53 protein-coding genes and 3 pseudogenes (1 of these 56 only partly in view) are annotated in these 56,391 nt (G+C 63.0%); 40 read left to right on the plus strand and 16 right to left on the minus strand.

Annotated elements, in window-relative coordinates:
• The first annotated feature begins 314 nt into the window (after positions 1-314).
• The 7 genes from P7F60_RS26945 to P7F60_RS26975 all read left to right on the plus strand — a co-directional run bounded on the left by P7F60_RS26945 (position 315) and on the right by P7F60_RS26975 (position 5,870).
• Positions 315-689 carry a transposase gene (locus tag P7F60_RS26945; RefSeq protein ID WP_277920734.1) on the plus strand — a complete coding sequence of 125 codons (375 nt, stop codon included), beginning with the start codon at positions 315-317 and terminating at the stop codon, positions 687-689.
• A complete protein-coding gene (gene tnpB, locus P7F60_RS26950) occupies positions 686-1,033 on the plus strand; it encodes an IS66 family insertion sequence element accessory protein TnpB (RefSeq protein ID WP_277920735.1) in 348 nt (115 codons plus the stop codon). Before P7F60_RS26945 ends, tnpB begins: the two co-directional genes overlap by 4 nt.
• A gap of 63 nt (positions 1,034-1,096) precedes the next feature.
• Positions 1,097-2,722 (plus strand): IS66 family transposase, encoded by a 1,626-nt coding sequence (locus tag P7F60_RS26955; RefSeq protein ID WP_277920736.1) that lies wholly within the window; start codon positions 1,097-1,099, stop codon positions 2,720-2,722.
• The gene (locus P7F60_RS26960; RefSeq protein ID WP_277920737.1) at positions 2,722-3,018 is read left to right on the plus strand and encodes a hypothetical protein; all 297 of its coding nucleotides are present in this window, start codon (positions 2,722-2,724) and stop codon (positions 3,016-3,018) included. The genes P7F60_RS26955 and P7F60_RS26960 overlap by 1 nt, the downstream gene beginning before the upstream one ends.
• A 19-nt stretch (positions 3,019-3,037) precedes the next feature.
• Positions 3,038-3,481 carry a hypothetical protein gene (locus P7F60_RS26965; RefSeq protein WP_277920738.1) on the plus strand — a complete coding sequence of 148 codons (444 nt, stop codon included), beginning with the start codon at positions 3,038-3,040 and terminating at the stop codon, positions 3,479-3,481.
• Between the two features lie 3 nt (positions 3,482-3,484).
• Positions 3,485-4,864: a transposase gene (locus tag P7F60_RS26970; RefSeq protein WP_277920739.1), complete on the plus strand. Its 1,380-nt coding sequence runs from the start codon at positions 3,485-3,487 to the stop codon at positions 4,862-4,864.
• A 142-nt stretch (positions 4,865-5,006) separates the two neighbouring features.
• Entirely contained in the window at positions 5,007-5,870 is an 864-nt protein-coding gene (locus tag P7F60_RS26975; protein WP_160788126.1) for a recombinase family protein, read from the plus strand.
• Between the two features lie 62 nt (positions 5,871-5,932).
• Here the strand turns inward: P7F60_RS26975 and P7F60_RS26980 are convergent.
• Positions 5,933-7,004, minus strand: a pseudogene (locus tag P7F60_RS26980) (ATP-dependent helicase); the annotation flags it as partial.
• Positions 7,005-7,210: 206 nt separating this feature from the next.
• On the opposite strand from P7F60_RS26980, the gene P7F60_RS26985 reads away from it, so the two are divergent.
• The 3 genes from P7F60_RS26985 to P7F60_RS26995 are packed head-to-tail and all read left to right on the plus strand — an operon-like array spanning position 7,211 to position 12,661.
• Positions 7,211-7,969 carry an ImuA family protein gene (locus P7F60_RS26985; protein ID WP_277920741.1) on the plus strand — a complete coding sequence of 253 codons (759 nt, stop codon included), beginning with the start codon at positions 7,211-7,213 and terminating at the stop codon, positions 7,967-7,969.
• Positions 7,887-9,401, plus strand: a complete 1,515-nt coding sequence (locus P7F60_RS26990; RefSeq protein ID WP_277920742.1) for a DNA polymerase Y family protein — start codon at positions 7,887-7,889, stop codon at positions 9,399-9,401. The genes P7F60_RS26985 and P7F60_RS26990 overlap by 83 nt, the downstream gene beginning before the upstream one ends.
• Positions 9,398-12,661, plus strand: coding sequence for an error-prone DNA polymerase (locus P7F60_RS26995; RefSeq protein WP_277920743.1), 3,264 nt, complete (start codon positions 9,398-9,400; stop codon positions 12,659-12,661). Before P7F60_RS26990 ends, P7F60_RS26995 begins: the two co-directional genes overlap by 4 nt.
• Positions 12,662-12,718: 57 nt before the next feature.
• On the opposite strand, the gene P7F60_RS27000 is transcribed toward P7F60_RS26995, so the two are convergent.
• The 3 genes from P7F60_RS27000 to P7F60_RS27010 all read right to left on the minus strand — a co-directional run bounded on the left by P7F60_RS27000 (position 12,719) and on the right by P7F60_RS27010 (position 14,111).
• The gene (locus tag P7F60_RS27000; protein ID WP_277920744.1) at positions 12,719-13,099 is read right to left on the minus strand and encodes a DUF5615 family PIN-like protein; all 381 of its coding nucleotides are present in this window, start codon (positions 13,097-13,099) and stop codon (positions 12,719-12,721) included.
• Entirely contained in the window at positions 13,096-13,725 is a 630-nt protein-coding gene (locus P7F60_RS27005; RefSeq protein ID WP_277920745.1) for a DUF433 domain-containing protein, read from the minus strand. Before P7F60_RS27005 ends, P7F60_RS27000 begins: the two co-directional genes overlap by 4 nt.
• An 89-nt stretch (positions 13,726-13,814) precedes the next feature.
• On the minus strand, positions 13,815-14,111 hold the full coding sequence (locus P7F60_RS27010) for a hypothetical protein (protein WP_277920746.1): 297 nt from the start codon (positions 14,109-14,111) through the stop codon (positions 13,815-13,817).
• A gap of 436 nt (positions 14,112-14,547) precedes the next feature.
• On the opposite strand from P7F60_RS27010, the gene P7F60_RS27015 reads away from it, so the two are divergent.
• From P7F60_RS27015 to P7F60_RS27060, 10 genes and pseudogenes are all read left to right on the plus strand, one after another.
• A complete protein-coding gene (locus P7F60_RS27015) occupies positions 14,548-15,699 on the plus strand; it encodes a phosphoadenosine phosphosulfate reductase family protein (RefSeq protein ID WP_277920747.1) in 1,152 nt (383 codons plus the stop codon).
• 44 nt (positions 15,700-15,743) lie between these two features.
• The gene (locus P7F60_RS27020) at positions 15,744-16,274 is read left to right on the plus strand and encodes a hypothetical protein (protein ID WP_277920748.1); all 531 of its coding nucleotides are present in this window, start codon (positions 15,744-15,746) and stop codon (positions 16,272-16,274) included.
• Between the two features lie 100 nt (positions 16,275-16,374).
• The gene (locus P7F60_RS27025) at positions 16,375-18,519 is read left to right on the plus strand and encodes a ParB/RepB/Spo0J family partition protein (RefSeq protein WP_277920749.1); all 2,145 of its coding nucleotides are present in this window, start codon (positions 16,375-16,377) and stop codon (positions 18,517-18,519) included.
• Positions 18,520-18,598: 79 nt separating this feature from the next.
• The gene (locus P7F60_RS27030; protein WP_277920750.1) at positions 18,599-19,072 is read left to right on the plus strand and encodes a hypothetical protein; all 474 of its coding nucleotides are present in this window, start codon (positions 18,599-18,601) and stop codon (positions 19,070-19,072) included.
• Positions 19,072-19,484, plus strand: a pseudogene (locus P7F60_RS27035) (antirestriction protein). The gene P7F60_RS27030 and the pseudogene P7F60_RS27035 overlap by 1 nt, the downstream one beginning before the upstream one ends.
• 127 nt (positions 19,485-19,611) lie before the next feature.
• Positions 19,612-20,034: a hypothetical protein gene (locus P7F60_RS27040; protein WP_277920751.1), complete on the plus strand. Its 423-nt coding sequence runs from the start codon at positions 19,612-19,614 to the stop codon at positions 20,032-20,034.
• On the plus strand, positions 20,031-20,303 hold the full coding sequence (locus tag P7F60_RS27045; protein WP_277920752.1) for a hypothetical protein: 273 nt from the start codon (positions 20,031-20,033) through the stop codon (positions 20,301-20,303). The genes P7F60_RS27040 and P7F60_RS27045 overlap by 4 nt, the downstream gene beginning before the upstream one ends.
• A gap of 67 nt (positions 20,304-20,370) precedes the next feature.
• Positions 20,371-21,548, plus strand: a pseudogene (locus P7F60_RS27050) (DUF932 domain-containing protein).
• Between the two features lie 88 nt (positions 21,549-21,636).
• A complete protein-coding gene (locus tag P7F60_RS27055) occupies positions 21,637-23,304 on the plus strand; it encodes a hypothetical protein (RefSeq protein ID WP_277920753.1) in 1,668 nt (555 codons plus the stop codon).
• Between the two features lie 83 nt (positions 23,305-23,387).
• Positions 23,388-24,365 carry a hypothetical protein gene (locus tag P7F60_RS27060; protein ID WP_277920754.1) on the plus strand — a complete coding sequence of 326 codons (978 nt, stop codon included), beginning with the start codon at positions 23,388-23,390 and terminating at the stop codon, positions 24,363-24,365.
• 29 nt (positions 24,366-24,394) lie between these two features.
• Here P7F60_RS27060 and P7F60_RS27065 read toward each other — a convergent pair whose 3' ends face one another.
• Both P7F60_RS27065 and P7F60_RS27070 read right to left on the minus strand, forming a co-directional pair.
• On the minus strand, positions 24,395-24,604 hold the full coding sequence (locus tag P7F60_RS27065; RefSeq protein ID WP_277920755.1) for a hypothetical protein: 210 nt from the start codon (positions 24,602-24,604) through the stop codon (positions 24,395-24,397).
• A gap of 92 nt (positions 24,605-24,696) precedes the next feature.
• Entirely contained in the window at positions 24,697-25,887 is a 1,191-nt protein-coding gene (locus tag P7F60_RS27070; RefSeq protein WP_277920756.1) for a DUF1173 domain-containing protein, read from the minus strand.
• Between the two features lie 311 nt (positions 25,888-26,198).
• Here P7F60_RS27070 and P7F60_RS27075 point away from each other — a divergent pair, with 311 nt between their 5' ends.
• The 12 genes from P7F60_RS27075 (at position 26,199) to P7F60_RS27130 (ending at position 39,076) form a co-directional block, all read left to right on the plus strand.
• A complete protein-coding gene (locus P7F60_RS27075; RefSeq protein ID WP_277920757.1) occupies positions 26,199-26,843 on the plus strand; it encodes an antitoxin of toxin-antitoxin stability system in 645 nt (214 codons plus the stop codon).
• 205 nt (positions 26,844-27,048) lie between these two features.
• The gene (locus P7F60_RS27080) at positions 27,049-27,243 is read left to right on the plus strand and encodes a hypothetical protein (RefSeq protein WP_277920758.1); all 195 of its coding nucleotides are present in this window, start codon (positions 27,049-27,051) and stop codon (positions 27,241-27,243) included.
• Between the two features lie 218 nt (positions 27,244-27,461).
• Entirely contained in the window at positions 27,462-28,424 is a 963-nt protein-coding gene (locus tag P7F60_RS27085; RefSeq protein WP_277920759.1) for a hypothetical protein, read from the plus strand.
• A 60-nt stretch (positions 28,425-28,484) separates the two neighbouring features.
• Positions 28,485-28,685, plus strand: coding sequence for a hypothetical protein (locus P7F60_RS27090; RefSeq protein WP_277920760.1), 201 nt, complete (start codon positions 28,485-28,487; stop codon positions 28,683-28,685).
• Positions 28,686-28,807: 122 nt separating this feature from the next.
• Positions 28,808-29,590, plus strand: coding sequence for an N-6 DNA methylase (locus P7F60_RS27095; RefSeq protein ID WP_277920761.1), 783 nt, complete (start codon positions 28,808-28,810; stop codon positions 29,588-29,590).
• The gene (locus P7F60_RS27100; protein WP_277920762.1) at positions 29,583-29,795 is read left to right on the plus strand and encodes a hypothetical protein; all 213 of its coding nucleotides are present in this window, start codon (positions 29,583-29,585) and stop codon (positions 29,793-29,795) included. The genes P7F60_RS27095 and P7F60_RS27100 overlap by 8 nt, the downstream gene beginning before the upstream one ends.
• On the plus strand, positions 29,779-30,336 hold the full coding sequence (locus tag P7F60_RS27105) for a hypothetical protein (protein ID WP_277920763.1): 558 nt from the start codon (positions 29,779-29,781) through the stop codon (positions 30,334-30,336). The genes P7F60_RS27100 and P7F60_RS27105 overlap by 17 nt, the downstream gene beginning before the upstream one ends.
• Positions 30,337-30,443: 107 nt before the next feature.
• Complete coding sequence (locus tag P7F60_RS27110; RefSeq protein ID WP_277920764.1) at positions 30,444-31,292, plus strand: hypothetical protein; 849 nt, start codon at positions 30,444-30,446, stop codon at positions 31,290-31,292.
• A gap of 566 nt (positions 31,293-31,858) precedes the next feature.
• Positions 31,859-32,170, plus strand: a complete 312-nt coding sequence (locus P7F60_RS27115) for a hypothetical protein (RefSeq protein ID WP_277920765.1) — start codon at positions 31,859-31,861, stop codon at positions 32,168-32,170.
• A 117-nt stretch (positions 32,171-32,287) separates the two neighbouring features.
• Positions 32,288-36,760 carry a strawberry notch-like NTP hydrolase domain-containing protein gene (locus P7F60_RS27120; RefSeq protein WP_277920766.1) on the plus strand — a complete coding sequence of 1,491 codons (4,473 nt, stop codon included), beginning with the start codon at positions 32,288-32,290 and terminating at the stop codon, positions 36,758-36,760.
• Between the two features lie 12 nt (positions 36,761-36,772).
• Positions 36,773-37,807 (plus strand): toprim domain-containing protein, encoded by a 1,035-nt coding sequence (locus P7F60_RS27125; RefSeq protein ID WP_277920767.1) that lies wholly within the window; start codon positions 36,773-36,775, stop codon positions 37,805-37,807.
• A gap of 327 nt (positions 37,808-38,134) precedes the next feature.
• Entirely contained in the window at positions 38,135-39,076 is a 942-nt protein-coding gene (locus tag P7F60_RS27130) for a DUF2493 domain-containing protein (RefSeq protein WP_277920768.1), read from the plus strand.
• A gap of 59 nt (positions 39,077-39,135) precedes the next feature.
• Here P7F60_RS27130 and P7F60_RS27135 read toward each other — a convergent pair whose 3' ends face one another.
• Both P7F60_RS27135 and P7F60_RS27140 read right to left on the minus strand, forming a co-directional pair.
• Positions 39,136-39,507, minus strand: a complete 372-nt coding sequence (locus tag P7F60_RS27135) for a type II toxin-antitoxin system RelE/ParE family toxin (protein ID WP_277920769.1) — start codon at positions 39,505-39,507, stop codon at positions 39,136-39,138.
• Positions 39,507-39,764 carry a CopG family transcriptional regulator gene (locus P7F60_RS27140; protein WP_134653376.1) on the minus strand — a complete coding sequence of 86 codons (258 nt, stop codon included), beginning with the start codon at positions 39,762-39,764 and terminating at the stop codon, positions 39,507-39,509. The genes P7F60_RS27135 and P7F60_RS27140 overlap by 1 nt, the downstream gene beginning before the upstream one ends.
• Before the next feature lie 307 nt (positions 39,765-40,071).
• On the opposite strand from P7F60_RS27140, the gene P7F60_RS27145 reads away from it, so the two are divergent.
• The 3 genes from P7F60_RS27145 (at position 40,072) to P7F60_RS27155 (ending at position 42,105) form a co-directional block, all read left to right on the plus strand.
• Complete coding sequence (locus P7F60_RS27145) at positions 40,072-40,608, plus strand: hypothetical protein (protein ID WP_277920770.1); 537 nt, start codon at positions 40,072-40,074, stop codon at positions 40,606-40,608.
• Positions 40,609-41,317: 709 nt separating this feature from the next.
• A complete protein-coding gene (locus tag P7F60_RS27150) occupies positions 41,318-41,641 on the plus strand; it encodes a DUF736 family protein (protein ID WP_134653370.1) in 324 nt (107 codons plus the stop codon).
• A 263-nt stretch (positions 41,642-41,904) separates the two neighbouring features.
• Complete coding sequence (locus tag P7F60_RS27155) at positions 41,905-42,105, plus strand: hypothetical protein (RefSeq protein WP_277920786.1); 201 nt, start codon at positions 41,905-41,907, stop codon at positions 42,103-42,105.
• Positions 42,106-42,211: 106 nt separating this feature from the next.
• Here the strand turns inward: P7F60_RS27155 and P7F60_RS27160 are convergent, their stop codons facing one another.
• Positions 42,212-42,478 (minus strand): WGR domain-containing protein, encoded by a 267-nt coding sequence (locus tag P7F60_RS27160; RefSeq protein ID WP_347276902.1) that lies wholly within the window; start codon positions 42,476-42,478, stop codon positions 42,212-42,214.
• Between the two features lie 504 nt (positions 42,479-42,982).
• On the opposite strand from P7F60_RS27160, the gene P7F60_RS27165 reads away from it, so the two are divergent.
• Both P7F60_RS27165 and P7F60_RS27170 read left to right on the plus strand, forming a co-directional pair.
• Entirely contained in the window at positions 42,983-43,423 is a 441-nt protein-coding gene (locus P7F60_RS27165) for a hypothetical protein (protein WP_277920772.1), read from the plus strand.
• A gap of 63 nt (positions 43,424-43,486) precedes the next feature.
• Positions 43,487-43,996, plus strand: a complete 510-nt coding sequence (locus P7F60_RS27170; RefSeq protein WP_277920773.1) for a hypothetical protein — start codon at positions 43,487-43,489, stop codon at positions 43,994-43,996.
• An 83-nt stretch (positions 43,997-44,079) separates the two neighbouring features.
• On the opposite strand, the gene P7F60_RS27175 is transcribed toward P7F60_RS27170, so the two are convergent.
• The 4 genes from P7F60_RS27175 to P7F60_RS27190 form a co-directional block, all read right to left on the minus strand.
• Positions 44,080-44,322 carry a hypothetical protein gene (locus P7F60_RS27175; protein WP_277920774.1) on the minus strand — a complete coding sequence of 81 codons (243 nt, stop codon included), beginning with the start codon at positions 44,320-44,322 and terminating at the stop codon, positions 44,080-44,082.
• Between the two features lie 203 nt (positions 44,323-44,525).
• A complete protein-coding gene (gene traG, locus P7F60_RS27180; protein WP_277920775.1) occupies positions 44,526-46,445 on the minus strand; it encodes a Ti-type conjugative transfer system protein TraG in 1,920 nt (639 codons plus the stop codon).
• Positions 46,442-46,672 (minus strand): conjugal transfer protein TraD, encoded by a 231-nt coding sequence (locus tag P7F60_RS27185; RefSeq protein WP_277920776.1) that lies wholly within the window; start codon positions 46,670-46,672, stop codon positions 46,442-46,444. The genes traG and P7F60_RS27185 overlap by 4 nt, the downstream gene beginning before the upstream one ends.
• Complete coding sequence (locus P7F60_RS27190) at positions 46,662-46,949, minus strand: TraC family protein (RefSeq protein ID WP_277920777.1); 288 nt, start codon at positions 46,947-46,949, stop codon at positions 46,662-46,664. Before P7F60_RS27190 ends, P7F60_RS27185 begins: the two co-directional genes overlap by 11 nt.
• A gap of 223 nt (positions 46,950-47,172) precedes the next feature.
• On the opposite strand from P7F60_RS27190, the gene traA reads away from it, so the two are divergent.
• Genes traA through P7F60_RS27205 form a run of 3 tightly spaced genes read left to right on the plus strand, consistent with a single transcriptional unit; the run spans position 47,173 to position 54,566 of the window.
• A complete protein-coding gene (gene traA, locus P7F60_RS27195; protein WP_277920778.1) occupies positions 47,173-51,792 on the plus strand; it encodes a Ti-type conjugative transfer relaxase TraA in 4,620 nt (1,539 codons plus the stop codon).
• 30 nt (positions 51,793-51,822) lie between these two features.
• Positions 51,823-52,092 (plus strand): hypothetical protein, encoded by a 270-nt coding sequence (locus P7F60_RS27200; protein WP_277920779.1) that lies wholly within the window; start codon positions 51,823-51,825, stop codon positions 52,090-52,092.
• 2 nt (positions 52,093-52,094) lie between these two features.
• Positions 52,095-54,566 carry a BID domain-containing T4SS effector gene (locus tag P7F60_RS27205; RefSeq protein WP_277920780.1) on the plus strand — a complete coding sequence of 824 codons (2,472 nt, stop codon included), beginning with the start codon at positions 52,095-52,097 and terminating at the stop codon, positions 54,564-54,566.
• A gap of 53 nt (positions 54,567-54,619) precedes the next feature.
• Here P7F60_RS27205 and P7F60_RS27210 read toward each other — a convergent pair whose 3' ends face one another.
• The 3 genes from P7F60_RS27210 to P7F60_RS27220 all read right to left on the minus strand — a co-directional run.
• Positions 54,620-54,949 carry a hypothetical protein gene (locus P7F60_RS27210; protein WP_277920781.1) on the minus strand — a complete coding sequence of 110 codons (330 nt, stop codon included), beginning with the start codon at positions 54,947-54,949 and terminating at the stop codon, positions 54,620-54,622.
• Between the two features lie 68 nt (positions 54,950-55,017).
• A complete protein-coding gene (locus P7F60_RS27215) occupies positions 55,018-55,674 on the minus strand; it encodes an acyl-homoserine-lactone synthase (RefSeq protein WP_277920782.1) in 657 nt (218 codons plus the stop codon).
• Between the two features lie 74 nt (positions 55,675-55,748).
• On the minus strand, positions 55,749-56,391 hold the 3' portion of the coding sequence (locus tag P7F60_RS27220) for an autoinducer binding domain-containing protein (protein ID WP_277920783.1). Its footprint extends 95 nt past the window's final position; only the last 643 of its 738 coding nucleotides appear in the window; its start codon lies beyond the right edge, outside the window — the gene reads right to left on this strand; it ends in the stop codon at positions 55,749-55,751.

Consider the following 56,391-nt stretch of genomic DNA (forward strand, 5'->3'; position numbering starts at 1 on the left):
GATGGTGGCGGCATAATCGAGGCGGAAATCCACTTAGCGAAACGCCCGAAGCTGTTCAGACAAACCGAGCCACCTCTCCAGCGCCTCGATCGAGGAACCGTCCGGGCGCGTCTGCGATGTGATTTTCCCGATTGTCGGCAAGGATAAGCTGGCGGCGATCGTCAAGGAAAGCCAGGCGAAAGGGGCGCTTGATCGGCGTATATATAAGGTGATGCGTAACCGCCCGATTGTCACCGCCTGCCCGATAGCGGCCTGATTGGCTAAGACACGTCATTAGCGACGTCGTTAATGACGTGTCTTGGGCGAGGTAAGGAATGCGTGTGGAAATTCTCGGCAAGGAGCGGCGGCGGCGCTGGAGTGACGAGACGAAGCTGGAAGTTGTGATGTCAGTTGGTCTCGACGGGGCGACGGTGAGTGAGGTTGCCTGTCGGCACGACGTGATGCGGCAGCAAATTTACGCCTGGCGGCATGAGCTGAAGAAGAAAGGCCTGTTGCCGCCGACTGCCGATACAGTGTTTCTTCCCGTCGATATATCCGTCATGCCTGGTGCGGCGCTCGCGCGCGAGGAGGCGGAGCGTGCATCCGCAATGATCGAATTGCGGTTGAACCATGGGCGCAGCCTTCGCTTCGACAGCGGCGTGGATGGGACGGTCCTGACCCACCTCATCCGGGCGGTTGAAGCGGCATGATCGGGCCTGGGACAGGTGTTCGTGTTTATCTCGCCTGCGGTGTCACGGACATGCGAAAGGGCATTGAGGGCCTTGCTGCCTTGACGCAGGATGTGCTGCGCCAGAAGCCGACGGGAGGTGCTGTCTTTGCGTTCCGGGGGCGTCGTGGTGACCGTTTGAAACTTCTTTATTTTGATGGCCAAGGCTTCTGCCTCTATTACAAGGTCTTGCAGAAGGGGCGGTTTCCGTGGCCATCCGCCGCTGATGGGACGGCGCGGCTGACATCGGCGCAAATGGCGATGTTGTGGGAGGGCATTGACTGGCGGCGGCCGGACTGGGGCGCCCCTCCGGCCCGTGTTTGTTGATTTTATCTCACTGAATTTACATGTTTTTATGGATATTGAACCTGACCTGTGGTAGTCAGGTTCATGTCGAATGCGAGCCAAAATCTTCCCGATGATCCGGCCTTCCTGAAGGCGATGATCGCCGCGCTTGAGGCGCAAAACGCGAAGATGTCGGCGACCTTGCAGGCGCATGATCAGTTGATCCAGTCCCTGCGGCTGCGCATCGCCAGGCTGAAGAAGCATGGCTTCGGCAAATCGTCGGAAAAGATCGAACGGGAAATCCAGCAGTTGGAACTGGCGCTGGAGGACCTGATGATTGCCGCCTCGGAAAGCAGCAGCGAGCCTCTCACCGAGATCGAGGAAGCGGCGCCTGCCGCGTCTGAGGCAATCATGCCGGAAAAGACCATGCGCCGCCGTCCGCGCGTGTCGGACAAGGCCGTTCGCGAGCGCAGGGAACTCGATCCCGGCGCGCACTGCCCCGCTTGCGGTGGCGAATTGCGGCTTGTCGGTGAAGACGTCAGCGAAATCCTTGACATGATCGCCGCGCAGATGAAGGTCATCGAGATTGCCCGGCTGAAGAAGTCCTGCCGCTGCTGCGAGAAGATGGTGCAGTTGCCCGCGCCCAGCCGTCCGATACCGGGCAGCATGGCGGGTGCTGGTCTCCTGGCCTATATTCTGGTCTCGAAATTTGATGACCACCTGCCGCTCTATCGCTTGAACGAAATCTTTGCCCGCATGGGCGTTGATATCCCCGACAGCACGCTGGTGGATTGGTGTGGCCGCGCCATGCAGGTGCTCCTACCGCTGATCGAGTTGATCGAGGCGGCGATCATGAGCAGCGATCTTCTCCACGCCGACGACACGCCGATCCGGGTTCTGGATCGCTCTCTGCGCGACAAGGGGCTGGGGAAAGGGGTGAAGAAGGGCAGGCTCTGGACCTATGTCCGGGACCAACGCCCATGGGCGGGCACAGCTCCGCCCGGGGCGATCTATTATTTTGCTCCCGACTGGAAGGAAGAGCACGTTCACCGTCACCTCAGCCAAGCGAGCGGCATCCTTCAGGCCGATGGCTACAAAGGCTATGCGAAGTTATATGAGGCCGGAACGGACGGGACACGCCGCTTCCGGGAGGCTTCATGCTGGGCGCATTGGCGGCGCGACTTCCATGATATCTGGACCTCGAACAAATCCGAGATTGCCCGCGAGGCGCTCGACCGTATCGGTGCGCTTTATGACATCGAGCGCGAGGTTGCAGGCAAGTCTGCCGATATCCGTCTTGCCACGCGCCAGAAGCACAGCAAGGCAAAGGTCGAAGCATTCCGCCTCTGGGCCGAAGCGCAACTGACGCGTATTCCCGGCAAGAGTGATCTGGCGGGCGCTTTCCGGTATGGCCTGAGCAGGTGGTCCTCATTCTGCCTGTTCCTGGAAGATGGCCGTGTCGCAATCGATAACAACGCCGCCGAGCGGGCGTTGCGTCCTGTCGGCGTTGGAAGACGAAACTGGCTCTTCGCGGGTGCCGACACTGGAGCAGAGACCCTGGCGCGGGCCATGACGATTATCGAAACTGCCAAGATGAATGGCCTCGATCCGCAGGCCTATCTGGCTGACGTGCTCGACCGCATTCAGGATCACAAGATCAATCGCCTCGCCGAACTGCTCCCCTGGAACTGGAAGCCGACAGCGGCGATCATCTGCGCCGAGGCCGCCTGATGGCAACGGTCAGATTCGTCTTCACCATCGACTATGTCGCCGAAATCCTCGAAGAGGACGTCGACCTCCTCCGGGAGATCATCAGCAATGATGACAACCTGACCTATGGCAATATCATCAGCGTCGTGACCGGTGACGACGAGAGTACGTCAGCTTTGACAGACGATGGCGTTGACGAACTCAGGCAGATGCTCAGCGACGCGCGTAGGTCTGCGGAAACATGGCAAGAGTTCCTCGATTGCTTCGTCCTCGACGAAGAGATCGCCGCACGCGTCAAGACATATTCCCCGCGGTAGCAATCGGGCCGTTACGGTGATGCGCTCTTCCTGGGCCAATCATTACCGGCGCATGCTGCCCAGCCTGCTTTCGGTTCTGGAATTCCGGTCGAACAACACCATGTGGCGCCCGGTGCTTGCGGCGCTCGACTGGATTCGGAGCAAGATGGATGACGGCTGCCGGTTCGTGCCGGTGCAGGACGTTCCGATTGATGAGGTTATTCCCGCCAGGTGGCGCAGCTCCGTCATCGACGACGATGGGCGTGTTAACCGGATCGGCTTCGAGCTTTGCGTTCTCACGTTGTTGCGCGACCGCATTCGCTCCAAGGAAATCTGGGTCGTTGGCGCGGACCGTTACCGGAACCCTGACGACGATCTTCCCAAAGACTTCGAAATCCGGCGTGACGCCTACTATTCCGGCCTCAACCTGACACCAGACGCGAGGACGTTTACGTCTGCCATCTGTTCAGAGCTTGAGCGGTAACTGTTGCTCCTCAATGCCAATATCCCGGACAATGATAAGGTCCGGCTTCTGTGGCGTGGCGAAAACCGCATCTCGATCACACCGTTCAAGCCTGCACCCGAGCCGAAAGGCCTCGATGCGATCAAAGGCGAGATCGGCGGACGCTGGCCGATGACCGGGCTGCTCGACGTGCTGAAGGAGGCTGCACTCGATACCGGCTTTCTGGATGCTTTCGAAACGTCGGCGTCGAGGGTTTCTCTATCGAAAGAGACGCTGGATCGACGGCTTTTGTTGTGCCTCTATGCGCTCGGCACGAATGCCGGGATCAAGCGGGTCGCGGGCGCGACACCCGATGTGAGCTATGAGGAATTGCTGCATGTTCATCGTCGCTTCATCCATGCACCGGCACTGAGAGAGGCCTGCGCGCGGGTTGCGAACGCGACGCTGGCGATCCGCAACGCAGCCGTTTGGGGTGACGCGGGCACGGCCTGCGCGTCCGATTCTACGAAGTTCGGCGCGTGGGACCGCAATCTCATGACGGAATGGCATGCCCGCTATGGTGGGCGCGGCGTCATGATCTACTGGCACGTCGAGAAACGCGCGACCTGCGTTTATTCGCAGCTCAAGCGGTGCTCGTCTTCGGAGGTCGCTTCCATGATCGAAGGCGTTCTTCGCCATTGCACCGACATGGAAATTCAGCGCCAGTATGTCGACAGCCATGGTCAGAGCGCGGTCGGCTTCGCGTTTTGTCGCCTTCTCGGGTTCGAACTCGCGCCGCGTCTGAAAGCCATCGGTTGCCAGAAGCTGGCGATTCCGGACGCGGCGATGCGCGCGCGGCTCCCGAATCTCCTGCCGATCCTTTCCGGCGCGATCAACTGGGAGGAGATCGAGCAGCAATATGATGAGATGGTCAAATACGCCGCCGCCATGCAGACGAGAACGGCGGACCCGGAGGCGATCCTGCGCCGGTTTGCCCGCGCCGAAGTGATGCACCCGACCTACAAGGCGCTGAGCGAGCTCGGTCGCGCGGTCAAGACGATCTTCCTGTGCCGGTATCTTCGTCAGGAATCGCTCCGCCGCGAAATCCACGAGGGGCTGAATGTCGTGGAGAACTGGAACAGCGCCAACGGGTTCGTGTTCTTCGGCAAGGGCGGCGAGATCGCCACCAACCGGGTCGACGGGCAGGAGGTCTCCGCCCTTGCGCTGCATTTGCTGCAGGCGTCACTCGTCTACGTGAACACCCGCATGCTTCAGACCGTGCTGGTGGAACCGAAATGGGCGGGCCGGATGACGCCGGAGGATTATCGCGGCCTCACGCCGCTGATTTACAGTCACGTCAACCCATATGGTCGTTTCGACCTCGATCTGAATAGCCGGATCGATTTTGGGCGGCTGGCGGCATGACCGAGGCAATCCCGATCATCACATTTGGGTGCACCTTAGCGTGACGATCGAAAGTGACATATGCGACATGTCACAAAAGGGTGGATTCGCCATCAATGTGACGATACAAGAATGGAGCCACCCTAATGTGACGGATTTGCTCATGACCCGCGTCGGTTATGCCCGCGTCAGCACCACGGACCAGGACCTCGATATCCAGATCGCCCGGTTGAAGGCGGCGGGTTGCGAAATCGTTCGCTCGGAAACAGGCTCCGGCGGATCGCGAACCGGGCGCACGGAGCTTGAGACGATCATGCAGTTCCTGCGCGCCGGCGATGAGCTTGTCGTCTTGCGCCTCGACCGGCTCGGCCGCTCCACACGCGACGTTCTGAACCTAGTCCATGAGCTTGAGGAAAAGGGAGCCTCTCTTCGGATCCTTGAGCCGGAAGTCACGACGGCCGGAACCATGGGAAGGATGGTGATCACCATCCTCGGCATGGTTGCCGACATGGAACTGAAGTTCATCAAGGATCGCCAGCGTGCCGGGATCGAAGCCGCCAAGATCGAAGGCGCCTACAAAGGCCGGAAGAAAAACGTCGATGACGATGAGATCCGACGCCGCGTCGCCGCCGGAGCAAGCAAGGCGAGTGTTGCCCGCGAGCTGAAGGTCTCGAGAATGACCGTCTATCGGGCGCTCGACGTTCCGCCAAAGACCGAGCTGCCGGAGAAGCCGCCGTCCGCCGCAATAGCCCTGCATCTGATCATCGAGAACTTCAACAAACATGGCCGGGGCAGAAAGCCCGCTCGTGAGCGCATTGAGGCGATGCTGAAGCGTGATTATCAGATGCAAAAGACCGGTAACTGCGATTACACTCTGACCATCACCTATGACCGCGAGCCCGATGGCGTCAGCCTGGATGATGAAATCGAAAATCTCCAGACAGAGATGTTCAACATCGCCGAGAGCTACAGGTGCTCCATCGAGGTCGATATCCACGAAATCGGTGGTGACGAACGGTCCTGGTAGGCACGAACGTTCAACATTCGTTCTTCAACTTGGCCAAAATCGCAGCTTCGGGCCGACTGGGCCATATAGGCGGCCTGGTCGATCTCGTCCTTCACTGTGATGAGCATGGGCCGTTGCTCGGAGGCGCGGTCGGTCCAGAGATTTTTCGTATAGCGTTCCCGCGCCAGCTCGATGACACCGTTGGCCGCAGCCAGGATCGGCTGGGTCGAGCGATAATTGCGGTCGAGCGTGATGACGTCGGCGGGTCTCGGCGAGAACTCCTTCGGAAAATCGAGGATGTTGCGGATGGTCGCGGCGCGGAAGGAATAGATCGATTGCGCATCGTCGCCGACGACAGTCAGGCCGCGGCCGCCCGGCGCGAGAGACATCAGGATCGACGCCTGCAGGCGATTGGTGTCCTGGTATTCATCGACAAGGATGTGATCGAAACGGTTGCCGACGTCCTCGGCCAGCTCCGGCTCGGAAACCATCTGCGCCCAGTAGAGCAGGAGGTCATCGTAATCCAGGACGTTCTGCGCCTGTTTCGCTTCCGTGTACGCGGCAAAAAGCTGCTTCAGCTCCTCTTCCCATTCCAGCACCCAGGGATAGATAGGACGATTTCAGGATCTCCTTGATCGAAGCCTGCGAATTAACGACGCGGGAATAGATAGCGATGCAGGTGCTCTTGGTGGGGAACCGGCTCTGCTTGGCGGAAAAACCAAGGTCATGCCGGACGAGGTTCATCAGGTCGGCGCTGTCTTCCCGGTCATGGATGGTGAAGTCGACGCTGAGACCGATCTGCTCGGCATACATGCGCAGGAGCCGGGCACCAATGCCATGGAAGGTGCCGGCCCAGGCCAGTGCGTCGGTCATGATGGCGGCGTTGTCGCCGAGCACCTGCCGGCAGATGCGTTGGACGCGGCGCGCCATTTCCGAGGCCGCACGACGGGAAAAGGTCATGAGCAGAATGCGCCGCGGATCGGCGCCGTTGACGATCAGGTGCGCGACGCGGTGTGCCAGCGTGTTGGTCTTGCCGCTGCCCGCGCCGGCAATGATCAGCAGCGGGCCGCCAATCTTTCCGTCCGGCAGACCAACGCCATGTTCAACAGCTTCGCGCTGCCGATCGTTGAGTTTTTCGAGATGCGCAGCCGCCATTTGTCCCCAGCATGCCTAAGAAAAATTTCCTACCCCTCCGATCGATGGATATCTCCTTGATGAAGCTAAGGGATTCGTTTCAACGACTTAGCCGAGGGGTACTTCCGGAGCGGAGGCCCGATTGACTCAGTTGGGCAATCGGAACAAATAATGAACATATCAGCTTAAAGAACCGCTGAAAACCCTGAAGGAGTAACAATTCTGCCGTGGCAAACCATGCCCTCAACCCCGTGCTGGCGGAGCTTCGCGAGCGCATCGGCCAGCTTGAAGGCGGCTCGATGCGCGCAAGGCAAGTGCTGCCTTTCGGCGTCTCCGAGGTTGATCGGGCACTGCCGGGAGGAGGGCTCGCCTTCGGGGCGTTGCACGAGATCGCCGGCGGCGGGGGAGGGACGGTCGATGGCGCTGCTGCGGCGCTGTTCGTTGCCGGCATCGCAGCCCGATCCCGTGGAAAGGTTCTGTGGTGCATGACGCGCCCCGATCTGTTTTTCCCTGCGGTCGCCCAGGCCGGGCTCCATCCGGACCGTGTCGTGTTCTGCGAAAGCGATCGGGAAGAGGAAGCGCTGTCGGCCATGGAGGAGGGATTGTCCTTCGGCGGGCTTGCCGCCGTGGTCGGCGAGCTTGTCCGTCTGCCAATGACCGCGTCGCGGCGCCTTCAGCTCGCCGCCGAGAAGACGGGGGCCATGGGCATCGTGCTGCGGCGATGGCGACGACAGAACGAGGCATCGGACTATGGGCAGCCGACGGCCTCAACGACACGGTGGCGCATCAGCACCTTGCCGTCGGAAAGACTACCTGTTGCCGGCGTCGGGAGGGCGCGCTGGCTGGCGGAACTGATGCGCGTGAAAGCCGGCGAATGCGCCGAATTCGAAATTGGAGCCCCCGATGACAAGGGTCGTATCTGTCTTCTTCCCACAGCTCTCGACCGAGCGGATCAGACGGCGCGCTGGCGAAGCCTTGCCGGTTGACAAGCCGCTTGTCGTCATTGCCCGCCGCGGCTCGAAACGCTGGATCTCTGCCGCCGATCCCGCCGCATTGAAGCTCGGCCTGCGCATCGGCATGGCCGCCAGCAAGGCGCAGGCCATGGTTGCCGATCTCCTCATGGCCGATGCGGCTCCGGCCGAGGACGCAGCTGCGCTGGAACGGCTGGCGCTTTGGGCGCTCCGGCAATACAGCCCGGTCGTCGCCGTCGATGGCGCCGACGGCCTTGCCATCGATACCGAAGGCGCGGATCACCTGCGCGGTGGCGAAGCGCTTCTCATCTCCAGCCTCGTCAACATGCTGCGCGGTCGCGGGCTGACCGCGCGCGCCGCCGTCGCCGACACCTGGGGCGCGGCGCATGCGCTCGCCCGCCTGCTGGCGGCGGAAACGACGGTGGTGCCGGCGGGCGATGTGACGAAGGCGGTCATCGATCTGCCGATCGTTGCGCTACGCCTGCCGACGGAGACCGTCCAGGGCCTGCGTGTTCTCGGCATCGACACGGTCGGCCAGCTCTCGGCCATGCCGCGCGCGCCGCTGACGCTACGGTTTGGGCCCGAGCCCGCGCGCCGACTCGATCAGATGTTCGGTCGGATCGCCGAACCGATCGAACCTATCCGTACGCCGGAGCTTGTCGAGGTGGCGAAGAATTTCGCCGAACCCATCGGGGCGCCGGAAACGATCGCCAAATATGTCCGCCGGCTGGTCGGGCAACTGTCAGCGCGCCTTGCGGAAAATGGTCTTGGTGCACGGCGCTGCGACCTCTTCGTCTATCGCGTCGACAATACAAGGCAACATCTGCGTGCCGGTCTTGCCAAGCCGGTTCGAGATCCGGCTCGGCTGTCGAAGCTTCTCTGCGACCGCATCGAGACCATCGATCCCGGCTTCGGCATCGAGAAGCTGGTGCTGGTCGCCGTCTTCGCCGAGCCGCTGGAGGAGCGGCAGGTCGCTTCCTCGCTGATCGAGGAGGAGATCGCCGACATCACGCCGCTGGTCGACATCCTCGGCAATCGCGGCCACCGGCTGTTTCGCGTCGCGCCCGTCGCCTCCGACGTGCCGGAGCGTTCGGTTAGGAGGATCGCAGCGACCGCGCCTGACATCGGCGAGGCCTGGGCGGTGAAATGGCCGCGGCCGACGCGGCTTTTCGCAGATCCGGAGCGCATCGAGGTTATCGCCCTCCTGCCGGACCAGCCGCCGGCGGTGTTTACGTGGCGCGGCAAGCGCCGAAAGGTCGTGCGCGCCGACGGCCCGGAACGGATTTTTGGGGAGTGGTGGCGCCGGCCGCGCGAGTTCCAGGCGGTCAGGGACTACTTCGTGGTCGAGGACGAGCTTGGCGAGCGTTACTGGGTCTATCGCGCCGGCGACGGCATCGATCCGGAGACCGGCTCCCATCTGTGGTTCGTGCATGGGGTGTTCGGATGACACGCTATGCCGAGTTGCAGGTCACGACGCATTTTTCGTTCCTGCGCGGGGCATCCAGCGCCGATGAACTGTTCGCCGCAGCAGCCGCACTCGGCATCGATGCGCTCGGCGTCGTCGACCGCAACAGCCTTGCCGGTATCGTGCGCGCCTGGGAAGCGGCCAAGGCCACCGGCGTTCGGCTGGTCGTGGGATGCCGGTTCGACCTGACCGACGGTATGTCGATCCTCGTTTATCCCATGGATCGCCCGGCCTATTCGCGGCTGACGCGGCTGCTGTCGCTCGGCAAAGCCCGCGGCGGCAAGGGTAACTGCCTGATCGATTTCGCCGACGTCGCCGAACACGCCACCGGTATGATCGGCGTGCTCGTGCCGGACGAAGCCGACGAGGCCTGCGCCGTCACGCTTCGCAAGATGGCGGATCTGTTCGGTGATCGCGCCTATGTGAGCCTCTGCCTGCGCCGCCGGCCGAACGACCGGATGCGCCTGCACGGCATCGCCACCATGGCCGCCCGCGCCAGAGTGAGGACCGTCGTCACCAACGACGTGCTGTTCCATGAGCCAAGCCGCCGGCAGTTGCAGGATGTCGTGACCTGCATCCGGACGCGAACGACCATCGATGATGTCGGCTTCGACCGCGAGCGCCATGCCGACCGCTTTCTCAAGGCGCCGGAGGAGATGCACCGGCTCTTTGCCGAATACCCGGACGCTCTGGCGCGCAGCCGCGAGATCGTCGAGCGCTGTAAGTTCGACCTGAAGGAGCTGCAATACCAGTATCCGGAAGAGGCGATCGTGCCTGGGCTCGATCCGCAGCAGTCGCTGGTCAAGTTCACCTGGGAGGGAGCCACCAATCGCTATCCAGAGGGCGTGCCCGACAAGGTCCGGAAATCCCTGCGCGACGAGTTGGAGCTGATCCGGGTCATGAACTATGCGCCCTATTTTCTGACGGTGTTCTCGATCGTCCGGTTCGCCCGGTCGAAGGGGATTCTTTGCCAGGGCAGGGGCTCCGCCGCCAACTCGGCCGTCTGCTATTGTCTCGGCGTCACCTCCATCGACCCTGATACCAACGACCTGCTGTTCGAACGCTTCATTAGCCAGGAGCGGGACGAGCCGCCGGACATCGACGTCGATTTTGAGCATGAGAGGAGGGAGGAGGTCATCCAGTGGATCTACAACACCTACGGTCGCAGCAAGGCCGCGCTTTGTTCGACGGTAACGCGATACAGGGCCAAGGGGGCGCTGCGTGATGTTGGCAAGGCGCTCGGTCTGCCGGAAGACATGATCGGCCAGCTATCGTCGGGCGTCTGGGGCTGGTCGGAAGGGGTCTCGGAACGGCAGATCCGGGAGAACAATCTCAACGCGGCCGACTACCGGCTGAAGCTGACGCTGGAACTGGCGCAGCAGCTGATGGGCACGCCGCGCCATCTCGGCCAGCATCCCGGTGGCTTCGTCCTGACCAATGACCGGCTCGACGATCTCGTGCCGATCGAACCGGCGCGTATGGACGATCGCCAGGTCATCGAATGGGACAAGGACGATATACAGGCGCTGAAATTCATGAAGGTCGACGTGTTGGCATTGGGCATGCTGACCTGCATGGCCAAGGCCTTCGCCCTGATGGCCGGGCACAAGGGTGATGTCCGCGACCTCGCCTCGATCCCAGCCGAGGATCCGCGCACCTATGCCATGATCCGCAAGGCCGACACGCTCGGCACCTTCCAGATCGAAAGCCGGGCGCAGATGTCGATGCTGCCGCGCCTGAAACCCCGCACATTTTATGATCTGGTCGTGCAGGTGGCTATTGTCAGGCCCGGGCCGATCCAGGGCGACATGGTGCATCCCTATCTCCGCCGGCGCGAAGGCAAGGAGCCGGTCGTCTATCCGACAGCCGAACTGGAGGCGGTGCTCTCGAAAACCCTCGGTGTCCCGTTGTTTCAAGAGTCGGCCATGAAAGTCGCCATGGTCTGCGCCGGTTTTACCGGCGGCGAGGCGGACCAGCTCCGAAAATCCATGGCAACCTTCAAATTCTCCGGCGGCGTCTCGAAGTTCAAGGACAAGCTGATTGCCGGCATGGTCAAGAACGGATACTCGGCCGAGTTCGCCGAGAACACATTTTCGCAGTTGGAAGGGTTCGGCAGCTACGGCTTTCCCGAGAGCCACGCCGCCAGCTTTGCCCTCATTGCCTATGCGTCGAGCTGGGTCAAATGCCATCACCCGGACGCCTTTTGCGCGGCGCTCTTGAACTCGCAGCCGATGGGATTTTACGCGCCGGCGCAGATCGTGAGGGATGCCGTCCAGCATGGTGTCGAGATTCGGCCCGTCTGCGTCAACGCTTCACGCTGGGACTGCACACTCGAGCAAGTCGATGGAAGCCGTCATTGCGCGGTCCGGCTCGGGATGCGGATGGTGAAGGGGCTCTCGACCGCGGACGCCGCCCGGATCGTGGCGGCGCGCGCCGAAGACGCTTTCGCGTCTGCTGACGATCTGTGGCGGCGGTCCGGCGTGCCGACGGCCGCCCTGGTGAAGCTGGCCGAGGCCGACGCCTTCTTACCGTCGCTACAGCTCCAGCGCCGCGACGCGCTATGGGCGATCAAAGGTCTGCGTGACGAGCCGCTTGAACTTTGGGCCGCGGCCGCCGAGCGCGAAGCGCGCCAGGTCGCGGAAATGCAGGAGCCCTCGGTCGCCTTGCCCTCGATGAGGGCAGGGCACGAGGTCGTCGAAGATTACGCCCACACCGGCCTCACCCTCCGCCAGCACCCGATCGCCTTCCTCCGCAAAGACCTTCGCCAGAAGGGGATGGTGACATGCGCCGAGGCGATGGCCGAGTGCGACGGCCGCTGGCTGATGACCGGCGGTCTCGTGCTGGTGCGCCAGCGGCCGGGCTCGGCCAAGGGCGTCATGTTTCTCACCCTCGAAGACGAGACCGGCATCGTCAATGCGGTGGTCTGGCCGACGCTGTTCGAACGCCAGCGCCGTGTTCTTCTCTCGGCTTCGATGATGGCGATCAACGGAAAAATCCAGCGGGAAGGGGACGTCGTTCACCTTGTCGCGCAGCGTCTATTCGACCTGTCGGACGATCTCGGCCGGCTGGGCGAACGGGACGAACAGTTTCCCTTGCCGCATGGCCGGGGTGACGAGTTCGCGCGGGGGAATGGCGCACCGGATCCGCGCGAGCGGCCGAAGGCGGCGGCGCCCGCCAGAGACCTGTTCGTCCCCGATCTCCTGATCGACCGGCTGAAGGTGAAGAGCCGGAATTTTCACTGATAGTTTGGGGCTCTCCGGCTCAGCGAAGAGCATTTCGCTCCACCGTCCAGGCGGCGCCTATCCGATTTCGGGGAGGACGTATCGGGTAATCACGAGCGCGTCCTCCTCGACGGAAATCTCGATGATTTCGTTGATAAGCTCGTCACTGTTCGCCAGCTCGTCCAGCACGGCATCGAACATCTCGCGTTGCCGAGCCGGCAGAACCTGCGGGACGATGATGACGAGGCCCGCATGCAGCTCTTCCTTCGCATAGAGCTTTCGGAAGTCGCGGGCATTGTTCGTCACGAAGGTGAAATTGCCTTCGACGATGCGCGGCATGAGATCCCAGTCGGTCTCTCCGCTCAATCCCAGCCAGTTGACGTGAAAACACTCGTGGCCGCGGGTCTGAGCCACGGTCACGAGCGACGTGTGAAGGCATTCATCAATCAGGAGTTTCACGAATGCGAGCCTGCCGATGGCCGCGAGACGGATTTCAGAGGAACCTTCTTCGACTCCTTTAAGCGCAACCCCTGCTCGGAAAGCGTCTTGGGTCGGCCACGCGCCGGATGGGCGGCGGTCCAGATCTCTGCCAACTCGATCATACGCGCGGTGAGGGCAGGATAGCCGTCAAGCAAATCCTCAACCGCAGCGCCCTGTGCTCGCATGCCGGCGATAGCGCGGACAGGCACGCGGGTGCCTTTGAAAACGGCATCTCCACCGGCGACGCCTTTGACGCTGTGGATTGCAGCCTCAGCTTCCCGCAGCGCATCGGCGCGAACCGCCAGCTGCTGGCGCGCGCGAGCGACGTCGACGATAAGGTAATCGTCGGCCCGGACGGTCTCAGCTTTCGGATCATCGGCGATTGCATCGAAAAGACGCTTCCTGCGCTCGGCGGACAGGATCGAACCAACACCATACCACAGTTTGAGGTACAGAAGATCGTCGTCCGTCAACGCTCGACCGCCAGTCCTCGACGTTGCCGTCGAGACGATGCGCTTGTCGATGGCATTGTGCACGGTCTTCACAGCAATCCCGCTGACCGCAGCTGCTTCAGCAGGGGTATACTTTCGATACGTCGCGGCCACAATTATTCTCCTTGCGGAGAATATATAAGTGGAGTGGCCCAGAAAGTAAAGATGTTCAAGGCGGAAGCAGGTGAGGTCCTGCAAACCTATCAACCGATGGTCTCGATGACTTCGTAGTTCGCAACAAACGCACCAGGTCCATCGTTCATCAGCGCCAGGACGCTGGACTGACAAATCGGGACCGTCTCCACCTTTTCGATATTCGTCGTCTCCCATTCCATGTCGGGATCGGCGGCGATGTCGTCGCGCATCGCAAGAACGGTGCTTTTCACGTCGTCGTAATTGTCGAAGAAAATATCACGCAGCCCTGTCGGCTTCCAGCGCTCCTCGCGCGGAATACGGGCATCGGCATAGGTATAGAAAGTGAAGACGAGACCTTCAGCCAACGGTTTCTCCTGAAGCAACTTCGGCGGTACGTCCCCGCCGTCCAATGCTCAATGACCCCATGATCGGGGGGTTGGAAACCGTGTGAAACGGCCCTGAGCTTTTAGTTCGGAGAACCTGGACATAGCGTCAGGCCCCCCGACCCAAAGGTCAAGGAGGTGATGCTGTATCGGCCAGCACCAACCGTTCACAGGGGTTTCCACGCCCCAAAGCGGCACGTACCGCTTCGGGGCGGAAGATAGGACATCCCGTTGAATTTGTCCTGAAATTTCTTCGCGCGCTCCCGCGTGACGCACCACTTTCCGCATCGGGTCGATGGCGCTGGCGGCCGAGAATGGGGAGGGGATTGGCGATGGAGGAGGGAGAGGGGGGCCGGAGCGGCGGCGGCGAGTTGAGAGGCTGGAGAGAGGCTCCGGCTGCTCGCCATGGAGCCGCACCATGCGTCACAACCCGAATGTGGATCCCGCGCACCAGCGATTTGACACCCATAAGACGCGGCCGACGATATCGAGTGCCCGCGCTTTTCCGTCGATTTCCATCTTGCCGCCGATCGCGGATCTTCTTCAGCAAGGCGCGGTCGTCGCCATCGGCGTATCGGGCGGCAAGGACAGCCAGGCCGCCGCCACGGCGACCTTCGAGTATCTCGACAGGATCGGGCATTCCGGCCCGCGCCTGCTGATCCATGCCGATCTCGGCTCGGTGGAATGGGCGGATTCGCTCCCGACCTGCGAGCACCTGTCCGATCGCCTTGGCGCCGAACTCGTTGTCGTTCGCCGCAAGCAGGGTGGATTGATGGACCGCTGGGAAAGCCGATGGCGATCCAACGTCGCGCGCTACGAAAACCTCAGCACCGTGACGCTCGTCCCATGCTGGAGCACGCCAGCTATGAGGTACTGCACGTCCGAGATGAAGACCTCGAAAATCCATGCGGAACTCAAACGCCGGTTCTCCAGACTGCCGATCATCAGCGTGACCGGCGTCCGGCGCGAGGAAAGCCCGCAGCGCGCCCGCGCCGAGATCTTCGATCACAAGCCGGGCGAGCGAATATGGACCTGGCGGCCGATACTCGACTGGTCCGAGGAGGAGGTCTTTTCATCGCTCGACTTCTGGGGAATCGAACCCCATCCCGCCTATCGCCGGTTTGGTCTCACGCGCGTCTCGTGCCGCTTCTGTATCATGTCGGGGCTTCCCGATCTGGTAGCCGCGGCGGCGCAGCCCGAAGCGCACGACCTCTATCGACAGATGGTTGGTCTCGAATGCCGCAGCACGTTCGCGTTTCAAAGCAGCCGCTGGTTGGGCGATATCGCTCCTCATCTGCTTGAGCCGAGAATCCGTGATCTCTTCGCCATGGCCAAGGAAAAGGCGGATCGACGTCGTGAGGCGGAACGTCGGCTGACGAAACCGATGCTCTATGTAAAAGGCTGGCCGGTCCGGATCCTCTCCGACGGCGAGGCCGATCTTCTCGCGGAGGTGCGCTCGGAGGTCAGCACGATGCTGGGATTTCGCGCGCGATATGTCGACCGCTTCTCTATCCATGCTCGGTATGCTGAGCTGCTCGACCTTCAGTCCAGCCGGGGGAGGGCCGCATGAGCAACCCGTCTTCCTACCGCCGCCTGCTGATCCTTTCGTGCTCGATGACCAAGCGCGACGGTCCGCAATATATGCCCGCCCGTGACCGATATGACGGACCGCTCTGGCGCACGCTGCGTCATGTCGATCCCGACGAGCAGAAGGCTCGGGTTGCCTTCGTGTCGGCCGAGTACGGTTTTCGTGAAGCCAGAACCACCATCGAAAACTACGATCGACGGATGACGCCGGAGATTGCGGCCGCCATGAAGGCCGGCGGCCTCGGCGCGCGATGGCCGCCGCCAAAAAACCAGCGGCCCGTGATGCCATCGGGGGAGCATCCGGGCATGCACATCGCCTCGATGACGGAGCACGGCCGGAAACCGTTCGTCGATGTCTCCCTGGTGGGTGGCGCCCTTTATCTCGACGTCATGCAGCACTTCGTCGACCTGTTTCAGGAGGATGGCTTTGTCACCGGGAGCGCGGCGATCACGGAAATCTGCGGGCCGATCGGCATCATGCGGCGGCAGATGGCGATCTGGCTGAACAGTTGCTCGCGCGACGCCAGCGGCGACGCGGGCGCTGGCGGCAGGCGGTGAGGGCGGCGGCCGGCAAAAGAGGAAGAGGGGGGACGGGGCGTTCGTGGCGGATTGAGGTGGCTGGAGAGAGGCTCCGGCCGGTCCGCCGCGGAGAAATGACATGGCACAGGCCATTCAGAAGATCGCGCTCAACGTCGGGCGCGATATCCCCTTCAACAAGCTCGTCCTCAGCCAGCAGAACGTCCGCAAGACCAAGGCCGGCGTCTCTATCGAGGAACTTGCCGACGACATCGCTCGCCGTGGCTTGCTGACCAGCATCAACGTGCGTCCGGAACGGGACGCCGAGGGCAAGGAGACCGGCATCTACCGCATTCCTGCCGGCGGACGCCGCTATCGCGCGCTGAAGCTTCTGGTAGACCGGAAGCAACTGACGAAGACCACGGCCGTTCCCTGCATCGTCAGCGAAGGCGAAACGCTGGAGGCCGAGGACTCGCTCGCCGAAAACGTCAAGCGTGCAGACCTTCATCCGCTGGATGAGTTTCGCGCGATGATGGTTTTGCGCGAGCAGGGGCTCGACGAGGAGGAGATCGCCGCTCGCTTCCACATCTCGGTCGCGACGGTGAAGCAGCGCCTCCGGCTGGCGTCGGTGTCGCCCCGCCTGCTCGAACTCTATGGCGATGACCAGATGAAGCTCGGCCAGGTCATGGCGTTCTCGATCACCAAGGATCATGCCCGGCAGGAGCAGGTCTGGGAGACGATTTCGCGCACGCAAAGCACCGATCCCTACTATATCCGCCGGCTGCTCACCGAAACGGCGATCCGGGCGAGCGATCGCCGTGCGGTCTATGTCGGCATCGAAGCCTATGAGGCCGCCGGCGGCATTGTCATGCGGGATCTCTTCGAGCAGGACAACGGCGGATGGCTCCAGGATCCGGCGCTGCTCGAACAGCTCGTGTTGGAAAAGCTGACGGCTGATGCCGAGGCGCTGAAGACCGGCGAGGGTTGGAAGTGGGTCGACTCCGCCATCGACTTCCACTTCGGCCATGCTTCCGGCCTTCGCCGCTTTTACGGCAAGCAGCCGGAGCTCACCGAAGAAGAGCTGGCGCGTCATGATGCCCTGACGGCAGAATTCGAAAAGCTCAACGCGGAATACGAAGCTGCCGACGACTATTCCGAGGAGACGGAGGCGCACCTCGACGATCTCGACGCCCAGCTGACGGCGCTGAATGAACGCCCCTTTGTTCTCGATCCCGAGGACGTCGCTCGCGGCGGCGCCTTCATCTCGCTGGCCGGCAACGGCGAACTCAGGATCGAGCGCGGCTTCGTCCGGCCGGAAGACGAACCTGTCGTCGAGGCGCAGGATGGTGATGGCGTCGAGCAGGATGGTGACGATGGCGACAACACCGCCGCTGCCGCAGGGGGTGGTGTGACGATCAACGGTAAGCCCGTTGGTGTCGAGGAGCCGGACGAGGACGACGGCAAGATCCGGCCGCTCTCGGAACGGCTCATCGAAGACCTGACCGCTGCCCGCACGCTTGCGCTCAGGAACGCGCTTGCCAACGAGCCGATGGTAGCCTTCATCGCTATGCTGCACCTGCTCGTGCTGAACACGTTCTATCACGTCCGCACGACGTCGTGCCTGGAAATCTCGGTGCAGCATACGGTCTCGACCAAGACGCAGGGCCTTTCCGATACGGTCTGGGCGAAGGAGATCGAACAGCGCCAGGAGGCCTGGGGGCACGATCTTCCGGGTGACGCCGATGCGGTCTGGGCTTACCTGATCGCCCTCGATCAGGACAGCCGGATGGCGCTGTTTGCGCATTGCGCGTCGACGTCGCTGAACGCCACGATCCAGCAATGGAACCGCCGGACCAGGGAAAACCAGCATGCCGTGCAGCTGGCTCAGACGATCGGGTTCGGCATGGTGGGCGCGGGCTGGACGCCGACGGTCGACAACTATCTGGGCCGCGTGACCAAGGCGCACATCCTGCAGGCCGTTCGCGAAGCAAAGGGCGATCAGTCGGCCCAGCTTATCGATCACCTGAAGAAGCCGGACATGGCGCGCGAAGCGGCCCGGCTGCTCGACGGTAGCGGATGGCTCCCCGAAGTGTTGCGCTATCCCGCAGACGAAATCGCCGAGGAGGTCGGGATTGCGGAGACGAACGATGCGGTGACCGTCGACGACGAGGCCGTCGAAGCCGGCGACGTCGTGCTGCCGGCCTTCCTGACCGAGGAGCTGGATGGCGAGCAGACTTCCGCCGACGCTGATGACGATCAGGGCGGGCATCTCGAAGCCGCGGAATAAATCCTCGGACCAACAACGATCGATCCAAGGCCCGGCCGTCGCGCCGGGCCATTCTGTTTCTCGAAACTCGGAGACGAACATGTCCGTCATGACCATCTATGAACGCGCGCCGATCGGCGCGATGATCTCCTTTCGCAATTCGGTTCCGCGGCCATCCGACGAGGACGCCGATGCCCTCGCCGCCTGGAAGAAATGCAATGGTGCCGGTTGGCTCGTGCGATGCACGCCGCCTCGTTCCAGTATCATCTGGTCGACGGCAGGCGCGATTACGCTCCTACCGGGCGAGTTTCAAATGGACCTCGATGCTGCGATCGCCGCCCGCGAAGCCTTTCCACTCGATAGCGATCTCTCGTTCGAGGTTGTCCGTCGCCCTCTCGCCGGCGAAGTTCGTGTTCTTCAGGAATACGGCGCCCACAGCATCCTGCTCTACCTTGCCGCAAACATGGCCGACGCCCGTCGTTGGATCGAAGAGAGTGGTCACATCAATATCCGCCTCGAGGAGGTTTGCGTCGAGGAAATCTGCGCGGATGCTGTCGAAGGGAGGGTGGCGTGATGTTGAACGATACCTCGCGCGCGGTGATCGTCCCCGACGAAGCCCGTCAGGATTTCCTGCCGACCCTCTTCGGCCGTTCGCACCTCATCGTCGCCGAGAATGCCGTCTATGCCTGGATGGAAAGGCTTAGCCCTCTCGACTATCGTGGCGGTTCCTGGGACTTCTTCGAGCACGAGAGTAAGCCCTTTTCCTCGCACCCAGATCCAGGACACGTTTCCGGATTACCGGTGACGTCACATGCTTCCAGGGCGAGGTCTCCGCCGAGGCTGCCGGGATCATCGCCACGATGTTCGCCTTCTCGCACCTGTCATTCAAGTTTGAGACCGAACGACTCGTCGAAGGCTATGAGCGCCTCTACGCCTACTCGGCGGATCATCCCGAGGCCTCGGAGATCTTCCAGGCAGTCGACTGAGGCCCACTCGCACGGCTGCGGGTCGCGGGCGTTCCGCAGTGACCTACGCCCCACAGATCCATTCCCACTTCACCAGCCCGGTTGGCGCGATAGCGGCGACCGGGCTCTTTCGTTTCAGGAGCTTGAGATGCCCGACTACACCATTGAAACAAGCTACCGCCTGCCAGCTTACCGTCATCGCACCTACCAGGCCGACACCGCTGCGCTCGCCTGCCGGCAGGCCATCGAGGACGATGACTGGTCTGGCGAGAAGCTGAGCTACGAAGATGCCGGCGAGAATTACATTTCCGGCATATGGAGCGGGGTCGATGCCGCCTATTCCGGCCCGGCAATCCCTGTTCCCTCGCACTTTTCGGAAACGAGCGAGCGAAAGGTCAGGCACTTCGAAATCCTGCTTGGGCTGCTGAAGCTTTTCCTCGCTGATGTCCAGACCGGCCGGGCGTCATCGGACGACTGGATCGAGCGTGCCATCTCTGCCGTCGCGCGCGGCGAGGCGATCCTCGCAGGCGCTCGCGATCCCGACGATCTCGCCGAGGGAGAGCGGCTATGACGCAATACAAAGGCAAAATCGGATTCTGGCTGAGTGCCTATGACGGATTCGCTCTCGAGGCCGATAGCGATGCCGAGGCGATCGAGAAAGCCAAGGCAGCCGCGACGGTGGCCATGGAGGCATCCGATCAGCCGGAACACATCGAGATCGATCAACGGCGCGAAGGCACCATCATCTATATCGATCGCGTTACAGCGGACGGAACGGAACCCGTCATCGAAAATGGCGAGTTTGACGACGACCGCATCCACCCGGTGCCAGCGCGCTGAGCTTCATCCCTTTTCCTTCCACCGACCCGGCCCTTGCGCCGGGCTTTCACGTTTCAGGAGACGACTTATGAATACCATGATTTCCAGCCTGCCCGCTGTATCGTCCGGCTTCAAGGTCGACATCTCGCGCGGTGAGCGCATCGGCCGGGTATCGTCCGAGTGGTTCTCTCGGCCGGATGACGAGCGCTACCTCTCGCTCTCCGACCTCCATCGCGCGGTCAGCGAGCGGACGGAACGCGCCCGCGTTCGGACCGTCGAGAGCGCAGACATCCGCGTCGAGGCGACACGCGACAACGCCGAGCGCCTTTCCCTTGTCGTTCCCGGCAGCCGTGTGCCGTTAGCGCCGACCCATTGGAGCTACGGCCAGTTGTGCAGCCTTGTCGGCGCGCCGGCGAGCTTCCCGCGCCGCTTGCCGCAATCAATCTCCAGCATGGGCTGCTGAACCACAGCGCCGAACTGGTCAAGACCCTGGAAATGGACGACGGGCGCGTCGAGTTGCGGGCGGTGACCGGCCCCGAATATGGGCGCATCTGAGATAAAGAACTTGTCGCCGCCGTGATGAGCATTGCCGGCAATGGCACCGGCGACACGATCTGGAAGGTGCCCGGCGTCCTCGACTGGTCGACCATGACCCACAATCCGTTCGTCGATATCACCAAGGATACGACGACGCTCTACGCCAGCGACCGGGACGTTTTCCTGTTTCTCGTCGACGATGCGCACCCGATCGAGGCAGGCCGTCTCCCGAACGGCGAGCCGGACCTCTACTTCCGCGGATTTTATGCGTGGAATTCGGAGGTCGGGTCGAAAACGCTTGGAATCGCCAGCTTCTATCTTCGTGCCGTGTGCATGAATCGGAACCTCTGGGGCTGCGAAAATTTCGAGGAAATCACCATCCGGCACTCGAAATTCGCGGCAAAACGCTTCGCGCACGAGGCCGCTCCGGCCCTGTTGAATTTCGCGAACTCATCGCCCGCGCCGTTTATCAACGGCATCCGTGCTGCCCGCGAGAAGATCGTCGCCCGCAACGAAGAGGACCGGTCCAGCTTCCTGCGCAAGCGTGGATTCTCCAAGGCGGAAACCGGCAAAATCATCGACACGGTCCTCTCGGAGGAGGGGCGACCGCCGGAGTCCATCTTCGATTTCGTGCAGGGCATCACCGCCCTCGCGCGCGGAAAAGCGCATCAGGACACGCGCCTGGAACTAGAGGGCAAAGCGCGCAAGCTGCTCGAAAGCGCGGCCTGACCACGTTCCGCTCCCGCACACACTCCCCCCTCTATCCCATCAGCGCCCGGCCACCGTGCCGGGCGTTCGCCATTTTGGAGAACTTACAATGACCAGCTTTTCCTTTCACGCACAGGTCGCCGCGGAGGCCATTGAAAAGGTCGGCCGCCTTTTCAACGCCTCGATCGACGATATTCTCAACGAACTGCTCCAGAACGCACGGCGCGCCGGGGCCGCGAAGGTCCTGATCGACCAGATCGACGATCCACGGTTCGGGCCGGCAATTCGCATCGCCGATGACGGCGCGGGCCTAGATGACCCCCGCTCGCTCTTTTCTCTCGGAAGGAGCGAATGGTCGAAGGCTCTGTCCCAGTCAGAGGACGCCGCCGGCATTGGCTTCTTTTCCCTCGCCAATCGCGGAGCGATGATCGTCGCCGGCCAGAAAGGCACCGGCCACGCCTGGACCATCGCGGCGACACCGGATGCCTTTCACGGCAAGGAACCGGTCACGGTCGACGTCGGTCCAGATGGCCATCAGGGCTTGGCGGTGATCTTCCCGGAGAAAAAGAGTGAGCATTTTGCGAGTGCGGTCCGCCGCGCCGCTTGCTTTTTCCCTGTTCCCGTCGTCTTCAACGGCGAGGAAATGCCGTCCAATGACTTCCTCGAGAGCGCGGATCATATCGAGGAGTGGCGAGGAATTCGGATCGGCATTTTTGGCCGGGATGTCTCCCGCTACCACGATGACAACGCCAATTTCCATGGCGTGACGCTGAAGATTCCCTTGCCTGAGCTTCAGCAATCCTGGCATCGCAGCTACCTCGCGCGCATCGACGTGGTCGATTGTGCCCATCTCAAGCTCGTGCTTCCGGCCCGCAAGGATGTCGTGCGCGATGCGATGTATGTCGCCCTCCTCGAAGAGATCACGCGCCTGTTCTTTCGCCTGATCGCGGCTGGCGGTGCGCACAGCTTGAAGTTCAAGGACTACCACTTCGGCCGGACGCTTGGCATCGACCTGAAAGAGGCCGTCCCGCTCCTGCGACCATTTACGCCGTCGTGCGCGGATACGGACCGGATTGTTGTTCTCGCGCCCGAGCCGGTCGAGGCAGGGGCGCTCGTCTTCGAAGGCGAGGGTCCGCTCGAAGAGCAGACGTTTGCCCGCGCAATCGCGCGACTGGACCGGCCTCCGCAGCTATTCGAGCCGCACAGCGCGTTTGCCGGATACAGCTGGTATGACGGGCTACGTTGCATTCAGATCAGATCGTACAGGATGGAAGTTGGCGGCGCGGTCGAAGAGAAAGAGCCCTTCGATCTCTTCGGCGCAAACGCGCGGCCGGACCGCCTCGAAGTGGTTTTGGACGTTTCGGGCGCGGAAAAGACGGAGTGGGTGCTGGAGACCGACCTGATGGTCCAAGGGGTCGATCACGGTTCCTTGGACGAGGCGGAGATCCTCGTCACCAAGCAGTCGGCTATCACGCCGTCACATCTGACCACCTTCCTTGTCGACGCCCTCTATTCTCCCGCGGACGATGCGGAAGCCGGCTCCTACGAGGAGCAGGAACGATGGTTCTCCGACGAGGCGGAGGATCTGAGCATCGCCTTGCTGGAAACGGCGCACGCAGCTGACCTCAATGCGATCGTGCGTGTCGTCGAACGCGAACTGGTTTGGCGCGTGCCGCGCGAAGACGCGATCCTGATCAGGATCGAACATCGAAAGATCTCGGTCGAAGGTCTCTCCCCGCCTGTGGGTGCGCCGCCCGCGCCGCACGCGGCGACTTAGCCCTCATCAAAAAACGCACGAGCATTCCTCCCACCAACCCGGCCATCGCGCCGGGTTTGTCGTATCGACGGAAAGGCAGTCCCATGAACAATCTCGAAATCCGAATTTACACCTATCCGCCAATCCCGCTTGCCGATATCACGCCGCTCGAAAAGCTCATCCTGACCCACGTTCTCGAATGCAGCGAGACCGAAGCCGGGCTTGTCCTGTTCACCGACGTCGGCCCGATCAATCCGATCCGTGTGAAGCGGCAGGCGCTGCTAGACGCCTTTGGCGCCTCGGCGCAACACGCGGATAGCGCGCTCAATGCCTTCGTCGGCAACCGCATTCTCGCGCTATTGCCGACGTCGCCCGATGGTAATGATGTCGCTTCAGAGATCGATCTGAGCGAGTTCCCGTGGCAGTTCATCGTGCATGATATTGTCGCGCGCTCGCCGAGCCTGGCGGAGGTCACGGTGATCCAATGGATGAATCATCCTTCGCAGCGGCTGGAGAGCTATGGTGCCAGCGTGTCGCTCATCACCGGCAAGGGCATCCATCACGCGACCAGCGAGGATCTGCTGAACCGGTTCCGCTTGCAGAATCGTGCGCTCGTGCCGGCGGTCTCGCCGCCTGCGCTGCTAGACGGCGCTCCATCCGTCGCCCCTCGTTCTTTCACCGTTGGCGAGATGGAAACGGCTCTCTGCATCTGGGAGGCGATGCTCTATTTCCGCGGCCTTCACGAGGACCACCGCTCGGTTCCCGATGGCGTTATCCGCATGTCCGAATTGTGGGATGCGACCGGCTGGCTGGCGATGAGAAATCATGTCCTGGCGATCGTACCTCTTGCAGAGCAAGCATACACCGCTCTCTCGGATGCTTTGGAGGAAGGCGGATTTACCTTCGATTTCGATTTCATTCCCGCTGTCGTCGGTGCGTTGGACTGGTCCGAATACGGGCCGCATCGGGAAGGCGAACCCGAGGAGTTTCTCGAAACTGTCATGGCATCGGTTGAGGGCCGCCGACGGGACGTTGCGGCTGAAGCAGTCGCCAGCGAGAACCTCATCGCGCAAAAATCCTGATGGACGGTCTTCGCCAGTCTATGACGCGATCAGGCGCTGATCCCGGCCGGGGTCGGCGTCGCCTCGGATTCCGGCGTCTGCCCGTGGATCATCGACGCAGCTTCGGTGCCCATCTGTTCGACCTCAACCACGTCGCTGGCGGCCTTCAGGTCGATACGTCCCCAGATCGACGTTTCTTTCCGGGGGAGGCGCCGCCGATTCTTGAACTCGACGACGAATGGCTTTTTCTCAGGCTTCATGATGCTCCGGCTGAATGTGGCAGATGACGATTTTCCGCCAGCTGTTCTTATTCGCGAGAGCGTGTCAACGGCTTGCGTCATGAAGTCCACGATCAGGGAAGCCGGGGGATTTCGCCGTCGCCGACACGCCAGACCCAAGGCGTGATCTCGGGTCTCGTTTCGATCATGTCGGCAAGCGCTTGCTCGTAGTCGTCGCCGGCGCTTGCCGGCACGATGAACATGGCCACCGGCGCGGGCTTTTGTTCCGGCAACGTCACCGACACGATCGGCGCATCGCGCGGAAGGTTGAAGCGCAGGCCCTTCACGCTCTTCCTCTTCAGGTGGCTGAGCTTTTCCAGCAGGCGCAATTCGTTGATGTCCTCGAAGGGCAGCCAGTGCTCGTTCACCACCATCAACGCGACCTCCTCGACCGATGCGATGCCGGAAGTCGAGATGCCGAAGGTGGCGATGACGATCAGGTGGAACGCCTCGCTGGAGCGCCATAGTTCGAGTTCCGTTTCGTAGCGGGCCGCCAGCCGCCGCCACGCGCCGTCCTCGATCATCAGGGGGAAAGGCATGTGCCGCACCACGATCCTCTGTCCCTCGCGGGCCGGAGAGAACTCCTTCACCTCCGCGACGATCATCATCAGCTTACGCGGCCCTGAACCGGATGCCTGCACGCCTTTCAGCGCGGTGGCGCGCCGGGCGGCGATGCCGTCCTTGTCGTCTGCCTGGTAGACCTCCGGCACATACAGCATGTCGCTGAGTGGTCCACCTCTCGCCGTCATCTGCGACGCCGCGTTGATCAGGCTGGTGCGCACACGGCCCCAGCCGCGCCGTCCGGCCCAGACGGAACGCCATTCGGTCAGTTCGCCAGCCTCCCAGAGATAATGAAGCATCGCCTTGAGCGACAGCTTGCGCGGCTCGCTGCGAATAGCTGGTTCCGACTGTTCCGCCGCCGGACCGGCCGCGGCGCGCGGACCCCGTTTCGTCAGCGAAAAATCGAGCTTAAGGTCGGCTTTGCCGCTGGCGTCGATCTGGATGGCGCTGCCGATGAGCGGCCCGAGGCCAGAAAGTTCGTAGGGCGGTTCATAGGAAGGGCAGGCCGGATCGTGCTCGCGCCCGGATAGCGGCATGCGTTTGACAAGATACTGGTCGTCCATTCGGGCGATGTACATCGCAACAGCCGGCTGCCTGCACATGCACATCGGGCGGAGCCGCTCTTCATAGGCACGCGGAAGAAGCGCCCGGAATTCCGGGGAGTTTTCCGAGAACACCTGGTCGCCGATCGTGAATGTTCGCACTGTCGCTCTCCCCTTCCCAGGCCTAACCCTGCGCGGCGTGGTGGCGTTATACTATCAAAAATCCATATAGTAAAACGTCGATCGCCGGCTTGTCTGACCGGCCGAATGATGGGCGCAGCGCGACCGGCTGCGAGCAGGAACGCGCCGCGGAAAAGAGATTGGCGATGTTGTGCGCTGCCGCACACCGCTGAGGGGAGTTTTCCGCTGCCCCCTTCGAGCCGCTATCCAATCCAGCCGCCGGCAATCGCCGGCATTGTCCATTCCCCTCGAGCCCGGCCCCGCGCCGGGCTTTTGCAATTCAGGAGGTTCGTATGCCCGAAGTCATTGAGACCACAGTCTACAAATTCGAGGAATTGTCGGAAAAAGCGAAGGAGGAAGCTCGCACCTGGTATCGAGAGGGCGGCTTCGACTACGAGTGGTACGAGTTTGTCTTCGAGGATTTCGGCCGAATATGTGAATGCCTTGGCGTTCGCCTTAAAACATCTCCGGTCCATCTTGTTGGCGGCGGCACACGGGATGAGCCAAGAATACACTTCACGGGCTTCTGGTCTCAAGGAGACGGTGCGTCTTTCCAGGCACTCTACTCCTATCGAAAGGGCTCGCCCCGCGCGATCCGGGACCATGCGCCGAAGGATACGATGCTGCACGGGATTGCCGACGGCCTGCAGGCGATCCAGCGCCGCAACTTCTACCAGCTTCGAGCCGATGTCAGCCATCGCGGGAACTACTATCACGAATATTGCATGGCGATCTCTGTCAGGAGGGAAAGTCTCAACTATCAGGACATGACCGCTGACGCTGAGGATACGGTCATCGAGGCTCTTCGCGATCTCGCCCGATGGCTCTACCGCCGGCTCGAGAACGAATACAACGCGCTGACCTCCGACGAAATGGTCGACGAGACCATCGTGGCAAATGCCTACACCTTCACTGCGTCCGGTCGTCGGTTCGGCTAATCCGACGCCGGGGCTCCTCCCCTAGATCCGGACGCGAGGGAGAGGGTGGCTGCGGGCCGGGCGGCCCGGCTGAGGTGGAGAGAGCGCGCCTTCCCGCGACCAAGTCGGTGGCATCTGCCACCGGCGTCACGTCCGCGACCGGATATCCCGCCGCTCATACGTTCATGAAAGGATTCAATGATGACCGACATCACGGTTTTTCCCGATGCGAAATCTACCGGACGGTTCTGCGGAAATCGCCGAGCATCCGTTTTTTCCGGAATTCTGGGACGTAGCCGTTCAGGCGGAGGATGGCGACCTTCTCGACGAGGCGGTGGATCTGGCTACCACCGAGGAGGCTGAGGCAGCTGTCGATGCGTTCCTCCTGAAATATCCCGAGGCAAACGTCAGCTACGCCTGACGGATTCCGCCGTGTCGGCTGTGCCCGTGGTGCACGCTGGCCGACGCTCCCGTCGCCCGGACAAGGCGCCCCCGACCCCATTAGATTTTGAACGGACTCCCACAATGTTGACCCACAAAACCCCGCGGCTCCGAGCCGCCGGGCAGCAACGCCTTTTGCGCGCGCTGAGCGGACGCCTGCTCGCAGTATGCTTTGGGGCCGGGGTGGATTCGACGGCGATGCTGATCGCCCTGCGTCTCGCAGGCCTCCGACCGGACGTCATCACCTTCGCAGACGTTGCCGCCGAAAAACCTGAGACATTGGCCCATCTCGACCGGATCGGCGCAATCCTGGCCGACTGGGGCTGGCCGCCGATCATCGTCTGCCGGAAGGTGCCGCTCGCATCGACCGGCTACGACGACCTTTACGGCAACTGCATTGCGAACCAGACCCTCCCGTCGTTGGCTTTCGGCATGAAAAGCTGTTCCATAAAGTGGAAGCAGAAGCCGCAGGACCAGGTGCTGAAGGGGTCGCGATCCGGCCCGAACGCTGCGCCGCCACACCCGATCTGGATCGAGGCGCAGCAGACAGGGCAGAGGATCGTCAAGCTGATCGGCTATGACTGCGGCCGCGCCGACATACGCCGTTCCCGCAACCTCCCGGCGGCGGATGTCGACTTCGACTACGTCTATCCTCTCCAGATCCTCGGCTGGTCGCGAGAGGACTGTGTCGCGGTCATCACCGAGGTTCTCGGGCCGGAGTGTGTCCCGATCAAGTCGGCCTGCTTCTTCTGCCCGGCGAGCAAAGTCTGGGAGCTGTTCTGGCTTGCTGCCTATCATCCGGACCTTCTGGAACGAGCGCTGTACCTGGAGCGTAACGCGCTGACCGGCAAGCACAGCCGGTTCGACGAAATCGAATTCGGCGCGTCCTGGGAAGACCTCGTGCGCAACGCCGATCGCTTCCCCAGCTCGAACACGACGGTCGGGCTCGGGCGGAACTTCTCGTGGAACCATTGGGCGCGGGTCAACGGCGTCGTCGACGATGCCTTCCGCGTCCGGCGTGATGCCGACAGCCGCGCCCGCTTTCTGGCATCCGCCAGCGCGGGTTGCGGGGCCGACCATGGAGCTGAGGGCGCTGAGCGGAAGGCGGAGCGGCTGGAGGGCCGGGCAGGAGGGGGGCTGCGGGCCGGGCGGCCCGGCTGAAGGTTGGAGAGAGCGCACAGCGGCCCGGGCTTACTCCCTCGCGCTCCACGGAATATCCCCATGAATGATCCCGTATATCCACGCCTTCGCATCCGCGCGGACGCGAACTGGCGCGCCGTCGTGCGCGCTGCCGCCTGCCAGTTCGATCGCCGGATTCGGCATGACCCTGCCTTCCGTTTCGCGCGCAAGCGCTTCTACCGCTCGATGCTCGCAGAGCATCGACACGACCGGCGTGAACTGGTGAACGCCTTCCGTCTTTGACGGCCTATCACCCGACGCATGGTCGGCATCCCCAGCCGCGACGCCACCCATCTGGCCGACGGATTTCACTCCGATGCGCGGCGGGTCTTCTCGCTTCCCCTCAACAACAAAGGAATTCAACAATGCCGCAGATCGCGACAAACGTACTCAGGATTCTCGGCGCCGCCGTCGTCGAAGGCTCGAAGGTCTCCCTTGTCAACCAGCTCGATTACAAGCTCTATCTCGAAGTCGACAAGGTCCTTCAGGCCGCCGGAGGAAAGTGGAACCGCGCCGCAAAAGCCCATATCTTCGAAGAGGATGCCGCCGACGCGCTGGAACCGATCCTGCTTACGGGCGAGTATTCCCGCACCAAACAGGACTTCGGCCAGTTCGATACGCCGCAACCTCTTGCCAGCGAAGTCGTCGACCGCGCCGACGTCAGGCCGCAGATGCGGGTCCTCGAACCGAGCGCCGGGCTCGGGAACATCGCCGTGGAAGCAATCGCCGCCGGCGGACAGGTCCATACAATCGAGATCGACGCAACGCGATGCGCTCGCCTGGCGCTCAGGGTCGCAGATCTCGACATGCCGGCGGCATCATTCTGCACTGGGCAACAGGCGGATTTCCTCGGTATCCAGTCCGATGCTTCCTATGACCGCGTCGTCATGAACCCGCCCTTTGCCGGGCAGGACGACATCCGTCACGTCATGCATGCTTTCAGGTTCCTCAAGCCCCATGGCCGGCTGGTCGCGATCATGTCCGCCGGTGTGCTGTTCAGAACCAACAAGCTGACGGCAGCGTTTCGCGATCTCGTCGCCGACAACGGCGGAGCCATCGAACCGCTTCCCCACGGCTCTTTCCGTTCGGCGGGAACGACGGTCAATACCTGCATGCTCACCCTGACGGCGGGAGGTGGATATGCCTAAGAAACTCTGGTTGATCGACTGGCGCATCGAGGGGACCGGGCAAGTTCTCGCCGAGGATGCTGACGAAGCGCAGCAGCTTTTCGACAAGGGCTTCGGATCTCCGAATTTCCTCGATCCTCTGCGTGATGGCGAGGTTTCGAACGACCCGCCGTACCGCAACGGCAGCAGAAACCGAAAGGTAGGCGACGATGCAAATTCGGCGTAAACCCCGTCCCGGCCAGCCCGGCCTGCATCTTGCCCATTCGCTCTACTCGGCCGAGCTCGGCGCACATGACCCCGGGCGATATCGCCTGACGCCGCCCTGCGCGCCCGATGTCCCGGTTCTGGTGCAACCGGGCATGACTGTTCGCACATCGTATGGGACGGGCGGCATCGTCGTCGCGGTCGAGGGCCCTACCATTCATCGCGGACAGGATGGTCGCGAGTATACGCATTTCACGATCATCTATGTGCCGGTGGAGCGGTTCGGTCGGCATTCCGCCGCTGACCATTGTTGGATCAATGAATGCGTCGCGGTCGGCGGCCGCATCCTGATGCTGCTCGAAGCCAATAGCGACGAGGTCTTCGTCGACACAGGTCCGTCTGCGAAAGCCCGACAGGAGCGGGCCGCCGCCCGCACCTCATCTTCATTTTCCTGTCAGGCCGGGTCCTCCGAAAGGAGCGCCGCGCCTCTCCACATTTCGGGAGAGCACGAGAACCCACTCCTTCCTGAAACAATCCGTCGAGACCGCGCCGGCGTCGCCTGATCTCACATAGCAGATCCCGCGCTCTCATCACGTCAACACCGACCTGCTCTGACCGCCGGGCGCATGGATCCCGTCGGCGCGGACGTCTGCAGCAATGGAGAAGCATGATGCAGAACGAAACCAATTTCGCCCGTCTCGAAGACGTCGTCGGCGCGCCCGTGGACGGTGCGAGGGCGGCCCCTCGCTTCACCATCGCGGAGCATGTGCACACGTCGAGGGGCATCCCGATCTTCATTTGCGTTGTTGACGAACGATTCGACTGCGCCGAATTCAGCGCACTCCGAAATCAGGCGCGCAAGCAGGGTGGATGGTACTTCCGTCCCTGGGAAAGCGCGCCGGGCGGGTTCGCATTCATGGATCGTGCCGCGGCCGAACGCTTTGCCGAGCCCGCAGGTCCGGACGACGCGGAGGAAGCCGATTCTGCCCACGAGCCGGTTCCCCCCATTGCCGCAAAACTACGCGCCCTGGCGGAGGATATGCGGTTCGAGATTGACGCCAATCTGGCGGAACGCTCGACCAATACACCGAGACGGCGGTTCTATGCAGCCTTAGCCTGGGTCGATGGCCACCGCCTTTTGCGCACCCAGGCTGCATTGTCTGCGCTCGCCGACGCTCACATCGCGAAGACGGTTCCAACCGAGCTCTCCGATATCGAAAGGACATCGCAGGTCTATGATCGCTTGGGCACTCTGTTCGATCGATCCTCGGCCGAATATTATGACATCGGAATCGACACTGGCGAGCCGCAGTGCGACACAGCCGCGGCGCGCGCTCTTTGGCGTCTGATCGGGGCCGAAGATCCCGTCGGTACCTCGACCGAGCTCCTCAAGCAGGATGGAATATCAACATCCGCAGACCGCGCCTTTGCAGATGCAGCAGGGCGTGCGCGGATTGTTTCGCTTCCCTGGTGCGGGATGTGGTTATGTATAGAAGCCGACGACTCCACGCATAGCTAGGCGGCCGGTCCCCCCCGTTTCAGACTGCGTTTGGCGCGCTTGCGCCGCTGACCTGCAACGCTCGCGCCGCGCTCCCGAGAGCGGTGATCCAGCCGCGTTGTCAGAAGCTCGGTCCGATCGATCGAACACGGCATCCCCCGCGGTTTTGCCGTGCGGACCCGCGCGTGACTTCATTGCCAGAAGGAGGAATCCAATGAAAAACTCCACCAGATCGAACAGGGTCAAGGAGGGATCACTGGTGTCGAAGCTCCTGACACTCCGACCGGGGGAAACGATTTACCTCGATGATACCCGCGAGGAGCCAGGGGCTCGACAGCTTTCCGGCGCCGTTCAAGCGGCGATGATCAAATCGCGAACGCTGACGGACCGGCGGTTCATCACATCCCGGTGGACCGCGGTGCAACCGTCGCCAGCCTGCGCTAAGCCCATTCTGGCGATCACCCGCGTCGACTCTGTCGCATTCTGGCAGCCGTAGGCGACTGCCCGCAATTCACCTTCCTTCCTCCCAGCCAGGCCCGGTGCTCCGAAAGGAGCGCCGGGCCTTTCTGCATTTTCAGGAGAGCAACATGAGTCTTTCAGCCTTCGCCCGCCCTTACGTCGCAACGCCGATCTTCCTGAACTTCCGTTCGCAAGTCGTCGAGCCGACGCGCTTCGCCATCGTCTTCTGGGATGGTCCTGGGGATACGCTCTACGCCTTTGAAGACTGTGAAGCCTTCGAGCGCCAGCGCGCGGCCGCCGAGCGCAACCTTGTCCATGTGCATGAGCTGTCCGCCGAGCAGGCAGCCGCGTGGATCGCCGCCGGCGGCAACGCCGTCCTGCACGAAGTCTCGGTCGCCGGCGTCGCGGCGTTCGGAAACCTCAAGCTCGCGCCCGGCTGAAGGCCGGGCGCCGCCGCCAGCCCCGCCCAGAGGGAGAGAGGGGCCGGGAAGGGGTGGCCTGGCGGGCTTGGAGAGCGCCCGGCGGCCGGCTCCTTTCCGCTCTCGATGAGGTTTCCCATGAACGCTCGGTCCTCCTTTGCCACGAACCCGTTTGCCAGCAAGCCCCGCTTGCCCGAACAACGCAGCCGCGCCAGCAACATCTTTGCAGCCGGGGGTTCGCTCCTGCCGCTTCTCGAAGCTGGCCAGTCCATCACATCGGCACACCTGCGCGCCGTCCTCACCACTGAATCCGGCGGTTCGGACGCCGAGGGATTCTGGTCGTGGAAGGACGCCTACGAGGCGACGGAAGTCGCCCAGGTGCTCTTCCTTCGCAAATTCGGCTCGGCTATATCCGCCCGGACGAATACGCCGGAGGCGGCTCTTTCCATCCTGACCCGGCTCGCGGCGCTCACCCCGACGCACACGCGCCGATCCGAGGAAACCCAGCGGCTCCAGCAGTTTTCCACGCCCGTCGAACTCGCTTACGTCGCGGCGCGGGCCGCCTCCATCATGGCGGACGACGTCGTGCTTGAGCCGTCCGCCGGAACCGGCCTCATGGCGATCTTCGGCGAACTCGCCCACGCGCGCCTCGTGCTCAACGAATATGCGCCGGTCCGACACGCCCTCCTCGAACATCTGTTTCCCGAAACATCGGTCACGCACCACGACGCGGCCCATCTCGACGACTATCTCGATCGCGTCGCCCGTCCCACCGTCGTGCTGATGAACCCGCCGTTTTCGGCCGGTGTGCATGTCGAGGGTCGCATGGCCGATGCGGCATGGCGGCATCTCACCTCGGCTTTCGCCCGCCTTGTGCCCGGCGGCCGCCTGGTTGCAATCACCGGCTCCAGCCTTTCTCCCGACAATCCGAAATGGCGTGACGCCTTCGTTCGCCTGCAGGAGCGCGGCACGGTCGTGTTCAGCGCTGCGATCGCAGGCAGCGTCTATGCCCGTCACGGCACGACGATGGAAACGCGACTGACGGTCATCGACAAGATTGCGGCGGCCGACCCGACGAAGCTGATTGAAAGTCGCGGTGTCGCACCCGATCTCACAACCTTGCTGTCCTGGATCTCGGGCCTGCCACCGCGCTCTCCGTCGACGGCAGCGAACTCCATCGGCGCGCTGTCCAACGGCATTCTGCGCGCCTGCGCCGCAAAAATGGCTGCGCGCAAGGCCGCCGAAACACTGCGCCCCGCCGCAGTTGGGGGATTGCGGTCGAGCCCCGCGCTCTCTTCCCGCGCCCCGACCCGGGCGGCCGTGGCCCCCACGCCTGCCCATGACGAAATCGTCGAACTCGCCTACGAGCTGCGTGATGCACCGCCATCGGCGCGGCTGGATGCCGCCGACGGCATCTACGAGCCCTACGAGCTCCGGGCGATCCGCATTCCGGACGCCAGGCCGCATCCTGACAAGCTGGTCGAGTCCGTCGCCATGGCATCGGTTGCCCCGCCCAAGCCGAGCTATCGGCCCCACCTCCCCAAGAACCTGATCACCGCCGGCGATCTGTCGGACGCGCAGCTCGAAAGTGTGATCTATGCCGGCGAAGCCCATTCCGGCCATCTCGCCGGATTTTGGAAAGTCGATACCTCCTTCGACAACTTGACGGCCGTCACCCCGGAAACCGAAGGCGCGGTGCGATATCGCCGTGGCTGGTTTCTGGGCGACGGCACGGGAGCCGGGAAGGGCCGGCAGGCCGCGGGCATCATTCTCGACAATTGGCTGAAGGGCCGCCGGCGGCACGTCTGGATCTCGAAATCCGAGACTTTGATCGAGGACGCCCAGCGTGACTGGTCGGCGCTCGGCCAGGAGAAGCTCCTGGTCACGCCTCTGTCGCGCTTCCGGCAGGGTAAGCCGATCAAGCTGGACGAGGGCATCCTGTTCGTGACCTTCGCGACGCTTCGCACGGACGAACGCGAGGGCAAGTCCTCCCGCGTCCAGCAGATCGTCGACTGGCTCTGCGAGGGCGAAGATGAAGAGGGGGCGATCGATGAAGCCAGGATCTTCGACGGTGTCGTGATCTTTGATGAGGGGCATTCCATGGCCAATGCCGCCGGCGGCAAGTCCGACCGTGGCGACAAGGCCGCCTCGCAGCAGGGCCGCGCCGGCCTTCGCCTTCAGCGCGCCTTGCCGGACGCCCGCGTCGTCTATGTCTCGGCAACCGGCGCATCCGAAGTCGAGTCGCTCGCCTATGCCGAGCGGCTCGGCCTATGGGGCAGCGCCGACTTCCCCTTCGCCACGCGCAGCGAGTTCATTGCCGCCGTTGAGGATGGCGGCGTTGCGACAATGGAGGTGCTGGCCCGCGACCTCAAGGCGATGGGGCTTTATGCCTCCCGCTCGCTGTCGTTCGAGGGCGTCGAATACGAGATCCTTGAACATGCGCTGACCGAGGAACAGGTCCGCATCTACGATTCCTATGCCGAGGCTTATCAGGTGATCCACAATCGCCTCGATCAGGCGTTGGAAGCCTGCAGCATCACCTCGGCGACCGGAACGCTCAACAAAAACGCCAAAGCCGCGGCGCGCTCCGCCTTCGAGAGCACGAAGCAGCGTTTCTTCAATCACCTCCTGACATCGATGAAGACGCCGACGCTGCTCGGCACGATCAACCAGGATGTGGCAGACGGCCATGCCGCGATCGTCCAGCTGATCTCGACGGGACAATCGATCACCGAACGCCGGCTTGCGGAAATCCCGACCGCCGAATGGAATGACATCCAGGTCGACGTCACGCCGCGCGAGATCGTCGCGGAGTACCTGATGAACTCCTTCCCGACCCAGCTCTTCGAGGAATACACGGACAGCGAAGGCACGCTCCTTTCCCGGCCGGTCTATGACGCCGACGGTAATCCGGTTCTTTGCCGCGAAGCCGCCGCCCGCCGTGACGAATTGCTCGAAAAACTCGGCAGCCTGCCGGCGATCCCGACCGCACTCGACCAGATCGTCCAGCATTTTGGGACGGAGAGAGTCGCCGAGATCACCGGACGCTCCCGTCGTATCGTTCGCCGCGATGGTGACGGCGCCTTTGCACGCTTCGCCGTCGAGAGCCGGCCGGGTAGCGCCAATCTCGACGAGACGCGCGCATTCATGGACGACCGGAAGTCGATCCTGGTCTTTTCAGAAGCCGGCGGCACGGGACGATCGTACCACGCCGACCTCGGTGCGAAGAATCAGCGCCAGCGCCTGCACAATCTGCTCGAAGCCGGCTGGCGCGCCGACGTCGCGATCCAGGGCCTCGGACGGAGCCATCGCACGAACCAGGCCCAGCCGCCGCGCTTCCGAATGGTCGCGACGGACGTCAAGGCAGAGAGGCGTTTTTTGTCGACCATCGCTCGTCGGCTCGACACGCTCGGCGCGATCACCCGTGGCCAGCGCCAGACCGGCGGGCAAGGCATGTTCCGCTCCGAGGACAACCTCGAATCCCAATACGCCCGCGATGCGCTCCGGCAATTCTACAAGCGCGTCCATCTCGGCGAGGTCGCCGGCTGCTCGCTGGAGACCTTCGAGGCGATCACCGGGCTCTCCCTTTCTGACGAGGATGGTGGGTTGAGGGATGAATTGCCGCCCATCCATACCTTCCTCAATCGGATGCTGGCGCTGACCATCGCCATGCAAAACGTCCTGTTCGAGTCCTTCGAGGAGCTGCTGGCGGCCCGTATCGAGGGGGCGATCGCCGCCGGCGTTTATGACAAGGGCTTGGAGACTCTGACCGCCGATCGCATGACGCTCAGGGATCGCAAGCTCGTCTACACTCATCCGGTCACGGGCGCGCAGTCGCACCTCCTGACCATCGAGCGCATGGACCGCAACCGGCCGATGCTCCTTGAGAATGCCCTCCGTCTGGTGGCGCAGGACCCGCGCGCGAAGCTGATGATCAACGCAAAGTCGGAGCGCGCCGCGGTCATGGCCCCGACGCGCTCCATCATGCTCGAGGACGGCTCGCTCCAGTCGCGCGTCGCCCTGTTCCGGCCGATGGACGAGCTGCGCTTCGAGGCCCGCCAGCTTGAGGAAACGAACTGGGAGGAAGCGGACGAACAGGTCTTCGCCGCGGCCTGGAGTGCCGAGGTCGCCAAGGTGCCGGAATTCTCGACCTCGACCTTGCATGTCGTCTCGGGCCTGCTGCTGCCGATCTGGAAACTGCTGCCGCAGGATTATTGCCGGGTCTACCGCCTGCAGACCGACGATGGCGAGCGCATCGTCGGCCGCGTGATCGCGCCGGCAGGTCTCTCCCGGCTGTGCAATAATTTCGGGATCGACCGGAGCGAGGTGCTCGACCCGGAGCAGGCATGGAGATCAGTGGTCGATGGCTCCTCCATCATCAGCCTTGCCGGTGAGATGACGGTGCGCCGCGTCCGGGTCATGAACGACAACCGCGTCGAGCTGACCGGTTTCACGGACGGGATGCGCGACTGGTTGCGCTCGATCGGGCTATTTTCGGAGATGATCGCATGGAAGTTGCGCTTCTTCATTCCGGTCACCGATGAAGGCGCTGCGATCCTTTCACGCCTGATGCAGCGCCATCGGTTGCTCGATGTCGTCAGCCGGCATTGAAGGAGGATCGCCATGCTCTGGGCCTCCGAACTGGCGAACCGTCTCGCGCGCGACGCCGAGGCGGTCTGCCGGCACTATCTCTCCGCCGGCCGCAGGGCCGGCAATTACTGGATCGTCGGCGACACCGCCAACAGCAAGGGCAAGTCGCTCTATGTCCACCTCACCGGCCCGCGCGCAGGCCGGTGGGCCGACGGAGCCACGGCCGAGTATGGCGACCTGCTTGATCTCGTGCGCGAGACCTGCGGGCTGGTCGATTTCCGCGACGTTGCCGACGAAGCGCGGCGTTTCCTTAACGAGCCCCGTCCCGCTCCGGCGGCGTCCCGCAGGGACGACGCCCGAACCGATCCGCCGGTCGACAGACCGGCAGACGAGCGCGCGCAGCGCCTTTTCCGCATGACGCAGCCGTTGGCCGGGACCTTGGCGGACAGCTACCTTCGCCAGCGGGGCATCCTGCGGGCATCCCTGCATCCGGCGCTTCGCTATCACCCGTCCTGCTACTATCGCGATCTCGTGACGGGCCGGACGAGCAGCTTCCCCGCGCTGATCGCAGCCGTGACCGATCCCGGCGGCACGATCACCGGCGTGCATCGCACCTGGCTCGACCCCGACGGTGGCGGCAAGGCACAGGTCGAGGATCCGCGCCGCGCGCTTGGCGGTCTGCTCGGCAATGCAGTCCGCTTCGCCTTTCCTGTCCACCGCCCCGTATCGGTCATGGCCGCCGGCGAAGGCCTCGAAAGCATCCTGTCGCTGTCACACGTCATGCCCGGGATGCCGATGGTCTCGGCGCTGACGGCCAATCACCTCGCGGCCTTCGAGCTGCCGCCTGAATGCGTGCGCCTCTACATTGCCGCCGACGCCGACGCAGCTGGCCGCAACGGCATCGAGCGACTGAGCCGCCGGGCGCAGGCTCGCGGGATCCTGCCGCTGGTGCTCGCCCCTGATCTCGGCGACTTCAACGACGATCTGCGGCTGGACTCGAGCCGGCTCATCGCCAGTCTGAGGGCACAGCTCGCCCCAGAGGACGCAACCGTCTTCCTGCCGTCGTGATGAGGCCGTGATGGGGAGATGCGTCGGGGCGGGAGCGGCGGAGGGGAGGGCAGGGCATGCCGGTCGCCGCACGGAGGAGCGCGCGCCCGCGGGCCTGCCGAGAGGCGACCCTTACCATCAGGCGTTCGGGCCTCCAACCGCCGGCGGCCAGCTTTTTTCCCCGCGCCGGCGGAGCCGGCGCTCCTCGCGGAGCAAAAAAAACCTGTCCCCGGCGGCCCGGCGCTGCGCTGGGCCGCGGCGCGAGCGCCGCGGTTCCGGCCCGCTCGCCGGATGGAAGGGATCGCCGTCAGGCCGCGAGAGGCGCGGCCCCAACCGACGGAGACCATCATGAACGTCCTGCTTCCCATCGACGCCGCCACCGACCTCCACCACGCATCGTCCCCGACCGACCGCTTCATCTACGAGATGCAGGTCTACGGTTATCGTCCCTTCCAGGACGAGCCGGACCCGCGCCCGCTGCCGGAGGAGCCGGTCGTCCAGTCCGCGCTGACCGCGATGTTCGACGCCATGTTCGAGATGCTCGGCGACACGCGCCTGGAACCCGATCTCGAAGACCTGCTCTGGTCGACGGTCAATCTCTTCCATCGATCCGCAGAGCGCATCCAGCGCGAGCTGCAGCGCAACGAGGACGCCCAGCGCAACGGGCAGCGCGAGCAGGACGGCTCGGAGGTGAAGAGCGTCGAACTCGAACGCCACATCATGGAGGGCATCTCGCTCCTCGAGCGCCGCAACGCCTTTGAGTTCATGCGCGATTTCGCCGGCGACCTCTTCGAGGCGCAGACCGGCTCGACATGGCGGCCGCGCACCGGCTCCAAGGTCAATCACGCCAACATGACCGCGGCGATGATCGATAGCAGAGACTTCCTCTCCGCCCGCCGGCGCGCCGAGACCGAGGTTCTGATCCCGGCCGGCACCAAGATCGCCTTCGGAGGCGGCCTGGACTACAACGATCACGAGCGAATCTGGGCCGCACTCGACAAGGCGCTCGCCAAGCACACCGACATGGTGCTGCTGCACGGCGGCTCGCCCAAGGGCGCTGAACGCATCGCGGCGTGCTGGGCCGAATCCCGCGGCGTGACGCAGGTCGCCTTCAAGCCGAACTGGAGCAAGCACGCGAAGGCCGCTCCGTTCCGCCGCAACGACGAGATGCTCTCCGTGATGCCGGCCGGCGTCATCGTCTTCCCGGGTTCTGGCATCACCGAAAATCTTCGTGACAAGGCCCGCCGCTTCGGCATCAACGTCTGGGAGCTGAAAGGAGAGGGCGCGTGAGCGCCCTTTCTCTCTTCAGACTCTTTTCCGCCGGGCGCTCAGCCCGGCGTCGAAGCGTCCTAGCGTTTCGGGCGAGGATGTCCCATCAGGCTCTCATATTCGCGGTCGGTCAATCGTTCGACGGTGCGCAGTTGCGCGGGAATGTCCATCCGTTCGTGGAGAACAGCGGCGACGACAAAAGTCGCGTCGTCAACAACGATATAGGCAGCATAGTGATGCTCGATCTTGTGGAGGCGGAACAGGGAATGGCCCACCCGCTCGTCCTTCTTCGTGCGCACGCGGGCATAGGCTTCGGGGATCTCCTCGAAGCCCTTGCGAAGCAGGCGTCCATAGGCTTTCGCCTGTTGCGGCGACCAGATCCGCGCCGTCTCGCGGATCGCCAGACGGTAGTTTTCCAACGCCGTCGGCAGGATAAGGATGCGGGGAGCCACTAACGCAGCTCTTCGTCCAGTTCCGCGTCGACGGCATCCAGGGCGGACAGGGGCAGCATTTCCCCGCGCCGGAACTCTTCCTCCGCCTTCAGCAAGGACCGGACCGCATAACGGCGGTCTTCCTCGCGCGCCATGTCCTCGCGGATCAGCGCGCGCACATATTCACTCGGCGTCGTGTATTGGTTCTTGCCGTTTGCGCGCATATCGACGAAGGCGCGCATTTCGTCCGGCAAACTCACATGCAGGCTGCTGGTCATGGCCGCGCCCTCCCGGTTGGAATTGTCGAGGCGGATTTTCCCGCACCGAAACCTCAATGTCAATATTTGACATCGGCATGGCGGTTGCGACGCTGGGCATGAAGCTCATCGCCGCAGATCCGAGCAAACGTCTGGCACGCTGGTTCCCTCTTTCTCCCCGCGCAGCAAACGCCGGCCGAAGGCCGGCCCGACCATCTGCCACTCGCGGAACGGCTTCGCCGTTCCGCTCCTTCGAGGCGATGCGGTCGCTGAGAGGGAGAGGCGGGCCGGGAGGGGCAGGTCTGTTGGTGGAAAAAGGAGAGCGACCATGGCGATGATATTCGTAGGCGGATCACGCGACATATTCGAGCTGCCGGAACCGGTGATAGCGCGCATCGGCGCGATGATCGCCGCCGAGCATGGCGTACTGGTCGGCGATGCGCCCGGAGCCGACGCGGAGGCGCAGAGCCTGCTCGCCGGTTATGGCTATGAGCATGTCGGCGTCTTCCATGCCGGCAGCGAGCCGCGCAACAATCTCGGCGACTGGGCGGCCTATCACCGGCCCGCGTCGGGAGGCGCGCATGGCTACGCCTTTCATGCCGAAAAGGACCGCGAGATGGCGCGGCGCGCTGACTACGGGCTGATGGTCTGGGATGGCGCTTCGCCGGGAACCTGCCTCAACATGCTGCGCCTTGCGGCAGCCGGCTCGCCCTGCGTCGTCTATGACACGATGCGCAGCGCGAAGTTCACGCTTCGGAACGTTTGCGATTGGCAGGAGATGCTGCGCAACGCCGGCCGGGATCTGGTGGGGCGGATCGAGGCGCGCATGACCGACGAGGAACGCCATCTCGCAAAGGGGAGATGACACGCCTGTTCGGCGGGCGGCGAGCCCGCCGGCCGCCGGCCGACAGCACGCCGACGCTTTCCGCGATGATCCCCGTGGCTTCCCGCCGCCTGCAAGGAAGCCGGCCCCTTGCGAGACCAGTCGCTCGGCCCCTCCGGTGTCGTGCGCAGAAAGATCGTCTTCTCGCCGTCTTCGCCGCCGGGGCGACGGCCAGGACCGATGCGAAAGATAACGCCGATCTCGAAGACCTCCATCCGGGTCGAGACGCGGCATATCGGACCCGCTGCACGTCTCACCCCAGTCCCAACCCGCGCCGTCGAACGCCGGGCGCTTGCGATGACGTCGGCACCCCGGAGCGCCCTCGCGGGGTGGTCGTGCGGGAAGGGCGGCGAAGGCAATGGCGCGCAAACCGATAGGCAAAGACACCTTCCATCGAGCGGTCGCAGCGCTGGCGGAGAGGCTGCAAGTCGGGACGCCACGGCAGGCATCGCCTCCGGTTCCATCTGCCCCGTTCCCATTGATGCCGACTTTGTAGAGGACTGCCTGCTTTTGCGGCCAACCCCTGAAGGGGTAAGACTCGACAGAAATTTTTGCAAAATTCGATTTCGGTTTGTCCGCTTTGGCGGCAAATCGAATTTTGCAAAATTTTCCGCCGAGCTGACCGCAGCAGATCAGCCCTCTCCTTTGCCGCCATCGGGAACGGTCCCGATGGAACCGAAGGAGAACTACCATGGCATCCACGATCGCAAACCTCACCACCAAGGCCGACGGCTCGATGGAAGGCGTTTTTGCCACATTGCGCGTCAATGCCCCGATCGCCGTCCTCCCCAACGCCCACAAGTCCCGCGAGGACGCCCCGGACTACCGCGTCATCAACAAGCGCACCGGGTTCGAGATCGGCGCGGGCTGGAACCGGGTCTCGCCGCGCAGCGGGGCAGAATACGTCTCGATCCGGATGGAGGCCCCCGAGATCGGCGTCATCTTCGGGAACCTGGCCCCCGCACCGGGCGGCGAAGACGGCAAGAAGGTGCTCCTCTGGAACAACCCGGAGTGAGCCGAACCGAACCGGCCCCGCAAGGGGCCGGCTTCCTCGCGTGCTTCCAGCCCCGATCGCGCCCATCGGCGCGCTTGTCAGGGTGCCCCACGAGAGGAAGGTCTGTCTGCTCAGAAAGCCAAGTCTGCCATGACGAAGCGGCGCGCGTCAAAACCGCGTGGTACCCCCAATTTTTCCGCCGAACCGCTGAAGCGGCTCGACAAAAAAATCGGCTCCCCCACGCGCGAGCCGCTAAAGCGGGTTTTGACCCACACCGCTTCGTCATGGCCGACACCGTCATCTTTCACATCAACAAGGAGATGACGACGATGACGATGACCCTCGAAAACCACATCGAAGAACTGCGCCGCGAAGCGAACCACTGCGACCCGGCCGAGCGCGCCCAGATCGAGGCCGAGCTGGAACAGGCCCGCGCCGAACTGGCCGCGCTCCTCGCCGCCGAAGACGCCGAGCCTCCCCACTGAGGGAGGCTTTTGCCTTGCACGATGGGGCCGATGCGCCGGATCGACCGGCGCCCCGGCCCGAGGCTACGCCTCGCCCCCGCGTCTCCGTTCCCATCCTCGTCACTTATTACGCGCCCGCCGGTGCCTCGATGTGCTTCACCCGGTATCCACGGGCACGCCTCTCTCGCAGCAGGCCCAAAAACAGCGCGACAGCCTCTTCTTCCCGTTCGAAATGATGCACCATCGTCCGACCTGATGTCCCGATCCTTCCCCAACGCCGCAAGAGGCGAGGCGTGCCGAACAGCGTGGGTTCGATCGCGAGCGTATAGAAGCGTGCCATGTTCCGGGCAGGATCCACGCGCTCGACATAGAGGTGATAGGGCTGGGTGAGCATTATCGCAGAATCGCCTGTCCCGCTTCCGGCGTCCAACGACAGTTTCGAATCGATCCCGATGATCCGATTCATCTCCGTGATGGTTGGCGGCGTTGGACGGCGGGGGTTTCGGGCGAGCCGGCCTGCGGCCGACCGTGTGCTATTCGCTTCGCTCACGGAGCCCGCAAGCGGTCTCCTACCATACGGGTAACGCCCACATCTCGCAGGATGAATCGGCCGGATCGACCGGCCGTTTCATCACGAGGGGATTCCCCTCGCGCTCCCTGCCGGCTCGCCGCCGGATACGGACCGCGCCCCAGGGGGCGCGGGGGCTCTTCTTCTGACTTCGAATTATACGCCAGCCCAACGGGCCTCAAGGACGGCGCGGATAGACAGATTTTCTGCCGCCGCCCGAAAGGCGACGTCAGAAAATCTGTCTATCCGCTTGCAAGCCGCGTTCCGCGGTCCTTGACCCCCGCCGGGCAACAACGTGGACACCTTTCGTCAATCGAAAGGAGACATTTCATGATGACGTTCAACGCACGTACACTCGTACCGACCATCGCAGCCTTCCGCGACGAAGTCCTCGCGGACCGCGCCGCATGTAGAACCGCTTTCGCGACCCCCTTGCACGACACGCTTGCCGCAAAGCTCGACAAAGCCGTCGCCGCGCTTCATGAGGAAATCGAGACGGAAATGCGGCTCGCCGCCGGCAAGGGAACCGAGGACGGCGATTTCCTGTACGAGATTTACCACACCTGCACGACCTTCGAACATCTGTGGATGGAAAGCGGCCCGATCTCGATCCTCGATGAAATTTACGAGGATGTCGTCGCGGAGGGAGAAACCTGCCGGGTCGGTCTGGACTACACCGTTGTTCCCACCGAGCAGCTGGGAGACCTCGGCGAAATCCTCGACCGCATCCGGAGCGAGACCGGCATCGAGTTCATCGCCGCACGCGTCTGAACAACAGGAAGGGAGGCGTTCGCGCCTCCCTTCTCTTTTGCATTCGGCTACGCGGACACAGATTTGACGTGGGGGACCGGTCTCCCCAATAGGACGCTCACCGCGCCGATCTTTGCTTGCCTCGCTCTCCCGCCAAGACTAGACTCACTGAAATCCGAGAGTATGCGCCGTCTGTCAGTCGAAGGCGCGACCTTTCAGGAAAAGGATGTTGTCGCGATGATCGAAGAGCAAGCCATTGTCGATATGAACGGACGGACCGAAGAGCGGAGCCCGCTTTTTCGTCCGCTGCGATATGTCGCCCGCGCGGTCGGTGCCTTGCCGGTCGCAGTCGCGCGCGGCATACTCTTTTGCGCTTGGTGCTTCGCCTATTCTGTCCTCAGCCTGCTCCGGCCAGTCATGAACGTGCTGATGCTCGGCGGCCTCATAATGCCGCTGGTCGCCTTCGTCGCCTTCGTCAAACCGGAGGCGGCCAACGGGACACCCTTTTGGGTTTTCCTCCTGATGGCCTCCGGCTTCGTCGGCGTCTCCATAGGCTATTCGAAGTTCGTCGACTGGATCGAGCCACCGCGCTAGGCCCTCCGTCATCGCTGCCCGGTCCGATCGCCGCGCCGCTGACCGAGCAAGCGATCTGCGGGCATTGCGACTTTTCCCTTTGATCACTCCTTCCGCGCGGACAGAATGCTCGCGACCGTTCCTACGACGATAAGGATCCCCGCCTGGATCAATACCCACAGATCTGGCCCGTAGACGATGCACCAAAGCGCGGCCAATAACGCGACCAGCACGCTCAGGATCAGGCACTTCACGCGCCACGAAAGACGATTTCCCCGCTGTGACATGAAAAGATAGAGCACGATCGCAATCGCGATCAGACCCCCGAGCGTAAATAACAGTTCCATAAAATGCCTCTCGATCTGACATCATTCCGCGGCACGTTCCGCCCTTCCCTTCTCAGTGCCTTCGATTGCTAATAGCCGGGCAGCCTCCTGTCGCAACATAGTGATTTTGGTCCATTCGGCCTCCCAAGTTCTTGCGAATGAAAAGTCTGGTATCCGGGGCTGACTTCGTCCAGTTCCAGTTTTCGCCCGAGACGCTGCGCGTCTCAGGGCGCTCGCTTGACGAAGCGATTGGTTCGCGCGACGGAATCCATCTCCTTGCGGCGGAAATAGATCGCGCGCCCGCAGCGGATCGGGCTGTGACCCTGCACGATGATGATCTGTTCGTCCTTGCGCATCGACTGGGTGATTTCGTGTGGCATGATCAGCGGCCGGCGTTGGAAGTTGAGGCTTTCGGATTTCCGCGAGGCGCTGTTTTTCGTATCCCAGCCGATATTGCGAGAACTGCCTTTCACCTCGACGGTCATTTCCCCGCATTGCGCCGAGACATTGCGCGCCGTATCGAGCGCCTTGATGGCGGCGTAGCTGGCAAAGGCGCAGCCGTCGATCCATGACACCGCGCCGTCCTTGCCGAAATGCCGCTCAAGCTGGCCGACGGACTGGTACATCAGCATCATGCTGATGCCGTATTTGCGGCCGCGATCGCGCGCCTCCTCCAGCACCCGCATATAGCCGAGCAGGTCGACCTCATCGAGCATGAACAGCGCCCGCCGATCAAACGCGCCGTCCGCCTCGATCATGGCATTGATCAGCGAGCCGATGATCACGCGGCCGATCCCCGGATAGGACCGCAGGATCGAAGCGGGAATGTTCAGGAAAACGTCTTTCTTGCCTTCCGCGATTTCGGACGATTTGAACGTGTTGCCACACACGAGGGCGGCGTAATTGTCGAGGGACAGCCACTGCGTATCCTTCGATGCCGTCGAATAGACGCCGCTGAAGGTTTGCTCCGTCATGTTGACGAACACGCCCAGCGTTTCACGGATGAAGGCGGAGGCCGAATGCTCCTGAACGTCGCGGAGCATGGCGAGCACAGAGGTCTCAGGCTCCGAGACAATCTGGCGCAGGCTACGCAGATTGCGCCGATCGGCAAATTCCGGCGACAGCATCACATGCGCCAGAAGCCCGGTCAGGAGATTGTGCGCCTGGTTCTGGAAGTAAGAGCCGGTGGAGCTTTCGAAGCGCACGCTTTCCGACAGCAGCATATGGGCGATGCCGACGATGTCCTCTTCTTTTTTCGTCGAGGCCTCGATCCCGTCGAGAACGTTGAAGCCCATGATCGGGTTGGTCGGATCGAGCACCATGACCTCCCGCCGCAACGTCTTCCGCCGATGCTCGACCACCATCGGCGCGACCTCGGTGGACGGGTCGAGGCAAATGATCGGACCGGTATATCGCAGCGCGGTCGGTACGACGTTGCTCGTCGTCTTGTAGCCCCCGGACCCGGCGAAGAAGAGCATGTGCGTGGAGTCGAAGTCCTGCTTGTAGGTGAGCAGCGGCGCTGTTCCGCCCTTGCCCCATGTCGACGGATCGTTCGGATCGAACGGCAGCGCATGGACCAATTCCTTGTCGACGCGATAGCGTTCTCCGACGACGATCTCGCCATCGTCGGGAAAGAGCCGCGCGGCCGCCGCCATCGGCAGCCAATCGGCGTCGCCGAAGGTTCCGTACTTGGCGCGTTTGACCGGTTCGGGCACGACGCTGGAAATGCGTGCCGATACCGCGGCCGCCATGAATCCGACCGCCGCGCTGGCAACCGCGACCATGTCGAGGAAGGATAGTGCCTGATCCCAGCTCAATGCGCCGCGCTCGACATAGGGTGAAAGCCGGGTGATCTCGCGCAGCCCATAAAATCCCGCCATAAGCAGAAAGCAGATGAAGCCTGCCATAGCGATCGGTCGACGCCGATGCAGCGGAAGCGCCCAGACCGTGAGCAGCCCAGCGAGCGGTCCGAAGAGAAGGACCGGAACCGGCGACGTCCGCAGGAACCAATACTGCGTCTTCCCAGTCATGCCGGTCGCTAGCTCCGGCCAGCGCCAGTTGGCGACATAGAAGGCAAAACCGGAAACGACGATCGGCACCAGAATGAGCAACAGGCTCGGATGCGGTTTGGGTCGTACCATCACTCGGCAGCCTCCAGCACCGGTCGACCACCATCAAGGTCAGGAGCCTTGAAAGCTTCCTCCCCGACATCACGCAGCCGCCGATATTCCGGCGAACCGGATACAACGCGGGCCAGTTCAAGCAGCCCGCCGAGCAGGAACGCCCGGTCGGCCTTCGACAGTCCGGCGCGCACGACGATCCCGCCGAGCAGGAATTTGTCGCGGGCCTCCTTCTTGCGATCAGCCGTCATGAGGAACCTCCGTCGCCGCTCCAGTCCCGCCACCTGCCTGTCCACGCGGTGAAGCAGATGCGCCACCAGCCCCCTTCTTCTCCGCTTTGCGAAATCGCGCCGCGATCTCTTCGAAGATGCGATCGACCTCCTCGTCCGCGATCTCCATCTCCGCCAATCCCGCCTTCGTGGCGGCGCGTGCAAAACGCTCGGCGGATTTTACTATCAAAGTTTTACGACGTTCACGCAGCTTCTCGATTTGCGCATCGATATCCAGAATTGACGATTTTGCAGCCATTTATGCGGTTTCCTCTCTCGGATCGAATATTGCCGTTTGTCGATCATACTCACTAGAAACAGATAGTAAAATAAGCTACCTTGTGCAAGTCCCCAAAACGTCGATGCCGGAATTCCGGCCTGGGCCGTCTTCCGGAAAAGCGGCATCGGACCTGCGGTTCGATCGATTTGAGGGCGCAATATACGTCGCTGGCGCGACGTGCCTGGGAGATCGGGAGACAGTCGTGGCGATCATATTCGTCAGAGCGCAGGTGATCAGCAGAGGGGCAGGGCGCAGCATCGTCTCGGCCGCCGCTTACCGTCACCGCGCCCGGATGATGGACGAGCAGGTCGGAACCTCCTTCAGCTATCGCGGCGGCGCGGCAGAACTGAAGCATGAGGAGCTGGCGCTGCCGGACCAGGTTCCGGCCTGGCTGCGGATCGCTATCGAAGGCAAGAGCGTTGCGGGCGCGAGCGAGGCGCTGTGGAATGCGGTGGAAGCCTTCGAGACGCGGGCGGACGCACAGCTTGCCCGCGAGTTGATCATTGCCCTGCCGGAGGAGCTGACGAGAGCGGAGAACATCGCCCTGGTCCAGGAATTCGTCCGGGACAATCTGACTTCACAGGGGATGATCGCCGACTGGGTCTATCACGACAAGGACGGCAATCCTCATATCCATCTGATGACGGCGCTGCGCCCGCTGACGGAGGAGGGGTTCGGGCGAAAGAAGGTTGCGGTCCTCGGCCAAGACGGCGAGCCGCTGCGCGTCGTCACGCCGGACCGGCCGAACGGCAAGATCGTCTACAAGCTCTGGGCCGGCGACAAGGAGACGATGAAGGCGTGGAAGATGGGTTGGGCGGAAACGGCGAACCGGCATCTGGCGCTCGCCGGCCATGATATCCGTCTCGATGGGCGCTCCTATGCGGAGCAGGGCCTCGATGGCATTGCGCAGAGACATCTCGGCCCCGAAAAAGCGGCACTCGCCCGCAAGGGCGTCGAGATGCATTTCGCGCCGGCCGATCTGGCGCGGCGGCAGGACATGGCCGACCGGCTGCTGGCCGAGCCCGAGCTTCTCCTGAAGCAGCTTGCCAACGAACGGTCGACCTTCGATGAGAAGGATATCGCCAAGGCCCTGCATCGTTATGTCGACGACCCCGAGGATTTCGCGAACATTCGCGCGCGCCTGATGGCGTCCGACGATCTGGTTCTGTTGAAGCCCCAGCAGGTGGAGCGGCAGACCGGCAAGGTGGCGGAGCCGGCGATCTTCACCACGCGCGAGATTCTGCGCATCGAATATGACATGGCGCAGTCGGCAGAGGTCCTGTCGAAGCGGACCGGTTTCGGTATCGCGGAAGCAAAGGTTGCCGAAGCCGTGCGCCAGGTCGAAACCGCCGATCCGCAACGGCTCTTCAAGCTCGACCCGGAACAGGTCGGGGCGGTTCGTCATGTCACCGGTGATAATGGTATCGCTGCCGTCGTCGGTCTCGCCGGCGCCGGCAAGTCGACGTTGCTTGCCGCCGCGCGCGTCGCCTGGGAGGGTGAACATCATCGCGTTTTCGGCGCTGCCCTTGCGGGCAAGGCGGCAGAAGGGTTGGAAGACAGTTCCGGCATCAAGTCGCGCACGCTCGCTTCATGGGAATTGGCCTGGGAGAACGGGCGTGATCTCTTGGAGCGGGGCAATGTCTTCGTCATCGACGAGGCCGGCATGGTGTCATCGCAGCAGATGGCGCGTGTATTGAAGGTGGTCGAGGATGCCGGCGCAAAGGCGGTTCTGGTCGGCGACGCAATGCAGCTTCAGCCCATCCAGGCGGGCGCGGCTTTCCGGGCAATATCGGAACGGATCGGTTCCGCCGAGCTTTCCGGGGTTCGCCGGCAGCGGGAAGCATGGGCGCGCGATGCCTCGCGTCTCTTCGCCCGCGGCAAGGCCGAAGAGGGATTGGACGCCTATGCCCAGCGAGGCCGGATCGTCGAGACCGAGCAGCGCGTTGAAGTCGTCGAGCGAATCGTCGCGGATTGGAGCGCAGCACGCGAGGAAGCAATCGCGCGGTCACAGGCGGAAGGTCATGACGGCCGGCTGCGCGGCGACGAGATGCTGGTGCTCGCCCACACCAACGAGGATGTGAAGCGTCTCAATGGAGAGTTGCGCGGCGTGATGAATGCCGCCGGCGCGCTGACGGGCGCGCGCGAATTCCAGACAGAGCGCGGCGTGCGGGAATTCGCCGCCGGCGATCGCATCATCTTTCTCGAAAACGCCCGCTTCCTCGAACCAAGGGCGCGCCGCCTCGGCCCGCAATATGTGAAGAACGGCATGCTCGGAACGGTCGTTGCGACCGGCGACCTGCATGGTGGTCCGTTGCTCTCGGTTCGCCTCGACAGCGGTCGCGACGTCGTCATCAGTGAGGACAGCTATCGCAATATCGACCATGGCTATGCCGCGACGATCCACAAGTCTCAGGGCGCCACTGTCGACCGGACCTTCGTGCTCGCCACCGGCATGATGGACCAGCATCTGACCTATGTCTCGATGACCCGTCATCGCGATCAGGCAACGCTCTATGCGGCGCGCGAGGATTTCGAGCCAAAGCCGGAATGGGGACGAAAGCCGCGCGCCGATCACGCCGCCGGCGTCACCGGGGAGCTGGTCGAGACCGGCGAGGCGAAGTTCCGGCCGGACGATGAGGATGCCAAGGAAAGTCCCTATGCCGATGTCCGCACGGATGACGGAACCGTCCAGCGTGTCTGGGGTGTGAGCCTGCCGAAGGCGCTTGCCAAGGGCGGCGTTTTTGTCGGCGATACGGTCACGCTTCGCAAGGATGGTACTGAAACGGTCAAGGTGGATGTTGTCGTCACCGATGACGAGACAGGCGAAAAGCGGACAGAGAAGCGTGAGGTCGAGCGAAATGTCTGGACGGCGGAGCTGAAGGAATCGGCCGATGCTCGCCAGGAACGGATCGAGCGAGAGAGCCATCGTCCAGAGCTGTTCAAGCAGATGGTCGAGCGTCTCGGCCGTTCCGGTGCAAAGACGACGACACTCGATTTCGAGAGCGAGGCTGGCTACCAGACGCATGCGCGCGATTTTGCCCGGCGCCGCGGCATCGACACATTCGCCGAGGTCGCGGCCGGGATGGAGGAGGGGGCTTCCCGGCGGCTGGCCTGGCTTGTCGAAAAGCGCGGGCAGGTAGCGAAGCTGTGGGAGCGCGCCAGCGTGGCGCTCGGTTTCGCCATCGAACGCGAGAAGAGCATCTCCTATAATGAGGATCGTTCCGAAACCGTCGCGGCACAAGTTTCCACGGACCGGCCATACCTCATCGCGCCGACGACCCGTTTTGCCCGTAGCGTCGAGGAGGAAGCCCGCCGCGCGCAACTCGCCTCGGATCGCTGGAAGGAGCGGGAGACTATTCTCCGTCCGGTCCTCGAGAAAATCTATCGCGATCCCGATGGCGCGCTCGCCAGGCTGAATACGCTGGCGTCGGATGCCGGCATGGAGCCGCGCCGCCTTGCAGACGATCTCGCAGCCAGCCCGAAGCGACTTGGCCGCATGCGTGGATCCGACCTCATGGTCGACGGGCGCGCCGCGCGGGACGAACGGAATGCAGCGATAGCGGCCCTTTCGGATCTGCTGCCGCTGGCGCGTGCCCATGCGACGGAATTCCGCCGCCAGGCCGAACGCTTCGGCATTCGCGAGGAACAGAGGCGTGGGCATATGTCCCTGTCGATCCCCGCGCTCTCGAAACCGGCAATGGCGCGTCTTGTCGAAATCGAGGCGGTCCGTGAGCGCGGCGGACCCGACGCCTATAAGACCGCCTTTGCCTATGCGGTCGAGGATCGCTTGCTGGTCCAAGAGGTGAAGGCGGTCAATGAGGCGCTGACGGCGCGCTTCGGCTGGTCCGCCTTCACGGAGAAAGCCGATGCCATTGCCGAGCGCAACATGGTCGAGCGCATGCCGGACGATCTTGCTTCCGATCGACGCGAGAAACTGGCGCGGCTCTTCAAGGTCGTGCGCCGCTTTGCCGAGGAACAGCATCTTGCGGAAAAGAAGGACCGCTCGAAGGTGGTCGCCGGCGCCAGTGTCGAGCCGGGGAAGGAGACGAGTGCCGTGTTGCCCATGCTTGCCGCCGTGACGGAGTTCAAGACCTCGGTGGAAGACGAAGCGCGGGTGAGGGCGCGCGAGGTTGCCCACTATGGTCACAATCGCGCGGCCCTTGTCGAAACGGCCGGGCGCATCTGGCGCGATCCCGCCGGCGCCGTCGACAAGGTCGAGAGCCTGATCATCAAGGGCATTTCGGGCGAGCGGATCGCTGCGGCGGTTGCGAACGAACCCGCGGCCTATGGTGCGCTGCGCGGTTCCGATCGCATCATGGACAGATTGCTCGCTGTCGGCCGCGAGCGAAAAGATGCGCTTCAGGCTGTGCCGGAAGCGGAGAGCCGCGTCCGGTCGCTGGGCTCGTCCTATGCCACAGCCCTCGCGACAGTGACCCAGACAATTACAGAAGAGCGCCAACGGATGAGCGTGGCCATTCCCGGATTGTCGCCGGCGGCCGACGAAGCATTGCGCGAGCTTGCCGCGGCAATGAAGAAGAAGGACGCCAAACTCAATGTCGCAGCCGGATCGCTGGATGCCCGCATCTGGGAGGAATTTGCCGGTGTCAGCCGAGCGCTCGATCTGCGGTTCGGCCGCGATGCCATCCTGCGCGGTGAGAAGGATGTGATCAACCGCGTGTCGCCGGCGCAGCGCCGTCCATTCGAAGCGATGCAGGAGCGCCTGAAGATATTGCAGCAGACCGTTCGCATGGGCAGCAGCCAGCAGATTGTAGCTGAACGTCAGCGGCGCGCGATCGACCGCGGCCGCGGCGTCATCCGGTGAGCATTTTGACGAACAGAGAAGGAGAAGACCATGACGGAACAGGAAGTCCCTTACGACGCGATCGTCCGCGCCGAGATCGCCATCGAAATCCTCAATCAGGCGCGGGCCATCGTCACCGCGCGTGTCTATGAGCTCGAAGCATCCGATCCCGATGCTGCCAAAGCGCTTCGGTCTCGGCGCCGTGATCTGATCGCCCAGCAGCAAAGCATCACCGTCGCCGATCGCGAGTCTGTCGAGAACGTCATCGCGCTCTGGGGGCCGCGCGTGAAGGACGATGCCCGGTTCTGGGCGGAGTTCTGATCATGGCGGACGCTCAGGCATCCGGCCCACTTTCGCCGGAAAGGAATGAGAGCATTTTCCGCAACGACATCCTTCCCGACTACCTGCCAGAGACGATGAGGCCGGCGGCGCGGCCGCGGATGATCTTGCTCGGCGGCCAGCCGGGGGCTGGCAAGACGGCGGTTCTGATCGCGAGCCAGACGGAGCTCGAACAATCGGGGCCGACGATCCGCATCGTCGGCGACGATCTGCGCTCCTATCACCCGCAGTTTCGTGCGTTCCAGAAACAGGATCCGGAGACCGCGTCGCAGTTCACCCAGGTCGATGCTGGCCGGTGGACGGAAAAGCTGCTGGCGGCGGCCGCCGAGCGCAAAGTGAACATCGTCTTCGAAACCACGATGCGCACGCCGGAAAATGTCGCCCGCGTGATCGGCATGGCCCGCGCCGCCGGTTACGAGGTCGAGGTTCGAGCGGTCGCCGTCAACCCGCGGCTCAGCTGGCAGGGAAATCATTTTCGCTTTGAGGAAATGCTGCACGCCGGCGATCCGGCTCGCATTCCGCCGCAGCATGTCCACGATGCAGCTGTTACCGGATTGCGCGTAAGCCTCGAGAAGGTCGAGACAGAAAATCTCGTCGACCGTGTCCAGCTTCGAACGCGGGGCGGCACGGTCCTCTATGACAATGAGCGAGGCGCGGCCGGTTGGTCGCGGTCCCCGGAGGCGCGGGCCACCCTCGAGCGCGAGCAAACGCGGCCGATGACACGCGGCGAACTGCAGCGCTTCTCCGATGACTGGAGCCATGTTCTCGGTCGCATCGAGGAACGGCATGCGCCCGAGGACCGCATAGCGGCCGTCAGAACACGAGCCGTCGAGGACGTGAACCATTTGCTTGCGCAACGTCGCGAGGCGGACGGCGATGATGGATCACGGCGTGGGCGATCGATCTTCCAGACACGCGCTGATGCGCTTGGTATGTTCGTCGAGCTCTACGACAATGCGCTACGCGACGCCGAGCACCGCCCGATCGGCAACATCGAGGCACATGCGCTCGGGCGGCTGTCGCAGAGTTACATGGCATTGAAACTCGTCGAAACCGTCCGCGACCTTGGCCGTTTGCCCGATGACAGCACGATCGTCGCAACACGCGCCATGGTTCAGGACAAGCGTGGGAGCCAGGAGTACCCCGCCGCCCATCGCCTGCCGGCCGATCTCGCTGTCGAAATGCCGAATGGCGAGCGCAAGCGGCTGACCGAGCATTTCGATGTGGGGCTCAACCAGGTTGCCGTCGATCGCGATGTCTTTGCTCGAACGGACCGCCTTTCCCGTATGGCTAATGTGGTCGATTCCTGGCTTGAGACTGCCGGCATGCGCAAGACGTTGGCGAGGGCAGCAAACGCCGTCGCGTCCGGACGCAAGTCCGCCAGTGCTGCCATGTCGGATATCGTGGAGCCGGGATACGCTGCAGCGGTCGCACACACTCGCCAGCGCCTGGATCGGAACATGGCACTTGCCGAGCGGACCGCCATCGCCACCTCGATCGTCGATCAACGCGGTGAACCATTCCGCGAGATGCTGGATGACTTGCGACTGCGAACCGGCGATCTCGAAAACCGGGCGCGGGCAAAGGCCATGATGGAGGCAATCCTCGATGAGACCGCGAGGCATGAACGGCTGGACGCCGAGCGGCGGCGCGCGGCCGAGGAATTTGCTCGTGGCATCGCCGATAACGAGCGCAGTCTTGGCGTGGGCCAGGCATTGGGGCGCAGCGCCGGTCGCCCCGATATTCTCGTGGCTGGTCGGGATCTTCCCGATCTGACCGAGAAAGAGATCGCCGACAGGCTGCATGGTTCCGTGCGCCTCGCCGGCAAGCGGGCCGAGATCGAGAACCTGTCGCGGCTGGTCTTCGGCAATAGCCAGGCGGTCGCTTCGTCGGTGGCGAGCATTCGCGATGCACGAAGCGGTGCGGCTGCCGGCGACGATGTCCGGGAAGGCCGTATTGGCGAAATGGCCGGGGATGGGAGAGGCTGGTTGCGGGGGCCAAGTCCCGCGCGGCAGTCAGCCGAAGCTCATGCGCCGCAGCTTGCGGCGGCGCTCGCGGATTACGGACATGCGGTGGATTTCGAGCGCCACCAGATCGTGACCCAGCATCGTGAAACTCAAGCGCGGCAGCGCGTGGAAATCCCGGCGCCGTCGGCGAAGCTGACGGAGATCTTGAGGAGCGACGGTCACGATCAGGTTCGTCGCCTGAACAGTGAACCATCCCTTCGTCGCGAGCTGGAGACGATGACGCTTGCAATCAGCAGGCGGCTATCGCCGGCAGACAAGGCAGATCTGAAGGAGGGAAATGTCGCTCGGCTCGCCTCGTCGCTCGGGGCGACACGCGATCAGGCCGCGTCGCTGAGACAGGTCCATGAGCAGACGCGGGCTTTGCAGGAGAGAAACCTACGCCAGAACCGTGATCTTTCTCGTGGAAACCAGATTGGATTCCGCCGTTAGTAGCAAGATCGGCTGGCTCAGGGCCTGCCGAACTTGCCTCGGTCTCGATAGTCTCATGGGACGGGACGATCCGTCTTGAAGGGCACCCGGCCGGCGGGATGCCATTCGACCGCTGTGCCCTGGACAGTGGCCACTGTCGCAAGCTGGCCCTGCAGCAGCGTTCGAACGCCGCAGAAAACGACCAGGTTCTGTCCTTCGACCCGCATCTGAAGGCCGGTATCCGCAGGCCGCAGGACCGCGCGGGCGTCCTCGAAGGTAAGGAGCTTGTCGGCGCCGGCGATAGCGACCGACAGGCAATAACCGCAGCATTTTGTGCAAAGCTGTTCGGCGACGCATCGGGCATGCGCAACGGGCACGAATGCTTCAGCGATATGTTTGTACATGGCAGCAACTCCAGGATTTCGAACCGATCCAGCCGAACGGAGCGTGTCTTCGGCCGGAATAAGGCGTCTCACGCTGATATTCGCGCGGGCTCAGAGATTGTCCGGGTGGGGAAGGCGGGCCGGCGGTAAAGCCGATCTGTAACGTTGAGTTTTTGGCGCATCGCCGCGAGTACACGGCTTGAAACCTCGAACGCGCCGCAGCAGACCGGGAAGCGACCGTACCCATCGGACCGGCCGAGTTCGTCGAGTTCCGCCCCCGCTTGTCTGTAGACGCGCCGCATGTGGGGCTCATAGTTCGAAATCATTGTGTGGATGCCACTGTCGAGCGCGACCTCGCACAACGCCAGCAGCAACAGGCAAAATGCGCGATCCGGACGTATTTCCGGTGTGATTGCTTCTTCGTCGATGCACATCCTCGTGCCTTCCCATATTCCTGGTGCGACGAGGTCGCAGCCATCGGGAAACGTGTCACGGAATACGTCGTAGAGCAGGGTCGGGCCTGTCGTCGGCATCAGACGAACGCAACCGAAGAGCCGTTGCTTCTCCTCGTCGCACCATAGCAGATAGGCCGGGTGTAGATCGTCATAGCTGTCGCGCTCGCGGAGGCCTGACACGGCGACCTCCCAGCCCAGTTTGTCCGCGAAGACCTTTTTTCTCAATCGGAACGACTGATCGAGCAATTGGCGATGCTTGTGGTATTCGTGTGCCTGAACAAGAACATACATGAGTGCCTCCATAGGTTGATGGAGGCGATCATGCAGATAACAGGGCGTGCGATGTATCCCCCAAGTGGATACGCCTAGTTGGGGGTATTGCCAAAGGGCTGAATCAGGCGCAGCTGCATCGCTCTGGCGATCGTGTAGGTGATCGAACCACCGCCAAGCTTGTTCCGGGCTGATTTGATGTAGGCTCGGGTGGTATGCTCGGATAGCTTCAGAATGACGGCGATGTCGACACTATCCTTTCCAAGGGCGCTCCAATGCAGGCATTCGAGTTCGCGTGCTGAAAGCTGCGGAATGGGGTCATGCTCACCATGGAGCTCGAAGATCGCCTTATGATGAATCAGAAAGGCAAGCTCCACCCACTCGTCCCGATACTGGGCGACGGTAGCGCTCCAGTCGTCGCCAACTTGCCGCGAATTCAATGACAATAGCGCCCTTCGTGATTTGTCGACGATCGGGATCGAGTAGCCGTTGGCGCCAACACCATGATCCTGTGCATCGAGAAGGAACTCGTGAGCGGCCTGCGGGATTTCGACTTCACGCCAGTCGAAGGGCAATTGCCGTATGAGACCCTCGCGGAGAACAGGGTCGATCTTGACGTAGTCGTGTAGAAGATATCGGGAAACCCAAGCTGCATGGTAAGTCGTCCGGACATAAGGGGTGTCGACGATGTCCACTATCGTGAGCGCGAGGTGATACGTTGCGAAATCCACCCCGTAT

Source organism: Rhizobium sp. YJ-22 (assembly GCF_029601685.1).
Taxonomy (GTDB): Bacteria; Pseudomonadota; Alphaproteobacteria; order Rhizobiales; family Rhizobiaceae; genus Metarhizobium.

What these genes read in the sequence shown, in the direction of transcription:
- P7F60_RS27020 (WP_277920748.1), top strand. Translation starts at nt 15,744, where the DNA reads ATGACCAAGCGCGACGGTCCGCAATATATGCCCGCCCGTGACCGATAT.
- P7F60_RS27215 (WP_277920782.1), bottom strand. Translation starts at nt 55,674, where the DNA reads ATGTATGTTCTTGTTCAGGCACACGAATACCACAAGCATCGCCAATTG.
- P7F60_RS27160 (WP_347276902.1), bottom strand. Translation starts at nt 42,478, where the DNA reads ATGCTCACCCAGCCCTATCACCTCTATGTCGAGCGCGTGGATCCTGCC.
- P7F60_RS27040 (WP_277920751.1), top strand. Translation starts at nt 19,612, where the DNA reads ATGCCCGACTACACCATTGAAACAAGCTACCGCCTGCCAGCTTACCGT.
- P7F60_RS27065 (WP_277920755.1), bottom strand. Translation starts at nt 24,604, where the DNA reads ATGAAGCCTGAGAAAAAGCCATTCGTCGTCGAGTTCAAGAATCGGCGG.
- P7F60_RS27190 (WP_277920777.1), bottom strand. Translation starts at nt 46,949, where the DNA reads ATGGCTGCAAAATCGTCAATTCTGGATATCGATGCGCAAATCGAGAAG.
- P7F60_RS26995 (WP_277920743.1), top strand. Translation starts at nt 9,398, where the DNA reads ATGACACGCTATGCCGAGTTGCAGGTCACGACGCATTTTTCGTTCCTG.
- P7F60_RS27080 (WP_277920758.1), top strand. Translation starts at nt 27,049, where the DNA reads ATGCGAAATCTACCGGACGGTTCTGCGGAAATCGCCGAGCATCCGTTT.
- P7F60_RS27075 (WP_277920757.1), top strand. Translation starts at nt 26,199, where the DNA reads ATGCCCGAAGTCATTGAGACCACAGTCTACAAATTCGAGGAATTGTCG.
- P7F60_RS27095 (WP_277920761.1), top strand. Translation starts at nt 28,808, where the DNA reads ATGCCGCAGATCGCGACAAACGTACTCAGGATTCTCGGCGCCGCCGTC.
- P7F60_RS26990 (WP_277920742.1), top strand. Translation starts at nt 7,887, where the DNA reads ATGACAAGGGTCGTATCTGTCTTCTTCCCACAGCTCTCGACCGAGCGG.
- tnpB (WP_277920735.1), top strand. Translation starts at nt 686, where the DNA reads ATGATCGGGCCTGGGACAGGTGTTCGTGTTTATCTCGCCTGCGGTGTC.
- P7F60_RS27155 (WP_277920786.1), top strand. Translation starts at nt 41,905, where the DNA reads ATGGCCGACACCGTCATCTTTCACATCAACAAGGAGATGACGACGATG.
- P7F60_RS27100 (WP_277920762.1), top strand. Translation starts at nt 29,583, where the DNA reads ATGCCTAAGAAACTCTGGTTGATCGACTGGCGCATCGAGGGGACCGGG.
- P7F60_RS27045 (WP_277920752.1), top strand. Translation starts at nt 20,031, where the DNA reads ATGACGCAATACAAAGGCAAAATCGGATTCTGGCTGAGTGCCTATGAC.
- P7F60_RS27165 (WP_277920772.1), top strand. Translation starts at nt 42,983, where the DNA reads ATGATGACGTTCAACGCACGTACACTCGTACCGACCATCGCAGCCTTC.
- P7F60_RS27060 (WP_277920754.1), top strand. Translation starts at nt 23,388, where the DNA reads ATGAACAATCTCGAAATCCGAATTTACACCTATCCGCCAATCCCGCTT.
- P7F60_RS27125 (WP_277920767.1), top strand. Translation starts at nt 36,773, where the DNA reads ATGCTCTGGGCCTCCGAACTGGCGAACCGTCTCGCGCGCGACGCCGAG.
- P7F60_RS27185 (WP_277920776.1), bottom strand. Translation starts at nt 46,672, where the DNA reads ATGACGGCTGATCGCAAGAAGGAGGCCCGCGACAAATTCCTGCTCGGC.
- P7F60_RS27210 (WP_277920781.1), bottom strand. Translation starts at nt 54,949, where the DNA reads ATGTACAAACATATCGCTGAAGCATTCGTGCCCGTTGCGCATGCCCGA.
- P7F60_RS27085 (WP_277920759.1), top strand. Translation starts at nt 27,462, where the DNA reads ATGCTGATCGCCCTGCGTCTCGCAGGCCTCCGACCGGACGTCATCACC.
- P7F60_RS26945 (WP_277920734.1), top strand. Translation starts at nt 315, where the DNA reads ATGCGTGTGGAAATTCTCGGCAAGGAGCGGCGGCGGCGCTGGAGTGAC.
- P7F60_RS27110 (WP_277920764.1), top strand. Translation starts at nt 30,444, where the DNA reads ATGCAGAACGAAACCAATTTCGCCCGTCTCGAAGACGTCGTCGGCGCG.
- P7F60_RS27120 (WP_277920766.1), top strand. Translation starts at nt 32,288, where the DNA reads ATGAACGCTCGGTCCTCCTTTGCCACGAACCCGTTTGCCAGCAAGCCC.
- P7F60_RS27145 (WP_277920770.1), top strand. Translation starts at nt 40,072, where the DNA reads ATGGCGATGATATTCGTAGGCGGATCACGCGACATATTCGAGCTGCCG.
- P7F60_RS27130 (WP_277920768.1), top strand. Translation starts at nt 38,135, where the DNA reads ATGAACGTCCTGCTTCCCATCGACGCCGCCACCGACCTCCACCACGCA.
- P7F60_RS27115 (WP_277920765.1), top strand. Translation starts at nt 31,859, where the DNA reads ATGAGTCTTTCAGCCTTCGCCCGCCCTTACGTCGCAACGCCGATCTTC.
- P7F60_RS26975 (WP_160788126.1), top strand. Translation starts at nt 5,007, where the DNA reads ATGACCCGCGTCGGTTATGCCCGCGTCAGCACCACGGACCAGGACCTC.
- P7F60_RS27175 (WP_277920774.1), bottom strand. Translation starts at nt 44,322, where the DNA reads ATGGAACTGTTATTTACGCTCGGGGGTCTGATCGCGATTGCGATCGTG.
- P7F60_RS27140 (WP_134653376.1), bottom strand. Translation starts at nt 39,764, where the DNA reads ATGACCAGCAGCCTGCATGTGAGTTTGCCGGACGAAATGCGCGCCTTC.
- P7F60_RS27200 (WP_277920779.1), top strand. Translation starts at nt 51,823, where the DNA reads ATGACGGAACAGGAAGTCCCTTACGACGCGATCGTCCGCGCCGAGATC.
- P7F60_RS27090 (WP_277920760.1), top strand. Translation starts at nt 28,485, where the DNA reads ATGAATGATCCCGTATATCCACGCCTTCGCATCCGCGCGGACGCGAAC.
- P7F60_RS27150 (WP_134653370.1), top strand. Translation starts at nt 41,318, where the DNA reads ATGGCATCCACGATCGCAAACCTCACCACCAAGGCCGACGGCTCGATG.
- P7F60_RS27205 (WP_277920780.1), top strand. Translation starts at nt 52,095, where the DNA reads ATGGCGGACGCTCAGGCATCCGGCCCACTTTCGCCGGAAAGGAATGAG.
- P7F60_RS27030 (WP_277920750.1), top strand. Translation starts at nt 18,599, where the DNA reads ATGTCCGTCATGACCATCTATGAACGCGCGCCGATCGGCGCGATGATC.
- P7F60_RS27105 (WP_277920763.1), top strand. Translation starts at nt 29,779, where the DNA reads ATGCAAATTCGGCGTAAACCCCGTCCCGGCCAGCCCGGCCTGCATCTT.
- P7F60_RS26955 (WP_277920736.1), top strand. Translation starts at nt 1,097, where the DNA reads ATGTCGAATGCGAGCCAAAATCTTCCCGATGATCCGGCCTTCCTGAAG.
- P7F60_RS27025 (WP_277920749.1), top strand. Translation starts at nt 16,375, where the DNA reads ATGGCACAGGCCATTCAGAAGATCGCGCTCAACGTCGGGCGCGATATC.
- P7F60_RS26965 (WP_277920738.1), top strand. Translation starts at nt 3,038, where the DNA reads ATGCGCTCTTCCTGGGCCAATCATTACCGGCGCATGCTGCCCAGCCTG.
- P7F60_RS26960 (WP_277920737.1), top strand. Translation starts at nt 2,722, where the DNA reads ATGGCAACGGTCAGATTCGTCTTCACCATCGACTATGTCGCCGAAATC.
- P7F60_RS27055 (WP_277920753.1), top strand. Translation starts at nt 21,637, where the DNA reads ATGACCAGCTTTTCCTTTCACGCACAGGTCGCCGCGGAGGCCATTGAA.
- P7F60_RS27015 (WP_277920747.1), top strand. Translation starts at nt 14,548, where the DNA reads ATGCGTCACAACCCGAATGTGGATCCCGCGCACCAGCGATTTGACACC.